Below are 57,671 nucleotides of genomic sequence, written 5' to 3'. Positions count from 1 at the left end.
CGATTTCATAATAGTCTTGTAAAAAAGGATAAGATTCGATAGCGCGTTTAATTTCTTCCAAAGAACTGTCATTGAGAGAATTTTGAAATTGCCTTGCACAAAGAATAATCCCGCGTTCTCCAGCCATTCCATGGCGATATCCCACAACAGCCGACATCAAAGCAAAAGAACGTGTTTTTCCAGAGCCCCGTCCTCCCCAAGCGGCTCGCACATCTGCTTTTCCAGTAAAAACAGGAATAAGCTTTGGAATAAGAGCCACTTGAGCCGTTTTCTGCTCTATTTTTTGAGAAATTTTCTGAACAATTTTCATTATAAATTTTCATACTTTAGCAATAATTGCGCTTCACCCTTTTGCTTATCCCAAGTTTAATTATCCCAGAGCAATTGAAGGAAAAGAGCAATTGGAACGAAAAACGCCCTTCTCAAAAGCAGCGCTTTATCTTCTCTTCATCCTAATACGCAATGAATTTCACTTTTTTGCATGAAGCCCCCCCTTGGACCGCGTTGACCACTTTGACCGCTTTGACCCCGCATATACACGATATGCGCCCCCCCAAGGGTCCTTAAATCCCAAGGGTCCCCACCCCTCAAACACCGCGCCCTGTCATCCCCCAACCAAAGCACGGCATCCCCCCACCAAATCATAGCCTCAACACATGGCTCTCAAGCATCCCCAAAGCCCAACATCCTCCAATATCATGCCTCTCAAGCTTCCCCAATCCTCACACTTGTCTATCCCCGATACCCCCACCAAAACACATGCATCCCGCAAGCATAATACTTCTCTCAAGTTTCACGCCCTTCGCCCATCAAAACACTATCCCATATCCACCACACAAATACCCTGCACCAAATCTCCTCCAGCACATGGCTCTCAGGCATCATTCACCCAAGCCAAGTATCACGAGCACCTACAAAGACGATAAGCCTCCGCTTCAATCCCCTCAAGACAAGCAATCACCAAAGCAGCCCCCTCGCAAGACATCACCCCGCATCATCCACCTCAGCCTAACATTTTTCAATATCACAAGCCTCCGTTGCTGAAAAATCACGCTTCTCCGGTTCGATATTTTTTGCATTCACTGGTACAATCTCAATACGCGAAACTGTTTTAACCTCCCCTTCTCCAGTCCCTTGAAGAGGTAACACTTTTGCAAGAAGCGAAAAAAACGGTACGGGATTATTCAGAGCATGATACTGAAGATAAGACACCAACCCATCTTCACCATAGTGATAGCCAGCCTGCTCCGCCGCTGTCAGAAGAGCTTCATTAAATCGCTTTGTTGTTTTATTCAAAGCCCCTTTTTTCCGCCCTCTTCGACGTAAGGGAAGACAATGTTCATCTACCATCATCATGTTCCTTCCAACTAAAGAGAAACCAAAACCTCAAAAGCAACCAGCAATTAAAAAAATGGGACACACCCTAAAAGATAAAAAACACGCACAAAGCACAAAGCCTCTGCTCCTTTTTTACAGATCAACGTTTTTACGCTTTTACATCATTACAGAACAAAGCCAAATGAAACTCCCAAACCATTACCCCGCATCGCTCTGTAAACACGGGTCTGTCAACAATCTGATTTCTCGTCTATCAGATTCCCCTGCTGATTATTTCATATGGCTATCCCACACTTCAAAGAAGACTGTTTCATCAAACACGCCAGATAAGCTCTGATCTACAATTTGACTTCAAAAAGCAAATTTTCCTCTGCAGGATAAAGCTTCCACCCCGCACCGGTTTTAAACTATAATCCAACCTCTTACCCAATAAATTCCCCTACTAACATCAGATTACTTACCCTACTAACATCAGATTACCGCCCCCAAACATCTCTATTTTACACTATAACCGTATAGCAAATATTTTAATTTTCTTGCCAATCTTCTGAAACTACTTTATTGATGAGCTTGTGTTTGTGATCGTCCACGCAACGGTCAAATAGGGATTTGAAGACCCAAAAACTCATGCATGAATTTATCCCGCTTTGCGGATATCCCAGAATTCCGGGAGTTTTTGCTATGTCCAAGTGCTTGTCAGCACTAAAAGCAAAAAGCTGATTTGAGTTCAGTGCTTTCAAACTCCCGGAATACCAATGCGAGGGCGCTCGCCCCCAGCAGGGGGCTTAAAGTGCCAACTAAAAATCCAGATTTCGCACTTTTTTAAAAAGTACCCAATCTTATAGTCTTTGAAATTATTTTGATTTTTCTTGCCAATCTTCTGAAATTGCCTTATGAATTGATCTGTGTTTTTGATCGTCCACGCAACGGTCAAATAGGGAGTTGAAGACCCGAAAACTCGTACATGAATTTATCCCGCTTTGCGGGTATCCCGGAATTCCGGGAGTTTTTGCTATGTCCAAGTGCTTGTCAGCACTAAAAGCAAAAAAGCTGATTCGAGTTCAGTATTTTCAACCTCCCGGAATACCAATGCGAGGGCGCTCGCAACCGGAGGGGGGCTTGAAGTGCCAACTAAAAATCCACATTTCTACGACATTTTGATCGGTAAAAGAATCCGTCACAGACGCATTTCAATGGGGCTTTCTCAAAAGGAATTAGGAAGCCATTTAGGTGTCAGTTTCCAACAAATCCAGAAATACGAAAAAGGCTCCAATCGTGTAAGCGCAGGGTGTTTGCTCGAAATTGCTAAAAAACTAGCAGTTCCTATTACCTTTTTTTATACTGATATTTTTGCAGAAGAAGATATTCCCACAAAAGAAACTCTCCTACAGCGTGATCAAGACACATACAGCGAAAAAGAACACGCACTTTTGAAAAACTTTAGAGAACTCCAGCCGAAAAAACAAAAAGCAGTTTTGTGGTTGATTTCTGATTAGACAAAAGCACACCTATCGACATCCCTCGCCAATATCCCCCTCTGCCTAAAGCCTTGCCCGCCTGATACCACCACATCTCAAAAAACGGTTTACGGCACCGGTTTACGACATCATAGGATGACAAACTTCAAAATAGGATAACAAACACCAAAACCTTGGGAAAACATCCCCACCCCTCTCACAGAATTCTATCAAGAGATCTCTCTGATTTAAACGCACAATTCCGATTGTATCATTATGATACCTTTTTACATTTACCTTGTCAAGTTTTTATATTTTTCTTTTTATATTTTTGTGTTTTTCTTTAAGGGAGCCACATCCCTCAAAACACCTCTCTTGCAAAACGCCGTTCCAGCAAAACGCCTCTCATAAAAAACACAATGTCCAAAACAACAAGAGCTAAAATAGGATTTCCCCTCTAAATAGGATTACCCCTCTAAATAAGATTACCATTGTATTTCTCATTCACCCACTTATTAAAAAAACATCTCTCAATGCTTCTCATACCCATTTCACGGATATCCCCCATACAAATATAGACGCAAATATAATTGTTAAATTCCGCATAGAATATAAAAGCCTACCACTATTTTTCTCTCTTCACATCTCTTTACACATCACCTCTTTACACATCCTCCTTTCAATCTGTTCACAGCTATTCCCAAACTCTCCTCTCCAACCAACACACGAACAGCACTCTTCATTTCCCCTCCAGTTTGCATAACTCTTCGCTTCATCCCCTCCTTCTCACCACTCCATACCATAACAATATATTGATTTATAAGAAATAATTTAGCATTATTGATACTGATTGAGAGTTCCAAACATCGTAAGATTCTCTCATTTCAAATCTCTCCCATGTTGAATCAATCAAAATCATTCGCTTGCACGTCAAAAGCGGGGAGAGCCCGTGTGGATAAAAAACGATTCAGAAAGGAATAAAAATAGCTCTTATGAACCGTCTCAAGTGCCAAGGGCTGTAGCCAACACCCACGAGCTAGCAAATATAATGATGATACCGGCTTGCTTCTTCACAAGCGTAAAGATAGGAGTGCTCAATGGATTTATCATTATACCATGACAAAAAACACGCACAATACATAAATCCATAAGTCCTCCGCTTCACTTTTACAGATTCACATTTTTACGCTTTTACATCTTTACAGAACAAAGCCAAAGGAAAGATTCACCACCCCACGCTGCTCTATAAACACTGGTCTGTAAACGAACAAAGCTTTTTGCCCAGCCAATGCGCTCCCCACAGTCTTCAGACACCCCTCCTCAAACGACAGGACTTCATCAGGCTCAACAAATCAAGCCCTGCCCTCAAATATTCTAGCTCTTCACTCCCCCCTCAAAGAGCGATGTTTTTACATTACAACAGGATAATTAACGAACCGTCTTAGAAAAAAGAAACGGCATGGAGATATTAAATATATCAATGGTCGTCATCTACTGTCGTGTTAAGAGATGTTGTATCTTTATTTTTCTTAATTTTTAAAATGCCAATCATTCCCGTGGAAATAATTAATGCAGACATAGCTAAAAAGGAGCTTAACAATCCCACGAGTGCAAAAAGTCCAGCAATAAAGCCAGACACTGCTTCCGCAGAGTTCGCTAAAGTTGAAAAAGTTCCAAAACTCATACCAAAATCTTCACGACGAGAGTATAATTGAATAGCTGAGACTAAACTAATATCCACAAATGCACCAATAAATCCTAAAACAAATGCTAACACGAGAAGGAGTTTTAAATAAAGTTCTGCAGCTAAGGGCATAACAAACAGAATAACCCCATAAAGAAGCCAAAATACCATGAGCTTCAACGATGTAATCTTGAATATAATTTTATGATATAACAAACCACCAACAATAGTTCCAACAGCCATGAGAGAAAAAATATAACTAACAAGGCTTTCCTCTCCCCCTATAGAGAGGACAAAAGCTGGAATTAAAAATCTTAAAATTGCACCAGTAAAGAGAATAGCAAACGACGAGCCAACGAGCGTAATAAATAAATTATTATTTTCTTTAGAAATATATTTAAGATAGGAAGCTGTTTCTCGATAAATTTTTATAAAATTGAATGATTTATTCTCATTTGAATTTAAATTCATGAGATTAAATAACACTATAATAGATATAAAATAGGTAAAAAAATCAAAAATGAGTACTGCCGATTTATTTGCTAAAAAAAGCAGTAGGGAACAAACTAAAGGACCCATGACGGATGCAGTTTCCTCTATAATTTGTGCAATGCTATTGGCCTTTGTCAGATCCTTTACTGAGAACATTCTGGGAATAGCAGCTTGAAAACTTGGTTGGAAAATACTTCTTCCTATCGTTGTACATATTGCTGCGAAAATAAGAACAATAATATGTGCAGTCCCTGTTATAGTGGTTATAAAAACGAATAATGAGGCTAATAATCTAACAAATTCACTTAAGATCATATTTTTCTTCAAAGAAAAATTATCAGCTAACCAACCTCCTATAGGACCAAAAAAGAGAAAAGGGATAAATCGAAAAAAATACACAAGACCTGTAAACAAGATGTTATCTGTTAATTCTAAGACAAGTAAAATAAAAACAACTTCATAAGCATAATCACCAACTTTAGAAATAAAGAGAGAGGAAAAAAGAGCTAAAGGACTCTTTTTTAAAAATAAATTCATATCAACCATCCGATATTAAACTTTTCTACAGTTAAAGTTGCATTCCCTTCAATACAATTGGTGATATGAACTTCAAAAGATTTGTTTACTCTAACAAATCGCTTAATAAGTTAAGTGAAAATTTTTAAAGAAATACTCCTCTTGATATAAGCATTTAGACTAATATCAAGTAATATATTAATTTTTCTTTCTTATTTGCTTTAAAAAAAAGAAAGAATGTAAAAATTATGAGATCAAAATCTGCTATATTATTATATTGACTTCCAGCCCACATCTCAAAGAATGAAAATTCCCAACCAGCACTGGTCTACAACCCCACTTCAAAAAGCAGCTTTCCCCACAGAACAAAGCTTACACCCAACCGCCCCTCAAACGACAACACTTCGTCAGGCTCAACAAATCAAGCCCACTCTCCTCCTATCCATGCGCACTCTCTTCATCCTCCATTCCCCCTTTTCTCTCCCATCACACACTTAACAACTTAACACCCCTCTTCCTCTAAACTTCCCCCTCCATTCAAGAAAACTCTTCCCCCAATCCTCACACCACTCCATACCATGACAAAAAACACGTACAATATGAATTTGTGAATATTTCGTCTTTTTTGTAGATAGAATTACTTATAGGTAACAGTTTTAACATCATAGCTGGGTACATACTGTTAACATCATATACTTCAATTCCATTATATATATGTCCCCATTTCTTGATTAAAAAAACAAAGCCCACCTTTATATGCATTTTTTAATATCTCATCATCATTTAATTCTAAAGTAGGTGTTAAAAAGTTGCTTTTGTAATTCCCGATAAATTTTTCATTACAGGGCTTGGTAAAGTATCGTATTTTTTTTAAAATATCCTTTTTTAATAAAATGTCTTTTAACCATATCTTTTATGATATCATCTTTAGCTTTTGAGAAATTATTTTTTTAAATCAGTCTTTTAGAACTTCTATCTTTAACAATATTTCTGTTTAATTTTTATTATATTTATTGTAGTGAATTAACTGATTTTCAGTTTCTGGATACGCTTTACAATAAAAAGCACTATTTGGAATTGATTCATTATATTTATGGGCACGAACAGCAAAGTTTTCTTTTTTTGTTTAAACTTTTTTTCTGCTTGCCATTTTTTTAATTCTCTGCTAGCTTCACACACATTCTTAGTAGTGACGGTTTCCGAAGGTACGAATTCCTCCATCGCCTTTATATCTATAAAGTACTAAGATGTGAATTTGCATAATTTATAAGATGTTTTAAATTTTGTAAGTTTGATTTTTTTGACATTGTTTCCCCAATGTTGAGAATTTTTTCCGCTTTTAAAGCCCTCTGTTACAGCAGAGGGCTTATTTTTATGTTAATGTAATTATAGCTCCTGCTTTTTCTTGTAATAGATTAATAAATTTTTCAGTGTTAAAATATCTGTTTAAAATTTCATAATCTTTAAACTCATAAGTTTTTTGTTTCTGGATTAGAAAATTGAACTTGCATTCTTATTTTAAAGTCAAGTCTCATTAGCAATACCGTGTATTTTATTACATAGTAAGCTCTATTATTGTTACTAGATTTAGTTAATTTTACTGATAAATTAGACCCATATTTTGGCTGGTAGTTCCAAATTTAGAGACAATATCAAAAAAAATCTCGAATAGCTGTTCTTGCTATAACAAATAGAACTTTTTTATCATCAAAATATAGAACTGTTTGTACAGTATTAGTCTTTTTTCTGTACTAGGAAATTCTGCTTTACTAGCTGAATAACCTAGTACTTTAAATTTAAAATCATCTTGACTACACATAAATCCACAAATCCCCCGCTTTGCTTTTACAGATTCACATTTTCACGTTTTTACATCTTCATAGAACGAAGCCAAACGAAACTTCCAAACCACCACTCCGCACTGCTCTGCAAACGAACAAAGCTTTTTGCCTAGTACCCTTAAACTTCAAATCTCCCTCAAACAACAGCACTTAATCAGGCTCAACAAATCAAGCCCTGCCCTCAAATATTCCAGCTTTTCACTCCCCCTCAAAGAGCCGTGTTTTACGGCGTAATAGAATAGAAAATGTTTTCATTTTTCTTGCTAATCTTCTGAAATTCCTTTAACTTAAAGTGTAATTTTGATCGTCTACGCACCGATCAAGAGGGGTTAAAGGTCCTAAGCTCTAGCGTAAAAACGAACCCGCTTTGCGAATATCTCGGAATTCCGGGAGATTTTGCTATGTCCAGGTGCTTCTCAGCACTAAAAGCAAAATGCTGATTCGAGGTCAGTGCTTTCAGGCTCCCGGAATACCAATGCGAGGGCGCTCGCCCCCAGCGGGGGGGCTTGAAGTGCAAACCAAAAATCCACATTTTATCGACATTTCTGATTAAGCAAAAAACGCGATTTATAATCCATATTTCGCACTTTTTTAAAAAGTACCCAATCTTATAGTCTTTGAGATTATTTTGATTTTTCTTGCTAATTTCCTGAAACTACTTTATGAATTGACCTGTGTTTTTGATCGTATACGCAGCGGTCAAATAGGGAGCTAAAAGCCCGAAAACTCGTACATGAATTTGTCCCGCTTTGCGGATATCCCGGAATTCCGGGAGTTTTTGCTATGTCCAGGTGCTTCCCAGCACTAAAAGCAAAAAAACTGATTCGAGTTCAGTACTTTTAGACTCCCGGAATACCAATGCGAGGGCGCTCGCAACCGGAGGGGGGCTTGAAGTGCCAACTAAAAATCCACATTTTATCGACATTTTGATAGGCAAAAGAATCCGTCATAGACGCATTTCAATAGGACTTTCCCAAAAAGAATTAGGAAGCCATTTAAGCGTCAGTTTCCAACAAATCCAAAAATATGAAAAAGGCTTAAATCGTGTAAGTGCCAAATGTTTGCTCGAAATCGCCCAAAAACTAGATGTCCCCGTAAACTTCTTTTATGCAGACCTTGCCACAAAAGAAGATCTTTCAACAAAAGACACTCTCTTACACCACGATCAAGAAACCTATAGCGAAAAAGAACACACCCTTTTGAAAAACTTTAGAGAGCTCAAAGCAAAAAAACAAAAAGCAATCTTGTGGCTAATCTCTGATTAAGCAACAGCGCAACGATCAACATTATTCCATTCATATCCCCCCTAAGTCACATTCAAACCAGCACCCCACACCCCTTCAAAGAGCAATGTTTTATGGAAGGGAGGATAATCAGCTGCATTTTTGTTGTCACTTATAATTTTCCAATGACTTTTGAATGCCTCAATTAGTCTTTCTTATAGCGCTTTTACTCTTTTCAAAGCTACTCTTTTTAAAGCTTCTTTCTCTGCTTCTTCTTTTAACTTCATGTCATTGGCGCCTTCGTACCTTTTTATTGTTTTTTCAATCTGATCATCAGTCCCTGCTTTAAAGACAATCATTGTTTCAAACGGACGAAATAATGACGATTGCCAAATATGAAAAAAGATATTCGTGCGCAAATTGTTTGGATCAAACTCGCTATACCTTTTTATTTTTAAGTCATCGATAGATATCGCTTTTTTTGACATAGCAAGACCAATAACATCGCTATTTTTCTCACCAAAATTTTGTACTTTTAAAAGGTTATTTTTAGCGTCACAAACTGTCGATATATTCATGACTTCGTTAAGAACTTGATCATTTATGCCAAATTGAGCATCTATGCCAAAAATGAATACAAGATCACGCAAAGAACAAGCTTTTTGAAAATAACAAGCATTGTACAAACGTGAGGGAATCCCAAGACAGTTGACTGCTTGTCGAATGATTTTTATAGCGAGCTCATATGATTTTTCATCTAAACGAAGATCACGAATGTCTGGAATGTAGATTTCTTGTGTTTCTTGTAACGGTGCAACTTCACTGTTTAATGCACGATCAATAAGCTTTTCTAACCAATTGTAGCTCTCACTATTATCCTGCTCTCGGACAGACGATCTGATCTCTTCTAAAAGATTGTCCAGCCCACACTCTTCTCTAAAAGCATGCTCTCTTCGATCACACGTCATCGTAAATGGATAGCAATTTTCTCGTTTGTACGGTATAGATGATGCTTTAATTTCTGGATCATTCACTTCAAATTGATCAACGCTTTCTCCACTTTTAACAAATATCGAATGCTCACCTCTAATAGTATCAAAAACTCCCTCCCCTTGCTCCTCACTAAAAGAAAAGCCTTGTTCAAGAAACATCTTTAATGGATTGGAATCATCCGGTGTTAACGACACATCCCGTATTAAAAACTCCAAAATCTCCTGTTAAAGCTCAGCATCACTTATTAACGAATCTTTCCTATCCTCATAGAAATCCTTTAAGCCTTCTGGAATACGCCAATTGTAACTCTTAACGCCCTTTGCAAACCAGCTGTTAATTATTTCCTTGTTTGTGGCTAAGTTTGTGGCTAATTTCATGAGATTATACCCCCCATTTAAATTTCAAATGATCCTTTTGATCAATAAACTCCAATACAGTTTTTATTAAAACTCTTGAAAAAAGTTCATTATCTTTTTGTTTTACTTAGTATTTACCATATTATAGTTTATTGGTAAATAAGTAAAGTAAAGTAAAATCAATTAAGATATAGATGATATTTTTAATATACACCTTCACTTAAACTTGCTTTTATAACAACGAATAGCGGAAATTTTAACCAAAAACAGGTTAGGGGTCTTGTTTTTCAAGTCTTTATCTTGATTAAAAAAACTGCAAAGGAGCAAACTTGATTGTGCAGATAATCATGCTCCATCATCTATTAGCCACCAACATAGAGTTGTGATCAATCAAACAGTTTTAAAAAACTTTTAGCAAAATTTTAAAGCAGAAAAACGCACGTCACCGAAAAAATGAGAGAACCGTGCATTTTACGCATCCTCCACCTTTTGCTTAAACAGCAAAACTCCAATCCATCGTCAAAATATCTTCGTCTAAAATTCCCCATACCACAGATCAGCCCCCTCAAAGAGCAATGTTTTACGGCAGATAAACGGCATTTCTCTTTAACGCTTTTACGCACAAAGCAATAAAGCAATCCCGCTTGTGACTTCACTCATTACATTGCAAGAAAATAGTTTTCACTACAAACAGAAATAAAAGAATCCTACGATATTCGAGAACACTCATTTAATATGCAAAAACACCGACCACTCCCTTTGCTTTGCAATAAAACACCCGCTGTCTCATCGTGAATTTTTCTAAATCAGCACACCTCAAAGAGCGGTGTTTTATCACACAATAGGATTATCACCGCCCTTTATAGCGTGAATTTCTTCAAACTTAATCTTCAGGCAAAAATTCCAACCGATCACCTTGTTTTATAATTTTCACCGTTGTTTCATCGTGAATTTTTCCAAACAAGATATTTTCCGCCAGTGGGTCTTGAATTTCTTTTTGGATAATCCGTTTAAGCGGACGTGCACCATAGAGAGGATCATAGCCTTTATCGGCAAGAAATTTCCTCACCTCTGGCTCGATTTGCAAAGTTATTTTGCGTTCATTGAGCAAATTTTGCAAATGTTCTATCTGAATATCGACGATCGCTTCCATATCGTGGCGTTGCAATCTTTGAAAGAGAATAATCTCATCAATACGGTTTAAAAACTCCGGACGAAAAGCCGCTTTGACGACATTCATGACATCATTTTTTGCCTGATCAGTTGTTTGTCCTTCAGGCAAAGCGGTTAAAAATTCAGCGCCAAGATTAGAAGTCATAATCAGCAAGGTATTACGAAAATCAACGGTACGTCCTTGACTATCGGTCAAACGTCCCTCATCGAGCACTTGCAACAAGAGATTAAAAATATCAGGATGTGCTTTTTCAATTTCGTCGAACAGAATGACCTGATAAGGTCTTCTTCGTACGGCTTCGGTCAGCACGCCTCCCTCTTCATATCCAACATATCCAGGCGGCGCCCCAATAAGCCGCGCCCCAGCATGTTTTTCCATATATTCAGACATATCGATGCGCAACATGGCATTGGAGTCTTGGAAAAGAAAAGCGGCCAGAGCTTTGGTTAATTCGGTTTTCCCCACACCAGTAGGACCCAAAAACATGAAAGAGCCAAGCGGACGATTGGGATCTTGCAACCCTGCGCGCGCGCGGCGTACAGCGCGAGAAACAGCTTGAACAGCTTCGCCTTGACCAATCACACGTTTGCTAATTTCATCTTCCATCCGCAACAGCGCCTCCCGTTCTGCCTCCAGCATTCGATCAACAGGAATACCGGTCCAGCGTGAAACAATCCGTGCCACATGTTCAGCAGTAACCGTTTCTTCAACGAGATGATTTTGTTGGTCATCATTTTCAGCGATGCTCAATTGTTTTTCGAGTTCAGGGATAACGCTATAAGCGAGCTCTCCAGCTTTTTGGAATTGTCCATCACGCTGTGCAATAGCCAAAGCATTGCGTGCTTCTTCAAGTTGTTTTTTCAAATCAGCAGCATGCCCTAATTTTTGTTTCTCAGCCTGCCAAGCCGTTGTCATCTCAGCGGACTGTTGTTCCAATATTTTCAGTTCATCCTGCACGCTTTTCAAACGTTCTTTTGCTGTTGGCTCGACATCTGTTTTCAAAGCTTCACGTTCAATTTTCAACTGTAAAATACGCCGATCAAGTGCATCAAGTTCTTCCGGCTTTGAATCGACCTGCATCCGCAACCGTGCCGCCGCTTCATCGATAAGATCAATAGCTTTATCAGGCAAGAAACGATCCGTAATATAGCGGTTAGACAAACGCGCCGCCGCAATCAAAGCACTATCTGCCAAGCGCACTTTGTGATGTTGTTCATATTTTTCTTTAATACCGCGCAAAATAGAAATAGTATCCTCTAAAGAAGGTTCAGGCACAAAGACAGGCTGGAAGCGGCGTGCAAGAGCAGCATCTTTTTCAACATATTTTCGATATTCATCCAAAGTCGTAGCCCCCACACAATGGAGTTCTCCGCGTGCGAGAGCAGGTTTTAGCAGGTTGGAAGCATCCATAGGACCATCGGATTTTCCTGCCCCCACGAGATTATGCAATTCATCGATAAACAAAATGATCTGTCCATTTTCAGCTTGCACCTCTGCCAGCACCGCTTTGAGGCGCTCTTCGAATTCCCCACGAAACTTTGCACCAGCGATAAGCGCTCCCATATCGAGCGCATGAAGCTGTTTATCACGCAAAGTTTCAGGCACATCACCATTAACAATGCGCAATGCCAACCCTTCAACAATAGCTGTTTTCCCCACCCCTGGTTCACCGATCAGCACAGGATTATTTTTGGTACGCCGTGAAAGCACCTGAATAGTGCGGCGGATTTCCTCTTCCCGCCCAATAACAGGATCAAGTTTTCCTTCACGAGCATCTTTTGTCAAATCACGAGCATATTTTTGCAAAGCATCATATTGGCTTTCGGCATGGGGGCTTGTTGCTGTTTTTCCCTTCCGCAAATCATTAATAGCCTGATTAAGCGCTTGCGCTGTTAACCCTCCACTTGTGAGAACATCAGCGGTTTTTGCGGTCTTTTCCATGATCAGTGCTTGCAACACACGCTCCACAGTCACAAATTGATCACCGGCTTTTTTCGCCAGATCTTCAGCCATATTAAAGACTTTTGCCAATGGCTGAGACAAATAGAGCTGTCCATTCCCCCCTTGCACTTTTGGCAAAGCATCAAGTGCTTTGTTAAGCGCCTTTCGAATAAGAGTAAGATCACCACCCGCTTTTTGGATCAGTGATGCCGCCAACCCTTGAGAATCGTCTAACAGCACTTTCAACAGATGCTCCGGCATAAATTGCTGATGATCAGAAGAGAGGGCACTATTTTGTGCTGATTGTAAAAAACCTTGCAACCGTTCGCTATATTTTTCCAAGTTCATTTTTTTTCCTTAAATCTCAAGCCACCGCCGCACTTTAAACTCCCCCAACATTCCACAAAAGAGACATCTTCAAAGGACCGACCAATCCCCACCAAACACCGCAAATGATGCCGCATGAAGAAGAACCGTAGTGCTAAAAAGAATATGGGTCCTCACAAGCCCTATAGCAAGAGGGAGAGAAAGGCGCACTGTCATTATTTAAATAAAAACTGCAACTCCCCTATAACCCCACCATCACACCCCCCACCAGCACAGCCCCACCAGCACAACCCCACCACCACAACCTCACCAGCACAGCCTCACCATCACACCCCCCACCAGCACAGCCCCACCAGCACAGCCCCACCAGCACAGCCCCCACCAGCACAACCCCACCAGCACAACCCCACCAGCACAACCCCACCAGCACAGCCCCACCATCACAACCCCACCACCACAACCTCACCATCACAACCTCACCATCACAGCCCCACCATCACACCCCCCACCAGCACAACCCCACCAGCACAACCTCACCAGCACAGCCCCACCATCACAACCCCACCACCACAACCTCACCAGCACAGCCTCACCATCACAACCCCCACCATCACAACCCCCACCATCACAGCCCCCTCCAGCACAGCCTCACAAGTAAAACCACAACATCAGTACATCATTATTAATGAATTGAATTTAAATGAAAGCAAATACACCTTTTGATTTTTAAAAAGCGTATTTTACGACATGTAGTTAAGAGTGAAATAAAAAGTATTTATTATATTTTCTATTTAAAATACATTAAATATACTTCTATTTATGGAATCATTTCAAATTTATTAAATGAAATTAGGTTAATTTGTACAGTAAAGTAAAAAATATTCTTATAATTATTCTATTTTGTCTCATAAGCAAGCCAAGCTACGCTGTTTTTGCTGGTAAAGTTGTCACGATGCAACACACATGGTCTCAAAATAGGTCATTTGATACATTTTCTTTTTTTCAGCAAATAACTTATGATGGTGGACCTCATTCCATCTATTTCTGGGGAAACGAGTTTCAATTCAAAAATGGAAAAAGTGGCTATATTGGTTTATTCAACAGAGGCACCCGCACCATTCACTTTTCTATCCGGAATGCCACAGGATGGAAGAGTGAGAAATGTAAACATTTTACCCATGAGGGCTCAGGAGTACGCTGTGATATTGAATTTCCTTGGAAAATTGGACATCGATATAGATTGGATGTTTCCAAGAATGGAAATCTAGTTACAGGAACAATAATCGACCTTATAGCTGATAAAGCAACAATAGTCGGTGTTATCGAAGTTCCAAAAACTTTTGGCAAACTCTATAAATCTTCGAGTTTTGTTGAAGACCATTCTCGTTGGAAGAGGCATCTTTCCTCCTGTTATGTGTTAAGTCCACAAAGTTCCACCTTTTTCAGCCCTATAGCTGATTACAAATACCAAGCGTTCATAAATGCCTCTGCTGAAGGACACTGTAAAGATCCTCACGTCGTCCAAATATTATGTAAATTCAGTGCATGAATAGTATAAGCGACCTTGGAGGTTTAGCCTCCCCCACAGCTGAGCCGAAAGTCCCCATTTCCAATGGGAAAGACCTCTCTGCACAAACTATTTCGGATAAATTGAAAAAAGAAGAGCTTGTCGTCGTTCATTTACAAGATGGTGCTTGGGCACCCAATATCTTTTTCCCACTCCCCGGCCCATTTATGTGGAAATCAATCTTCGTAGACAACCGCGCAGCTTCAAGTTCCTCAATTCGTACCGATCATGAGATACGAAAAGTAACCACAGGCCAAAAAATCATGTATATGTCTGATGGAAAAACTTGGAAAATTATGAAAGCAAACTAAGCTTTTTCTTCTTGATAAAACATAAATTCCTCACGCCCCTTTGAAAACAAAGGGGAGGTGAGGTAGCTTTTTTCATTTCCCCACCACTGTTTTTCTCCATTTTCTAGTTCCTTTTTCCGCCCCTTCTCTCATCCCATACCCTTTAGCTTACCTCATCACCATGCTTTCCAGCACATTTTCTCCACTCTCACCCTCCTCTCAAAACCACAACACCCTTTTAATAGAATCCTCACCTCCCTCTCTATCATCCTTACACCATCCTTCACGCATCCCTTTGCACCACCCGCCTCTTATCCACCCCCTCTCTTTGTCCATACGCACTCTCTTCATCCTCCATTCCACACACCCCTTCCTCGCCGTCATATACTTACGACTTAACACCCCTCTTCATCTCAATTTTCCCCCCTCCATTCACAGTCTCTTCACCCCCCATTTATCTCACCACATTCCATGCCATGATAAAAGCATACACAAAGGACAAATCCTCCGCTTCACTTTTACAGATTCACATTTTTACGCTTTTACATCTTTACAGAACGAAGCCAACGAAACTCCCAAACCACCACCCCACGCCACTCTATAAACAATAGTCTGTAAATAATTCAAATGCTTGCATAGCAAGTTTCCACCACTGACCACCCATTCGTTTCAGATCATTCCCCCATTTCCCCCTACACACTCTTCTCCAACCAACGCCCCTAACAGCATTCTTTCATTTCCTTTCCAGTCTGCACACCCTCCAGCTCGCCAATCCTGTCAACACATTCCACGCCAGACAAAAGCCAAACATGACAAAAACACGCACAATGCATCAATCAAATCCATAAGTCCTTCGCTTCACTTTTACAGATATACATTTTTACGCTTTTACATCTTTACAGAACGAAGCCAACGAAACTTCCAAACCAGCACCCCACGCACCACTCTGTAAACAATCTGATTTCCCGTCTATCAGATTCCCCTGCTGATTATTTCATATGGCTATCCCACACCTCAAACGAGACTGTTTCATCAAACACGCCAGATAAGCCATGCCCTAAAATATTCCCCACACACTCTTCTCCAACCAACGCGCGTAACACCTCTCTTCCTCCCAACTTCTCCTCCATTCACAGACTCTTTCCCCATTTATCTCACCGCATTCCACGCCAGACAAAATCCCAACATGACCCGAAAACATGCACAATGCATAAATCCACAAATCCTCCGCATCATTGTACGGATATACGTTTTCACGCTTTTACACATTCACAGAATGCAACCAAATGAAAGGTTCACCACTCCGCAGTGCTCTATAAACAATACTCTACAATTTAACTTCTTACCCAACACCCCCTATAAACTTCAGATCACCCACTCCTCAAACGAAACTGTTTCATCAGACCAGACAAGGAAATCCAGCCTAAATATTCATCACACTCTAAAAAACACCTTGATAAATTGATATGCCTGATATCATCGCCTCTCCAAATAACGCCGTTTTATGACATATTGATTTTTCTTGCCAATTTTCTGAAATTACTTTATCACTTAAAAGATATTTTGATCGTCCACGCAGCGATCAACAGGGAAAACAAGCCCTAAGCTCTAGCGTAAAAACAAACCCACTTTGCGGATATCTTGAGATTCTGGGAGTTTTTGCTATGTCCAAGTGCTTACCAGCACTAAAAGCAAAAAAACTGACTAGAGCTCAGTATTTTGACTCCCAGAATACCAATGCGAGGGCGCTCGCCCCCAGCGGGGTGCTTGAAGTGCAAACCAAAAATCCACATTTTATCGACATTTCTGATTAAGCAAAAAACGCGATTTATAATCCATATTTCGCACTTTTTTAAAAAGTACCCAATCTTATAGTCTTTGATATTATTTTAATTTTTCTTGCCAATTTCCTGAAACTACTTTATGAATTGATCTGTGTTTTTGATCGTCCACGCAACGGTCAATAAGGAGTTGGATTCCTTAAAACTTAACACATAAACAATTATGGCTATCCCGGAAATTCCGGGGGCTTTTGTTATGTCCAAGTGCTATCAGCACTAAAAACAAGAGACTGTTTAAGTTCAGTGAATCCAACCTCCCGGAATACCAATGCGAGGGCGCTCGCAACCGGAGGGGGGCTTTAAGTGCCAACTAAAAATCCACATTTTATCGACATTTTGATAGGCAAAAGAATCCGTCACAGACGCATTTCAATAGGGCTTTCCCAAAAAGAATTAGGGAGCCATTTAGGCGTCAGTTTCCAACAAATCCAAAAGTATGAAAAAGGCTTTAATCGTGTAAGTGCCAAATGTTTACTGGAAATCGCCCAAAAACTAGATGTTCCCATGAGCTTTTTTTATGCAGACCTTGCTACAAAAGAAGATATCTCAATAAAAGACACTCTCTTACACCACGATCAAGAAACCTATAGCGAAAAAGAACACACCCTTTTGAAAAATTTTAGAGAGCTCAAAGCGAAAAAACAAAAAGCAATCTTGTGGTTGATTTCTGATTAAGCAAAAGCACAACAGTTAACATACCCCCTGCCTAAAATTTCCCATACTTGATATCACCACACCCCTCAAAGAGTGATATTTTACGGCATGTAGGATAATTTATACTATAGCTCATTTTCTGTTTCCGTTATTGCTTCAAGCCAAGCTGATTGAGGATCAGTGGCTGGGGTTGAAAGTTTAACTATTCGTAGCATAACAGGGTTCAATACAGTGCAATCGTTACTCAAAACCATGTCTCCGCTTGAGTTTATGAGACGGTAGAACAGTGTCAAGAAGGCAAAGCCCCGAAAAAAACATATGAGCGGTTAAGTAAAAATCAAAAGATTGAGCTTATAACGTTGAAAAAGCTGCTCTATGTTGGATTATCTCCACGTCCTCTAAATCTCAGAAAAATGATTTACAACACATGTTTCGTTGATGAGCCAATCATTCAGAATGAATAATGAACAAAGAACGGCTTACCAATATCCTGATACCCAATAAACAGAATAACCCACTCAATCCAGAAAAAAGGAACAACTGCCCAGCCGAAGTGTGACCTAAAACAAACGCTCCAACAAAGGGAGCCACCAACATAGCTAAATTTTGTATAGACTGCACCCATCCAGAAGCCAACCCAATCTGTTCATTGAAATTGGTTACCAGATAAACATTAGAAGATATGGAAAAGTAGGCACTAACCATTCCAACAAGAAAAGAACAGAAAAACAAAGTTTCAATACGGAGTAAATCCAAGTAAAAAAAGCACACTGAAATCATTACAAAACAAACCATTGTTGACATTGCAGGCATTAACAACTCTGATATTTTGCCTGTAAGGGGTTTATGCTTTGATTGTTTCACTCTCCAAAACCCATATAAAAAATTACCAATCCCTGAAGCAGATACCAACATCCCAAGAGCCTGTTTATTCATTTTCAGTGCATTAAGGATGACAGGCAACTGATTATTCACCATAAAGATCATGGCAAAATACACAAACATCACCGCCACATAGGCATACCAAGTTGTCCCATAAAGCCTATGCTGTGATTTCATGGTGTTCGCTGTTTTTACTATGAGCGACGAGACAGGTTGTGCACCAATACAACAAAACACTATAAAGCCTAGCAACGTCAGAAATCCAGAAAACAATAAAGTATATGTATCTGACAAAAACGCAGAGAGCGTACTCCCCAAAGCAGGTCCTATCATCTTCGCCATGCTATTGATCATGTTAAGCACAGAATAGTAACGAGTACGTTCGTGTTCAGGCACAGAATTTGCACTGAGAACGAAAATTGCTGGAATGGCTAGACTATTGAATGTCGCTCGAATAACTGCCAGTATAATAAATCCCTGCAGACTCGTCGCCATCAATAAAACGACAGTACATAACGCCCGTAACAACAACGATGCACGCAACCAATGTATCATATAACGATGACTTACCAACATTCCAATTGGCTTAGACAGAACGATACCCGGTAATAATGTTGCCGCTCCAATGAAAGCGACATCATATTGATCAGCTTTCCAGATGAACACAGATACGGTCAAAATCACGATATAATCAATCCAGCCCCCAAATGACACCATGCCATTACCCAGCAAAAGCACCAACAAGCGATTGTTTGTTGCCCCGTCTATTTGCACTAAAACACGCCCCCCTCTTTTTCCTTAGCAATACTGATTGGATTATCAATTCTTCCCTCACACCCTAAAGGCATCAACGACCTTCCGCAACAAAGCAATTTATAATTACAAAACCACTGGTGCTAAGTCTTAGATATGTATTAAAACTTTCATCATTGATTGAACTTAATCTGCGTCTTTGCGAATGACGACAATAACCAAGCCGTTAATCCAGCTCTTGAATCCATTTACGATAATCCCGCGCGCCCTCACCTTCAGCTCCAACACGAAAAACGCTCTGAGCATTCTCTCCTCAAGAGGACTCTTTATTCTTCTTCATCACTTTTCTGCGGCGGGGGCGGTAAAATATAAGCGCCTGAAAGCCAACGATTAAGATCAATGGCTCGGCACCGTGTGGAACAAAAAGGATAGGCGTTTTGTTGTGACATTTGACCACAAATAGGACAAGGATGCGGAGGACGAGTCTCTTTTTGCAAATTTAGCTCTTTTTTTTCTTGGCGCACCTTTGTCATCTGCTCCTTCATTAACTTTTCTTCTGTTCCTTTTTTTTCATTTTTGCTTTTTTCTTTTTGTTGCTTTTCACCTTGCATTGATCTTGCCTTAAAGTTTTTCTAATGCGTTTCTTCAACCCAATGAGTGAAAAGTGGATAGTGATAAGCGGTCAAGAGATCGACTGTTTCAGCCAAAGGCAATCCCACAACATTAGAATAAGAACCCGTGATATAGACAACAAAAGCACCGGCTTTTCCCTGAATAGCGTAGCCACCAGCTTTCCCTTGCCATTCACCAGAAGCAAGGTAAGCCTTCATCATGGAAGAAGTTAAGCGTCTAAAACGGACACGACTTTCAACCAATTTTACGGTTATTTTTCCACGTTCATTGAGCGCACAAACGGCGCCATAGACCTTGTGCGAACGCCCAGAAAGGTATCGCAAACATTCATAAGCCTCATCTTCACCCTCTGGTTTGGGGAGAATGGTGCGCCCCACAGCCACCACCGTATCAGCAGCCAAGATAATCATTTTCTGTTGAGGTAATTTTTCTTGACCATTCTGCAACTCTTCTTGACCATTCTGATCGTACCAGCGCAAAATTTCTTGGGCTTTCAGCGCTTTTTCTTTTGCCAAACGTTTGGCAAGATTTGCAGGATGTTCTTTTAATTTTGGCGTTTCATCAATATCGCTTGCACAAACCTGCTGAGGATCAATCCCTATTTGTGCTAAGAGCGCTAAACGTCTTGGCGAAGCAGAAGCAAGCACCAAATGAATTCCTTCTGTAAGAGCATCTGCCAAACGTTTTTTCCCCCACTCTCTTATATTTTTCATTTCCACCCCTTCACAATCGACTTCCCTCTCGCCCCTTTTACGCGCCCCCTTTTTAAGCGCCATTAATCTCCTTATCTTTTTTCCGCATTGATTTTACAGTTTTTCAATGCCATTCAAACACTCCCCTTTTTTCACTCATGAAAAGCAAGCTTTAAAACTGTTAAAAAATAATAGAAATAATATGATGGCTTTTACAAAAAAGCGCAAGCCACCCCTTAGGCTACTTATAGCGATATGTAATGCGCCCTTTTGTCAAATCATAAGGTGTCATTTCCACCATGATTTTATCACCTGCCAACACGCGAATACGATTTTTCCGCATTCTACCAGCAGTATGCGCAATAATTTCATGATCATTTTCCAGTTTCACACGAAACATTGCATTCGGTAAGAGTTCAGTAACGATACCAGAAAATTCTAAAACTTCTTCTTTTGACATAAACAAACATTTCCTTTACAGTGCACATATTTTGTTAAGCTGTGCGTTATTTCCAGCGTTCATATCCTATTTTCTTAAGTTTGTGAATAAAAATTCAACAAAAAGAGAAAGGTTTTTCAAGTTTACTCTCTCATGCGCTCAAAAAACATCACCACACATATCACCACACACATTGAGGCTCAAAACTTTCTCTCCACCAATTTTTCCCACCCATTTCCTCCAATTTTTAGGATGATCTTGATTTCAGAGTGACGAGAAATTGCGCTAAAATTTCTCCCCCTCAAGCGTTTTCCCAATGCCTCTGACTATCTCCACGACTTACAAACAATCCTCATCCCTCCAACTTTTCCTCACCTTCCGCCTTCCACACCCTAAACATGCGCCATTGGGATAAATGCAAACACCTCTCCCCATCCAGAAGCCCCCTCCTTTTTTCAAAAACATCCTTCACAAATCCATCCACGACATGCTCCACAGCCCTCTCCACTCTCTATGCATTTCCCCACACAGCCTGCCCCATTTTTCCTCTCTCCACACACTTCCTCTAAGCCACTCCTTCTATTTATGTTGCTCTCCCAGCTTGAAAACACGATCCCTATACATTCCGTCTCATTAACCACAACGCCCCCTAACGACATAAATCCTTTTCCTTTTTTGCACATTTCCGTTTTTACGCTTTTATACATTCACAGAAAGCAGCCAAATGAAACTTCCACACCACCACCCCCGCGCTGCTCTGAAAACAATGCTCTACAACCCAGCTTCTTACCCAACACCCCCACGCACTTCAAATCACCCCCCCTCAAACGAGACTGTTTCATCAGACCAGACAAAGAAATCCAGCCTAAAATATTCATCACATTCTAAAAAACACCTTGATAAATTGATATGCCTGATATCACCCCCCCAATAACGCCGTTTTATGACATATTGATTTCTCTTGCCAATCTCCTGAAATTGCCTTATGAATGAATACTGTAACTTTGGTCGTATACGCAACGATCAATAGGGGATCAAAAACCCGAAACCTAAACATAAATTTATCCCACTTTTGTGGGTTTCCCGGGTTTCCGGGAGTTTTTGCTATGTCCAGGTGCGATGAGTACTAAAAGCAAAAAGCTGATTTAGGTTCAGTATTTTTGACTCCCGGAATACCAATGCGAGGGCGCTCGCAACCGGAGGGGACTTGAAGTGCCAACTAAAAATCCAAATTTTATTGATATTTCTATAGGCAAAAGAATTCGTCAAAGAAGAATTGCCATGGGACTTTCCCAAAAAGAATTAGGAAGCTATTTAGGCGTCAGTTTCCAACAAATCCAAAAATACGAAAAAGGCTTAAATCGTGTAAGCGCAGGGTGTTTACTCGAAATCACCCAAAAACTGGATGTTCCCATAAGCTTTTTTTATGCAGATATTGCCACAAAAGAAAATCTTTCAACACATGCCGCACACTATGATCAAGAAACATACAGCGAAAAAGAACAGGCACTTTTAAAAAACTTTAGAGAGCTCAAAGCGAAAAAACAAAAAGCAATCTTGTGGCTGATTTCTGATTAAGCAAAAGAGTAACAATTGACATTATTTGCCAATATCCAACTCCCCCTATAAACTTCAGATCACCCACCCCTCAAAAGATGATGTTTCATCAAACGCGACAGATACGTCCTATTCTAAAATATTCTTGCCCCTTCACCACCCTAAAGTAAGATCACTGAAAGCACCGATCAATCCCTCTTCAAAAAGCAACTTTCCCCCTCCCTTCATAGACTCTTCATCCTCCCACCACAATCTTTTCACCACATTCCATGCCATGCTAAAAGCATACACAATGCACAAATTCTCCTCTCCTTTTTCACGAATATACGTCTTCACGCTTTTACACATTCACAGAATAAAGCCAAATAAAATTCCCACACCACCAACCCCGCACTTCTCTGAAAACAATGCTCTACAACCCAGCTTCTTGCCTAGCCAATCTCCCCCACGCACTTCAGATCACCCACCCCTCAAACGAGACTGTTTCATCAGGCCAGGCAAAGAAATCCATCCTAAAATATTCATCACACTCTAAAAAACACCTTGATAAATTGATATGCCCGATATCACCGCCCCTCCAAATAACGCCGTTTTATGACATATTGATTTCTCTTGCCAATCTTCTGAAATTACTTTATCACTTAAAAGATATTTCGATCGTCCACGCAACGATCAAGAGGGAAAACAAGCCCTAAACCCTAGCGTACAATTGAACCCACTTTCGTGGGGGGCCCGGGATTCCGGGAGTTTTTGCTATGTCCAAGTGCTTACCAGCACTAAAAGCAAAAAAACTGACTAGGGTTCAGTACTTGTGACTCCCGGAATACCAATGCGAGGGCGCTCGCAACCGGAGGGGGCTTTAAGTGCCAACTAAAAATCCATATTTTATCGACATTTCTATAGGAAAAAAACGCGATTTATAATCCATATTTCGCACTTTTTTAAAAAGTACCCAATCTTGTAGTCTTTGAGATTATTTTGATTTTTCTTGCCAATTTTCTGAAATTGCCTTATAAATGAATACTGTAATTTTGGTCGTATACGCAACGACCAATAGGGAACTAAAAGCCCTAAATCCGAGCGTACAATTGAGCCCACTTTTGTGGGTATCCCGGAATTCCGGGAGTTTTTGCTATGTCCAGGTGCTTTAAGCACTAAAAGCAAAAAAACTGACTCGGATTCAGTACTTTTAGACTCCCGGAATACCAATGCGAGGGCGCTCGCAACCGGAGGGGGCTTTAAGTGCCAACTAAAAATCCAAATTTTATCGACATTTTGATAGGCAAAAGAATCCACCATAGACGCATTTCAATGGGACTTTCCCAAAAAGAATTAGGAAGCTATTTAGGCGTCAGTTTCCAACAAATCCAAAAATATGAAAAAGGCTTAAATCGTGTAAGCGCAGGGTGTTTACTCGAAATCGCCCAAAAACTGGATGTTCCCATAAGCTTTTTTTATGCAGATATTGCCACAAAAGAAAATCTTTCAACACATGCCGCACACTATGATCAAGAAACATACAGCGAAAAAGAACAGGCACTTTTAAAAAACTTTAGAGAGCTCAAAGCGAAAAAACAAAAAGCAATCTTGTGGCTGATTTCTGATTAAGCAAAAGAGTAACAATTGACATTATTTGCCAATATCCAACTCCCCCTATAAACTTCAGATCACCCACCCCTCAAAAGATGATGTTTCATCAAACGCGACAGATACGTCCTATTCTAAAATATTCTTGCCCCTTCACCACCCTAAAGTAAGATCACTGAAAGCACCCGTTCACTCCCTCTTCAAAAAGCAACTTTCCCCCTCTCTTCCCTCACACCCTCTCTTCTCTCTCATCAACGCACCCGCCTCTTCATCCAAACTTCCCCTCCCTTCACAGACTCTTCATCCCCAAACCCCAATCTTCTCTCTACATTCCATGCCATGATAAAATCACACACCACACATAAAATCGCAGCTTACTTTTTTGCACATTTCCGTTTTTACGCTTTTACGTCATTACAGAAAGCAGAAAATCTGTAAAAAATGCATTACACAATAACGTTTTCACCAACTGTCATTAAAATCTCGCCTCCCTTTTCATTTAAATCCCTCTATTTTCACTTAAATCATAGATATAAACCGCCCTATTATTTGCATTGACCAGCATAAATTTTTTCGACAACTTCTAGCTATCAAAAGGATTTATAGGAAGCATTTTACGACTTTTAAAAAATTTTTTATTTACATCCAGTGCTTTCTTGTAACGTACGAGAGTACATTTAATTGATTGACTATAAGAAAATTTGAAATGAGAGAACCTTTTCGTTTTTCTCATTCAATATTCGCAACGATAACTTATCCTTATAAATCACCGTATTTTTTCGTAAGACAAAACGCACAAAACACAATATACTTGCGTTGCATATTCACACGCTTGTTTTAAAGACAGATCTCTCAACGCTCATCACCCCCATTTCGCCAACGCTATCCATGATAGGAATGGCAAAATCCCCCCCCATGAAATGTATAAAATCCATTCAGCCCCCCCTATCTTTACGCTTATGGAGGAACACACTGGCAGCATCACAAAAACTCTGCCAGCTCCCAATGTTGCGGACAGCCTTCAGTTCAAGAGCCAATTCATTAAAGGCATGCCTTTCTTGTACAGTTTTGACCCACATGGCCCACCCGCTCATGATGTGCAAGCAAGTAATTTGAATTGATTCAATATGAGAGAACGGGTGATGAGAAAATCTTATTATATTTCAGCGTTGTGCTTCACGTTGGAAATGATAACTTATCATTATAAATCAACATCTTAATAAAAAAGAGAGTCATCCAGACGCTTTATTTTTTCTAAAAAAGGCTTCACACTGAAAAGAAAAGATCTAAAAATTAGATAAAAAAAAAGGTTTGCCTCTAATAAACAAACCTCTGCAGAAAATTATTCAGATAATTTTCAAAATTTTAAATTAATCCCTCTAAAAGCAGCAAAGATACTTCAGAAGCATCAAAATGAATACAATAACTTATTTAACGCAATGTTAAGAAAAATCAAGAATAAAAATTTTTTATCGTTAATGCACCTTTAAAAAACGAAGCTTTTTAACCCACGCAGCTCAACAATCTGGGATTGTTCTAAAAACACCTGCAACCAATCCTTTTATCTCCCTCAAAAGACAGTATAAAAGGTTCACAGAGCAAGTCTTCGCTTAAAAAACATCAATCGCAAGCGCTCATAAAAGCCAGTGTTGGCATAAAAGATCAGATTATCGAATAATCTTGCTAAAATGTCTTCCCAATCAATAAAAAAGAAGCGGATTTTTTAACATTTCCGCCTCTTTAACAATAAAATCACGATGAGGGATTATTAAAAATTCAAGACTGTGAAGGGAACCAATTTGATAACAATTCATACCTTACAGGATCATCAGCACATTGTCCACCACCACATTCCAGTATGGTAGAAATCAAATTTGCCGCAATCAAAAACACAAATAAAAAACTTGCCGTTTTACTCAAAAATGGAAAAGGAGAAAATTCTTTGAACTTATGTGCCAATTCGCCTAAAATCATGACAAATGAGACAGCAAAGATACAAAGGACAGAAATAATGAAAGCCCAAGTATAAAAATGCAATCCAAAGAACGTTGAACCATATCCCAAATCATCAGGTGTTATATGCAAAAACACTTGCCGTGCTGCAACGGCACTCGTTACCATACAACCGAGAATAACCATACCATAATGGGTATTTTTCACCTTATGGTGAATATTGAGCAAGAACCCACAACCTGCCAGCATCAATCCAACGCGCTGTAGCAAACAAAGGGGACAAGGTAACTCAAACTTTACCAATTGATAATAAAAAGCCACCACCAAGACAATAGATAACCCAATGAGTCCTAGCGTATTCATAAAGATGACGAAATGAGGGTTTTTTTGTTCAACTTGTTCCATGGCTATTCTCTCAAAAAGATAAATTTAAAGTAGAAGTTGCGTGATGATTGAAAGTGAGAAGAATGACAACGAATAAAATTGCCCACAAAGCATAACTTATATTTTTTTTGCCATACATAGTCGTTATTGCAGTACCTAAAGCGATTAAAAATGGAAAAAACATAGCTTTAAATCTCCTTTACATCCGGTGTTTAACTTTTAATTTATTTCAGCTTCCACCATTATTACAAAATTGGGCAAAAAAGAGACCATGGATTTATTATTCACAATTCGTCATTCACTTTATCTTGTCATTATATTTAAGTGAAAAAAAAACGCAGAACCATATAATCGCTAAGAAACACATCTTAACAAAAGCACAAAAGCGTTGATTATTCGCTTCCCTTTATATCAGCTATTATTAAAAATATATCAACGATTACAAAGAGCATATTCCCCCACTCAATTAATAGAATCACTTGAACAGCAAAATAAATAGCCTTTGAAATTAAGAGAGCGACATCTCTTTTTTCTCAAAAGAATATCCTCACTTTGCAACGCATTTTCGCCATAAAAATCTCTTTTTCTCATAAGCAATTTTTCAAATTGCAGCAGATTTTATAATATATGGTGACCATGTTTATTTTAGCAAATAAAAATGAGACATTTTTTAAAACTTACAATCAATGGCTTTCCCCCGATGTATTTTTTCCTCTTACCTTAAATAAACGGCAATTCCGCAGCTCAACAGCCTCATAGGTCCAATACCACCCCTTAACACCTCCCCTCAAAATTCATCCCTCCCCCTCAAAAGAAGTGCTTCATAACCTTCAATACTTTAATTTTTCAACTCTCGAGATCCCCCTTTAAATTTTTAGCTTTCCATCTTATTTGAAAAATAACTGTTTCTCTGTCATCAATTGGCTTTGCAAAGAGAATATAAAACTTTTAAAAAAATAATGATAAAGAATCGCATTGAACCTTTGAAAAGGATGGTGAATGATGAAAAAATCATGTGATGTCGCGATTTTAATGGGGAGCCAATCGGATTGGCAAACGATGTGCCATAGTGCAGATATTTTGACGAATCTTGGTATTTCTCATAGTTCGCATATTGTCTCAGCACACCGAACTCCTGAACGCCTTTATCAATTTGCAAAAGAAGCAAAAGACGCAGGGTTTAAAGTTTTAATTGCCGGTGCAGGGGGTGCAGCGCATCTTCCTGGTATGCTAGCAGCCCTTACGCCTCTTCCTGTTTTTGGCGTTCCAGTGCATTCTCATTCTCTTTCTGGTCAAGATTCTTTGCTTTCAATTGTGCAAATGCCAGCAGGGATACCCGTTGGCACATTAGCAATTGGCAAAGCAGGCGCAATTAATGCAGCACTTTTAGCCGCAGCCGTTATGGCCATTTATGATCATGATCTCGCCCAGCGATTACAAGATTGGCGTCAACAACAAACAGCCAATGTCGCCAAAACGCCTGTAACGGAGGTTTAAAATGGCACCGTTTTCCAACACCACCCTCTCGTCCAACGCCCCCTCACCTAACATATTACCTCCAGGCAGCGTCATTGGTTTAATCGGGGGCGGACAATTAGCACGGATGCTCGCCATAGCGGCCGCAGAATTAGGATTTCGAACAGTTATTTTTTGCCCTGAGGCCGATTGCCCAGCCGCTCAAACAGCAAACAGCCATATTGTTGCCTCCTATGACGATACATCAGCTTTAGATCATTTTATTTCTCAGTGTGATGTTGTCAGCTATGAATTTGAAAATCTTTCGCTTCAAACGGTTCAATATGTAGAGAAGAGTAAGCCTGTTTATCCTTCTTCCAAAGCATTAGAGATCACGCAAGATCGACTTTTTGAGAAGCAATTTTTACGTGATCAAGGGATTGGAACCGCCTCATGGTATGCTGTTGACAATTCTTCTTCTCTTCTTTCCGCTCTCGATGCCTTAGGCGAACGTGGTCTTTTAAAGACGCGTCGTTTTGGTTATGATGGGAAAAACCAGATCAAACTTGACCGCCCCAATGAACAAACCCTTGACGAAGCCTTAAGGACTTTTCAGGAGCAGCCTTGTATTTTGGAAGAAATAGTTCCTTTTTTATCAGAAATTTCAGTTCTCTCGGCTCGCACAAAACAAGGGGAACATATTTTTTATGATTGCCCTGAAAACCAACATAAAAACGGAATTCTTCATAAATCCTTTGTTCCATCCCATATTCCACTTGACGTGCAAAAAGCAGCCCAAGAAATCAGCCTAACAGTAATGGATGCCCTCGATTATGTTGGTGTTCTTTGTATTGAACTTTTTGTCTTAACGGATGGTCATCTTTTAGTAAATGAACTCGCGCCGCGTGTCCATAATTCTGGTCATTGGACACAAAAAGCATGCATAACTTCACAATTTGAACAGCATATCCGTGCTATTTGCGGTCTTCCCTTAGGCAGCACATACCGTCATAGCGATTGCCAAATGACAAATCTTCTTGGGAACAATTTAAGCACGTTAAAATATTTTCTCACGCAAGAGCGCACCTCAATCCATTTATATGGCAAAAGCACTGTTCAACCCTACCGCAAAATGGGGCATGTCATCCAATTAATGGGACCAGCGAGCAAATCTTAACGCTCACATATAAAAACGCTTTTTCACCCAAGTGAAGACAGAAAAAGCACCCTCTCCCCTCACACCGATATCCAGCGGCTCAAATCGCGCACACCCCTGACCTTTTAACTTTCCCCTGACATGGGCTTCTCCCCCCTTCACACCCTCCTACAAGCCCTGCTCTTTTAAAAACATCACCTCTTCTCGCCCACAAATCGTTTCACATCTCATCCCCCCTCAAAAACAAATCTTCACTCCACACCGATTGACTATCCATGCGGCTCAACAAACGCTCCCCAACCCCTTTCAACCCTTCTTTCCCACCCAAAACTCTGTCCCCCTTTTTTTCTCAAAAACATCATCCCCTCATCCAACATCACCGCCTCATCCAACATGTTACCTCTAGGCATCATTATTCCCCATGATAGAGGCAGCCCCTTCATTTTCCTTTTAATCCCAATCTTTAGGAAAGAGACTGATCGATTGCGCCCATAGATACCAATCCACGATGCGCTTTTATTGCCTCTAGCTTCTCTTCTTATGTTTATTTTTGCACAAAAGCATTTTCACAAAAGCATGAGTTTTGTTTTCTCATAAAATCGCTGAGAGGTAAAACGTATTACTCTACCCAAACAACTCTCGCAAACGCAGCCCAATATTGATCAGAAGATAGCCCCTCCAGCATAGCAACTTTCCTCTCTCTCTTTTTTCCTTAACGGATAGAGGACCTTCTTCTTTTGTTCATCCGCTCAACATCTTTCTCGAAAAAGTCTCCTCAACGTCCCCCAACGGCTTAAATTTCTTCTTTACAAATCAATTTTTCTTCTCTCACGCTCCCCCTCTTTTCAGCGCATCGATTTTCCCACCTTTTCTTTAAGCTTGTTAAGACAATAAATTATAAGGCGCATCACCACCGTATAATGCTCATGGGTTTTATGGCATATCTTTATTGCATCCCGCACAGTTCTTTATGAACTCCCTTATCGTAAGCGTACTTTGTTTACGCATACTCTCACCCACAAAAGATTCTCTGTAACTCTCTATCCTGCTCAACAATGACATTCATCAAGACCATCAGACCCGCACACTTCACGAAGTTTCAATTTTTTTCGCGCTCCAAGCTTCTTTCAAGAGCACCTAACAGCACCCTTAATTGACTAAGTATAAATGTTTATTTTATTATCCTAGTAAAGCTAAATTATACTTTTTAATACTATCATTTTAATACTATCATTGCCTTTAAAACGCTCATTTAGCGAAAAAATACTTCACTTCTAACAATAATAAAATAATTTCGCTTGTATCTTATATTAATATGTGATTAACGTTCAGCACAAACTTAGATCTTTTTATAGCAAAAATACCATACAAAAGGGGAAAATAATGGAGGGTATCTCTTCAAACAAACTCAAAGATGAAAACAATGAAAATAATGAAGCAACTTTAAATGAGGCACAGTCTGTTCCTCCTCAAAAACGTAAAGGGGGTCCATTCAGACACATGCTATTCCTCTTTCTTTTAACCTTTCGTAAACCCATTGTTTTCGTAACGAAAATCCTAGCGATAGGCTTTTTATTAATGGCAGGAATTCTTTGTCTAACATACCTCGCAGTAGGAAGAGAGTCATTACCCCTATCGATCGGGATACCAATGATCATTACGTCAGCTCTCTTTGGCATTTGCAATATGTATATAAATTGGTATTATGACATACTTTTATTACGTTTATCGCCAGACAATGTGAACCTTTCACTCTTTCAATAAACATCATCATAGATCACCCTTGGGAAGGTCAAATTTTTCTACAGCATGGATATTAAAAGGAATTCAAACCATCCACATTCAAGAGCCAAAGTGTATTCTCAGTATACTGGCTCTCTCACCGGATGGTTTGAATTCCCCATCCGCTTGACAATATCCAGCAATCCACCCCACGTAGAAATACACGTAGAAATAATTGGGTTGCAAAAAATCATAAGCTATTGACTTCAAAGAGAAATTTATGCAGAATCTTTCACTCTAATAGCACAAATTTAATCCCCCATTAGAAGTTCCAAGCGCGCCACTCCGTTCCTGATCTCCACGTCAAAGATATAATTACAGGACGTGATTACAGCACTAAGCTTATCCATTCCCAAACATCCTCTCAGCCCTCACGTAAAATAAAAAGCCTCAAACAGAAGACACTTGTATTACCAATTTACGCACTTGTTTTAACACGCGCTTATTTTAGAGAAACACTTGGCCAATGCACATTGCCACCACTTCACAACAGCCCCTCATCATAGAGTATAAAAGCTCTCGATAATAGCTTAAACATTTATAGTGCACCACCCCTTCTTCAAGCTTATGAAGCGTAAACGCCAGCCTCATCACACCATTTTGCCAGTCCCCAATGTTGCAATACTCTCTTGCACTTGAAAGCATTTATAAAAGACCGTTTTATTCCTTACTCTTCAAGTGTTTTTACCCATACACCAATCCCGCTTGTGATATGCAGGCAGCAAATGCTATGGTTAAAGATACATAGATTTGTAATGAGAAAACCATAACACTATGCGAGACTCTTAAGTTTGCTATGTCTACTATGAACAGTAGAAATTGATCCTTATCAATTCATCCCTTTTGTCTTCATCATGCAATTTATTTTCTAGGTTTTAAGAGCAAACTTTAAGAATATCCTCACACACTAACAAAAAACACATCATGGTATAAATTTTACATAAGCCTTCTACACCGCCTAAACGATGATATTTTACGGAAAAACAGGTTTCTCTTCTCACAAATGAGAAGCTTTTACTTGTTTCCACTTTTTATTCTTCTTTTTTGCGAGAATATTTTTACCTTCAAGGCAACCATTAACCCACCATAGGAAATGTATAATACACCCTTGACAAGAATAAGACTTCTTGTTAAATCTTTCTTACTTTTTTGCAATTTTCACTTATTCGTTGTGCTAATGAAGTGGTTAATGCGTACCTTAAGAGTGCGCTTCTCTTTTTGTGATCACAGTGAAAAAGTGTGTCGTGTGATGTTATGATGCAAGTACGATATCGCAATGCAATGTTCATAGTGTGAGCAGTGTATTGGGGTTGTAATATTGTATTTTCGTGTTTTAATGTTGTATTATAGTATTGTGTTACGTAAACTGTTTAACGGTGAATATGATGAAAATTAAAAATTCGCTTAAAGCACTAAAGGAGCGCCACCGTAACAATCGTTTGGTGCGTCGTAAAGGTCGTATTTATATTCTTAATAAAACGAACCCACGTTTTAGAGCGCGTCAGGGCTAATTCTTTTAGGGTTAATGTTTTTATGCCTACTTTTTGTAGGCTTAAAAATTTTTCTTAAGGTTTTTTTGGTTATAAGTCCGTTGGTTACGAGTCCATTGTTTGATAATATTTGGTGATTTATCTTTTGGGGGCTTGTTTTTATGGATTCTTCTATTTTTCTAAAAGCTTTTCGATTTTTTCAGCTGCGTTTTTTCTGTATCTTCCAGCACATTTTTTTTCTTTTTTTTGTTGGCATTTTTTGTTTTGTTCCCTCTAGCTATGGGCAAAATCCTCCTTCGCTTCCTGAAGATCGTCCTTCTCCACAATCGCTTTTACCGTTAGATGATCTTATTCCCAATTCTCCTGCCCCTTCCTCAATGCCCTCTGATTCTGATTTGTCTGCGATTACTCTTGAAGATTTTGACAAAGAGCAGCTTTCCCATGTTGACAGAGTTAAGCAACGCAAAGAAGCCGAAATTTTACGTTTACTGAAAGAGTTGAAATATTGTGCTGATGTTTCTCAAGCGAAAAAGATCAGTCAACAACTTCAACTTTTATGGTCGCAATCGGGGAGCGATACAATTGATCTTTTAATGTCATGGGCTGAAAATGCGATCAGTAGCGACGATTATGGACTTGCGCTTGATTATATTGATAATGCTCTTGCACTTTTACCTACTTACGCTGAAGCTTGGGTAAGACGTGCTTGGATTCACATTCAACTAAACGACTTTAAGCTTGCCATGCTTGATCTCAACCATGCTCTTGAACTTGAGCCGCGCAACTATATAGCTTTTTTTGAACTTGGCGTTACCATGGAGGCAACAGAGCGTCCAAAACTTGCTCTTAAAGCTTATGAAGCAGCATTAGAGTATTACCCACAAATGCGCAGGATTCAAAAGCGCGTGCAAGCTCTGTTAGACGAACAAACACCACAAGCTCTTTGAAACCATTCAAGAACGAGACGCTTTACGACATCCTTTCAAACTTAGATAAAACGCAAGCCGGCTTCACATTCCACTCAATAAACTAAAAGCCCCCTGCTTATAACCACGCCATCACCCCCCACCACGCAATTGACAATGTCTTTTTTGAATTTTGACCTGTTTTGTATTGAAGGCAGCTTCCAAACACTTCCAATATACCCTCTACAGAATTTCTTCTCATAGCAAGCAAACGCTTCACACCTGAGTCTTCTTCACACCTCCTCTTTTTTTTACATCCCTCCATCATGGATAAAAAATTTGTAAACGCGATCCTCAAAAAATATTTTTTGAAAAAAGCTTAAAACATCGCTAAGCACCTTTGATAAACTGTCATCGTCTTTTTTTATTTTTATGAGCTTCAACCATAGCGGAGCACATACCGTATCGGCTCTCCTTCACCCCTCAAAGTTGATAAAACAGCACTGAAATATTCCCTACAAGGAAAAAACTTCAAAGACGCAATGTCAGTTAAACAAACATCCTTGAATAAGAAACTTTTCCCCTTCAAAGCTCCTCCAAGCATTCCCGCGAAACATAAAAATCAAGCGATTGCCAATAAACCGTTCTGCGTCACTCAATCACTCACCCCCAATCATATTTTTTGCTTTTTTTGCTTTGAATAAAGCGTTCTATATATAATACAGCCATTTCCAGCAGCCACCAGCAAGATTGTAAAACCATCTTGAAAAAACTTTATGAAAAATAAGAGATCGCGGTTATTTTATCTCTAGCAGAAACTCTGAAATTGTTTTATATTAAGGAGGGTGTTCTGCGCTTCTCGACAGGAAATAACGTATTCCTGAGACCTTAATGATCTCCAAGGGAGCTGTCCCTGATCAAGCCCGTGGGCTTTTTCATATGGCGCCCACCTATTTGTATAGGTTCCCGGGATCAGCTTTTTCCATCGGCTGTTGTGGATCACCCTTTTTTACATCAAAATTTTTCCAGATAAAAATTGAGAGCATCCTTTTACATAAGACCAATGACGATACTCTCTTTTCAAAAAATAAAAATTACGAGGGGCTTTATTTTATGAAACAGACAGCACTTACAAAAAAATCCCCTCTGTAAATCTGCTTCATCCCTTTGCACAGCAAGCAGCGCAAAAGCGGCTTGTCGCACCAAGATACCCCCTAAAGAGCACACATTTTTTCATGCTTTTTTTTCATGAGCACAGCTCTTATCTTAACAGAGATTTACAAAACGCCAACAATAGATAAAATGCCAGCATCTTATAAAACAACTGGCGAGACAATGACACAAAATCCCCTCTGTGAATCTGCTTCATCCCTTCGTACACAGCAGCGCAAAAGCGGTTTATCGCGTCGTGATGCTCTTTTAATAGAAGAGCGCACACTCTTTTCGCAGCGTGCTTGTTGCCACTTTATTGAATACCTTGAAAAAAAGGGGACAGATTTTTCACGCCTCATTTTGGCAGGCTATTGGCCCATTAAATCGGAAATTGACCCGCGTCCTTTACTGGATGCTGTAGCATTACGCGGCGGACGTTTAGCCTTACCAGCAGTACTTGATCCCACCACCATGGTTTTCCGTGCATTTTCGCCCAGCACGATTTTAGAGCCCATGCGCTTTGGCACCTTTGGTCCCAGTGCCGACAATGGTGTTGTTGTCCCCAATAATATTATTGTTCCACTTTCTGCGTTTGATCGTCAATGTCACCGTCTTGGCTATGGAGGAGGATATTATGACCGTGCGGTTGAAGCTCTTGAAAAACAAGGGCATCAAATGACATTATGGGGCATAGGATTTTCATGTCAGGAGGTTTCCTCTATTCCCGCAGCAGAACATGATCTACAGGTACAGGGAATTTTTACAGAAAAAGGTTTCTTAAAATGTTAAAATGTGATTAAAGTGCCTATGCGTTTTTTATTTTTAGGTGACATTGTTGGTAACACAGGCTGTAAAGCTGTTTTTGAACACCTTCCTCAACTGATTAAGAAGTGGCAGCTTGATTTTGTTGTGGTAAATGGTGAAAATGCCTCTGGTGGTTTTGGTCTCACACAAGAAACGTATCAAGATCTTTTGATAGCCGGTGTTGATGTTGTCACCACGGGCAATCATGCTTTTTCTCACAAAGAAGCATTGCAGTATGCCCATGAGAGCGATCGTTTTTTACGCCCTGCCAATTTTTCGAAAGAAACTCCCGGAAGAGGTGTTGGTATTTTTACGGCAAAAAATGGAGCCCGTGTTCTTGTCGCCAATCTGTTGGGCAGCGTTTTTATGCCGTGCAAAGTAGAAGATCCATTTGAAACAGCGGAAAATATTCTGCTTGCCTGTTCATTGATGGAGCAAGCCGATACGGTTATTTTTGACTTTCACGCAGAAACGACAAGCGAGAAACAATGTTTTGGCCATTTTCTTGATGGTCGTGTGAGTGTTATCGTTGGCACACATACGCATATTCCCACGGCTGACGCGCAGATCTTAGAAGGTGGGAGCGCCTATTTAACAGATGCAGGCATGTGTGGAGATTATAATTCATCTCTTGGAATGGATAAAGAAGAACCCTTACACCGTTTTCTTTATAAGACGAAGCAAGATCGTTTTGAACCGGCGTGTGGTCCCGCCACCCTTTGTGGTTTAGCGGTTGAGATTTCAGATCGCACAGGTTTAGCAGAAAAGGTCTCGGCGGTACGGATTGGTCCTCATTTAAAGCCTGAAGTTCCAGATTTTTGGTAGCTTCTTTTAAGCCGCCCCTTTGATGATTGCTCTCCACTGTGCGCCCTTTGGATGATCGCTCTCCAATGTTTCCTTTTGAGAACTCTTTTTGGCAAGACGATTTTTCAAACCCTTCCCAAATCCTAAAAACACCCCACCCCCCAATTTGCCTAATACAGCAACTTTTCTAGCACAAATAAGTCACTCTTTTTAAAAAAATAAAGGATAAAGGATAAAATTTTTCGTGATTGTTAAAACGATGAGAAGGAGGTTTTATTTCGACATTTCTGCGGGGGGGGGAGGGAGAAATGCTAACCCCCTTCTCTGAAAAAGGGTTTATATAATAATTTATTATTTAGCAAGAGCCTCTTTAATCTTTTTTTAATTCTAACGAAAATTTAATCTTAAAATTGCTTTCTGCTTTTTAGGTTTGAGCTCTCTAAAACTTTTCAAAAGGATTTGCTCTTCTTTACTTCCGATCCTTTCATCATAAGGATACAAGACGTCTTCTTTTGTTGAGAGATCAGCGTAAAAAAAGGAAATGGGAACATTGAGAATATCAGCAATTTCTTGTAAACGCCCCGCCCCTATACGATTGGAGCCTTTTTCATATTTTTGGATTTGTTGAAAAGTCACACCTAACTGGCTGCCTAATTTCTTTTGCGACATTCCCAGCATTGTTCTTTTAAAGCGAATTTTTCTGCCTATCGAAATGTCGTTAAAGTGTGGATTTTTAGCTTTCACTTTAAGCTCCCCTGCCGAGTGCGAGCGCCTCTTATGCGTATTCCGGGAGTCAAAAACACTGAATCCGAGTCAGCTTTTTTGGTTTTAGTGCTCATCGCACCTGGACATAGCAAAAACTCCCGGAATCTCGCGATACTTATAAAGCAGGCTAATGTCTCAGCTTGAATTCTCAGGCTTTAGGTTCCACCATTCAACCACACTGTACGACGAGAACCTTGGCTCTTGTTCATAAAATAATTTCAGGAGATCAGCAATAAAAATTAAAACAGTGTTTCTTATCTCATGAGACAATCAAACACAAAATTGCTTTCTGCTTTTTAGGTTTGAGCTCTCTAAAACTTTTCAAAAGGACTTGCTCTTCTTTGCTCGAGATCCTTTCATCATAAGGATACAAGACGTCTTCTTTTGTTGAGAGATCAGCGTAAAAAAAGGAAATGGGAACATTGAGAATATCAGCAATTTCTTGTAAACGCCCCGCCCCTATACGATTGGAGCCTTTTTCATATTTTTGGATTTGTTGAAAAGTCACACCTAACTGGCTGCCTAATTTCTTTTGCGACATTCCCAGCATTGTTCTTTTAAAGCGAATTTTTCTGCCTATCGAAATGTCGTTAAAGTGTGGATTTTTAGCTTTCACTTTAAGCTCCCCTGCCGGTTGCGAGCGCCCTCGCATTGGTATTCCGGGAGTCAAAAACACTGAGTTCAGTCAGCTTTTTTGCTTTTAGTGCTCATCGCACCTGGACATGGCAAAAACTCCCGGAATCCCGGGAAACCCACAAAAGTAGGCTAATCTTATGTACTGAACTTTAGGGGTTTTGAATCCCTCTTGGCCGTTGCGTAGACGACCAAAATTACAGTGTTATTTATAAAATAATTTCATGAAATTAGCAATAAAATTTAAAACAGTCTTTATTTGTATTTTTATCAGAGGCACCCCACCTCTCTTTTTTGATTAAATTATATACGAACGAAATGAGCGCTATTTATTGAAATAAGTATAAGATCATAATCAAGAGAAGCTAGACGTATTAGCTCGTAGTAAAAGCCTTTCATAGACATCATTAGCAAACAAGCAAAGAAATATCATGATGATACCACCAATGACCATTGCTGTTTGGTGTTCATAGGGTGCAACTCTCGCTGTATATCCCCAAAAAAGAAAAAATAGGAATAAAATCAAGCCACCAGCAAAGAAGTTTAAGAAGGCAAAAACTGGTTTACGAATGAATAATAAAATAAGGAAGATTGCGTAAAGCAACTTTTTAACTATCACAGCCAATATTCTACGTATTATCTTGAACACCCCACACATTATAATTGATAAGATACTCTTTTTATGTCTTGATTTTTTTGGTGTTTGTCTTCTTAGCAGAAAGATCGTTTATGACTTTCTCCCATTTTCAAGCCACTGTACTATAAAAATGTACTATAAAAATAATTTATCTCTAATTATATCACCCCAAAATACAATAATGCTTTATTCATTTTAACTAAAAAACAAGTGCTTTATTAAGAAGAAAAGCTATTTTCATTAGCAAGAGCTGTTAAATCCTTACGTCTAAAATAGATAGAGCGTCCACAACGGATAGGTGGTTGCCCTTGCATAAGAATAATCTGTTCGTCTTTTCGCATTTCTTGTGTTATTTCATGTGGATATATTAAGGGTCTTTGTCGCAAACTTAAATGCTCTGTTCCTTCTATACCTGATGTTCCCAGAGTTATGCTTGAATCTTTCACTTCAATGGTCATTTGACCACATGCCTTAGATATATTTTCAGCAGTTTTAATATCTTTTATTGCGGCATAGCTTACAAAAGCACAATTTTTAAACCATGTCATAACGCCTAACGAACCGAAATAGCGTTCTATTTGCTCTACAGACTCGTAAAAAAGCATGAGAGATATGCCATATTTGCGTCCATGATCACGTGCTTCTTCTAAAATGTTCATATATCTTAAAAGATCAGCATTATCTAAAATAAAGAGCGCTCTTTTTGCATAATTACCATTAGCAGCTTCCATAGCTCTGAGAAAAGAGCCAACAAGGACACGCCCAACACCTGGATAAGATTTTAAAATTTTTGAGGGGATATTTAAAAAAACATCGATATCTCCTTTTGTTATATCATTAGTTTTAAAGTTATAACCACTGATAAGATCTGCATAATTAGAGAGGGAAAGCCATTGTATATCTTTTGCAACAGTAGAATAGACATCTGAGAAAGTTTGTTCAGCCATATTTGTAAACACCCCAAGAGTTTCACGAATAAATTGGGATGGCGATGAAGCCTGTAAGAAACGCAATTTTCCAATCACAGACGGTTCTGGCATTGACATGATCGTATGAAGGGTTTTTAAGTTTTTTTCCTGTAATGTGTATTCATCAGAAAAGACCACATGCGCAAGTATTCCTGTTAACAAATTATGTGCCTGTGATACAAAGAATTGGTCTGTCGAAGTTGATTTGTAGTTTTCAGAAAGAAGGAGTCTAGCAACTTCAACCACACCCGCTTCTCTTTCATAAAGGGGGAGATTTTCATCTAACAGCCAATCTAAAGGATTAAAAGTTTCCGTTGAAGAACTATGGGGGTCAAGAACGTATACTTTTCTTTTAAAATCCTCCCTTGCGTCTTTAACTATTGGAGCGATTTCAGTTGAAGGGTCAAAAACGATCAGTGGACCGGAATATTTGAGACAAGTTGGAATAACATTACTGGTTGTTTTATAACCACCAGAACCAGCAAAAAATAACATATGGGTTGAATCAAAATTGAGTTTGTATGTCAACAATGGCTGGCGACCACCTTTTCCCCATGTTGTTTTGTCTTTAGGATTAAAAGGGACATCTTTAACAATATCTTTGTCGACTCTATAGCGCTCTCCTATGACGACTTCACCATCACGAGGAAAAATCTCTTCAATCTTTTTCATACTCATCCATTGAACACCACCAAAGATCGTATTTTTTGAAATTTTCAAAGGTGAAGCTTTAGGTAATGATAGTTTTATCGTGTAACCAAGGATAACAATGCCAACAATAACACCCCCTAAAACCATCCTATCAAAGAAAGGAAAAACATCCGCCCATGTCATATTATTTTGACCTACATAGGGACTAAGTCTGATATATTCATTTGCACTATAATAAGTTGCAAACAAACCAAAGATGATCATGGACGAAATAATGATATTTTTTCTGGTATGCCTTTTTTGTAATAAGATGAATGAAGAACATGAAAGTGCAATAAGGATTAAAATATCCAGTGGCTTTGATCTTACAAACCAATAAGCATCAGGCGTCGTTCCATTTTCTGTAATGTTATTGATGGTTATATTGACCAAAAAAGCTACAATGATTGAAAAGATGAGTGGCAATGCTAAAAATATAATCTGTTTTTTGTCTAATTTATTGACCATTTTCCCCCCTGCATACCAGAAAAAGCTTCTCTTCCTATTTTTTTCGAAATTTTTGAATTTTTATCAAGTTTTGAAACGTAAAGCAAACCATCTTAAGATGAAAGACTTATCTGCCTCTCTAAGACGGGCTTTTATAAAAAGCTCCCCTAAACTAATTTTTTCAAGAATTTTTCCAAAGTTTCCTTGATGCTTCACGCGCTATTTAAATTTCTTACTTAACTCTTTTACGACACTGTATACGCTTCTTAACAGAAAAAAAAACAATAACAATACGCATTAGTTTTCACTGAAAAAAAGCGCGGTTTATCATATTTTTCCGTAAAACATTATTGTTTAGAGCGGTGATATAAGGCATGTAAAACTTTCCATATTAAGTGTTTTTAGAGTGTGTAATAAATGGGCATGGCTTGCCCCGTAGAGCCTTTTTAAAGTGAACCACATGAGTGGTTAGGAGTAGGTCACCCCCCCCCCGCCAACAGAAGCCGGACTGTTTACAGAGCAGCCCTTAAGTCAGGAATATGCATCCTTTAGAGCGTAGAGCGGGAGGAAATCAAACACAAAATTGCTTTCTGCTTTTTAGGTTTGAGCTCTCTAAAACTTTTCAAAAGGATTTGCTCTTCTTTACTTCCGATCCTTTCATCATAAGGATACAAGACGTTTTCTTTTGTTGAGAGATCAGCGTAAAAAAAGGAAATGGGAACATTGAGAATATCTGCAATTTCTTGTAAACGCCCCGCCCCTATACGATTAGAGCCTTTTTCATATTTTTGGATTTGTTGAAAAGTCACACCTAACTGGCTGCCTAATTGCTTTTGCGACATCCCCAGCATTGTTCTTTTAAAGCGAATTTTTCTGCCTATCGAAATGTCGTTAAAGTGTGGATTTTTAGCTTTCACTTCAAGCTCCCCTGCCGGTTGCGAGCGCCCTCGCATTGGTATTCCGGGAGTTGAAAGAGCTGAAACTTGACTCAGCCTTTTGCTTTTAGTGCTAAAGAGCACCTGGACATAACAAAAGCTCCCGGAAATCCGGGATATCCATAAAGCTGGATAAATACGTGTCTCAAGTTTCGGGTCTTTCATTCCCTGTTGGCCGTTGCGTAGACGACCAAAACATTCTCTTACCAATAAAGCAATTTCAGGAAATTTACAATAAAATTTAAAACAGTCTTTATTTTATGAGCTCCACCCCCGCCTCTCAAATGCTTATGCCCGCTCGTAAAAACTCCAAAACCATGAGATAAAACCCACTTTTATTGAGAGGACTAATAACCCTTTATTTTTGAGATCAAGCCTCCCAAAAGCACACCTAACAACATATAGCCCCCTCCCAAAGCCATTTTTGAGAGACATCTTACAGATTTACACTGTGATGCGTTGGATTTTTGCGCCAAATCGGACTAATTTTTCCTCCAATCTCTCAAATCCACGATCAAGATGATAGACACGATTGACGATTGTTTCTCCCTTTGCTGCCAATGTAACAAGATAAGAGGGCTGCAATCACAAGAGAAACAAAAAGCGCGCAAATCCGTCGCCATGGTGAGGCCCCCCTTGCAAATTCTCTGTTTTATGAGATGCGCTACCCTCTAATCCATAGCGCTTTATCGGCGCCCCATTAACAATGCCATCCTCAGCTTTTAAAGAATGAAGATACTTTTTTGTTATGATTGTCTTTTATAGGTTTTCCATATTCGTTTTTTCATCAATTAAAGAGATTACATTGCCCTTTTCATCAGTACCCGTGCCCAAGAGTTCTACTAAACTTCCGTGGATTGCGAGATTCTAAAGGATTACACTCCGGATTCTTGTCATGTACTATACACCATTCTATATAAGCAGGGTCATTCTGAAAATCTTCTGAAGCACCATAAAGAACTTTTTTTTCAAGTTGATTTACACCAGACTTTTTCCATGTACCTGCAATGGTTTGAGGCAATTGAGCTTGATAACATCCAATCATAATCAATAAAGCACTCAATAATTTAAAAGTCTGCTTCATTTCATTTTCCTTGAATAATTATAAACACTATAAAATACATAGATTATTTTATTATCATATTTTTATATTAAAAAACAATAAATATTGTGAACGTTTACTATCATTTTGAATTATTTTCTTTGGCAATGATAATACAAATAACACAAATACAAAAGAAACAAAAAGCGCGCAAATCCGTCGCCATGATGAGGCCCCCCTTGCAAATTCTCTGTTCCATGAGATGCGTTGCCCTCTCGCCCATCAAGCTTTCTAGACGCCCTCAAACGATTGAGTTCTTGAACATGCATAAAACGATTTTCGAAAATCTCGTCTCTGTAATATGCGCGGTTCCCTCAACCCCGTGTTATGAGCGCCATAAACGACATTTAGACAATGATACAAATCTTTTTTTGTTTTATGAGCTCCACCCGCCTCTCAAACACTTATGCCCGCTCGTAAAAACTCCAAAACCATGAGATAAACCCCACGTTTATTGAGAGGATTAACAAACCTTGTTTTCTGAGATTAAGCCCCCCGAAGAGAGAGATTAAAGAATACACTCAAAGGGAATTACACTGTGATACGTTGGATTTTTGCGCCACAACGGACTAATTTTTCCTCTAATCTCTCAAATCCACGATCAAGATGATAGACACGATTGACGATTGTTTCTCCCTTTGCTGCCAATGCTGCAATCACAAGAGAAACAGAAGCGCGCAAATCCGTCGCCATGACAGGAGCCCCTTGCAAATTCTCTGTTCCATAGACAGTTGCTGTCTGCCCATCAAGCTTTATCGAGGCCCCTAAACGATTGAGTTCTTGAACATGCATAAAACGATTTTCGAAAATCGTCTCTGTAATATGCGAGATTCCTTCAGCCCGTGTCATGAGCGCCATGAATTGCGCTTGGAGATCGGTTGGAAAAGCAGGATAAGGTCCTGTTTTAATATCAACAGGCATAATTTTTGTGTTCTTTGGATTTCGCTTAACATGAATTCCTTGAGGTTCTATTTGAATCTCGAGTCCTGTTTTTTGAAGTACCTTAAGCACTTTTGTAAGATGATTAGGATTTGCATTTTTAAGAAAGACATCGCCTCCTGTCATAGCAACAGCCATTGCATATGTCCCCGCTTCGATTCGATCAGCAATGACGCGTATTTTTGTTCCTTTAAGTTTTTTAACCCCTTCAATTGTAAGCGTTGTTGTTCCTTCACCAGTTATTTGAGCCCCCATAGCATTCAGAGTTCGAATAAGGTTTGCCACTTCTGGTTCACAAGCCGCATTCTCAAGAAAGGTTGTTCCCTCTGCCAATGTCGCCGCCATAAGCATTACATGGGTTCCACCAACTGTGACTTTAGGGAAACGATAGTGAGCACCTTTTAACCCCCTTGGTGCTTTTGCATGAACATATCCATTTTCGATCGTAATCTGTGCGCCTAAAGTTTTGAGTCCCTCAAGGATAAAATCGACAGGTCTTGTTCCGATAGCACATCCTCCAGGAAGCGACACATAAGCCTCTAAGCATCGTGCAAGGAGAGGTCCGATAACCCAAAAGCTTGCGCGCATTTTTTTCACCAGTTCGTACGGCGCACGTGTTGTCGCTATTTTTTGCGCAGTAAAATGAATTGTTCTTGAATTCACACACTCATCGTTAAACTCTTGTCCATCAACAGCATACCCAACACCATGATTATTGAGAATACGAATAAGCAGTTCGACATCGGCCAGATGAGGGATATTTTCTAAAGTGAGCGTTTCTTCTGTCAAAAGCGCCGCAATCATAAGAGGCAATGCAGCGTTTTTTGCCCCTGATATAGGAATGGTTCCTTTAAGCTTTTTCCCCCCAACAATTTGAATAGAATCCATAGTGTTTTCCCTCTTTTCCTTTGTGCCTGCCCTTCCAAAGGTTTTCCCCCTTCGAGAAGTTATGCTTTATTAATCGTTTTAGAACGCATTCTAAATATGAGAACAAATTATTGAGAAGTTTAGTTGCAAAGCTTCACTAAAAAACATTTTTTTGCATTTTAGAGCTCTGTTTGCGCTCTTTGTCGGCTTTGCTCTTTTCGACGTTTCAGGTTTTGACGCAATTGTTGCGCCAATCTTTCTTGACGCCGTTTTGCTTTTTCATTTTGATGATTCATTTCATTTTGTTTTTGTTTTTGATGCATTTGTGTCATTGCGCAACCTTTTAAACAGTGTTGAGCTTCTATCCAAGCAACTCATAACCTTAAATATTTAAGCATATAAGAAACATATGTCATGACATAAGATACGTTTTCTTGCAAGAATATACAAATGTTCTCTTGCCTATTTTCTGACAATATGGCACAAGACAGCGCAAAGATTGAAAAGGGGCTGCGGTAGCTCAGTGGTAGAGCACTCCCTTGGTAAGGGAGAGGTCGAGAGTTCAATCCTCTCTCGCAGCACCATTTTATTCTTCTTTTGTTTATTCTTCTCCTACCCCTCTCCTCTTTTCTATAAGCATCAATCACCTCCATTGATCCTCCATCAACGAAAGTATCATGCGCAGCATTCTCTCCCCAGTGAGAAAGGCTCTTGCCTTATTTATTAGTGCCTCCCTAACACTCAACATCTAACACTCAACATAAAAGCAGCTAAAACCCACGCCCCCATACGTCTCCTGTCTCACTTCCCCAACACGCCTCCCACAGTTCCTCATGCATAGGCTCTTCATACCTCTCTTTCCCTATACCGACTAAAACAGATAGCCCCCAAAAAACAAAAGCATAACGCGCACCATTGTCATCGCAATAAAGAAGCATTTGCCCTTTCATGAGTAAAATAATATCTCCCCTTAACACTCAACACAAAAGCTCCCAGCCCCCCCTTCTGTCCCAATACGTCTAAACAAACTTTAACGCTCCCACTTCGCCTTCAAACATCTCCTTCCATTTCCCAACAAGTTTTCACATTCACTCCAAATCCCCTGCGCTTCCTGTGCCCCCTACTTGCCGCTCTCCTCAAACACCCCACTTGCTTTTCCCCCTCTGCTCTTTCCTTTTTATAAAACTTTTCCCCTGCTCAATGCTGTACAGATCCCTTTCTTGCCCGCCTCATTCTTGTTTTGCCCACCAGCAGACGCTTTGCATTCGCTCCCCGCTCTCTGTTTTTCCTTTCCTTCAAAGCAATTTCTGTCCTTATACTAAAACCTGTCTCAACACACTTAATTTGCTGTACCATCTTCTCCAAAGCCTCATTAAAACGGCTAATTTCATTTTCAAGCTTGCAAATATACGCTTCATCACGATAAGCACGTTTAATCAAAGGTGGCATATCAGGCCAATAGAGCATTAAATCCACCCATTCGCGTTGAGAAATCCATAACCCTCCTTGACATTGTGCTTTATGTTCTGCTGGAAAAGTCTTTTGCATAAAATGAGGGATCAAAATTTCAGGTTTTTTTGTTTTTATTTCTAATAAGCCATTTTCTCCCACAAAAGCATCGGGAGAAAATCCTTGTCCGCGATCATCTGCCAAAACAAAGCCAATACATTCAGGTTCTGTATGCGTAAGTTTTGCATAGAGTTGTCGTGCGATTGGTTCTAATTCTGTCCCACGTCGCTGAGAAACCGTTGTTCCTTCCTCAACGGTTTTTCCTGTAATTCTTTCTCCCGCCAATTTCATCATCACACTATGATATCGTGAAGTTTTTTGCCCCTGTTTTTTTTGTGCCATAACCATCTCAAACAAAGAAGCCGTAATCAAACCATTGCGTACTTTCTGCCATTCTTCCGTTCCCTGAATACAATCGATAATGATTGGCATAGTATTTCTCCCCTTCATCTTTAAAGTGTTTTTTGCAATATATCCTCTTTGAAACATTCACATTGTTTAAGCCTGTATCCCTCACACGGACTAAAGGCGACAGCATCCTTCAATGCATCCCTCAAGTATTGTGCCCCTGAAAACAAAAAAGCTGCTGCCCCCCTCAACATCCCCCCGCAAATTTCTCAATCACCCCAATGAAAAACCCAGCCGACAACTTTTCCCCCTCGCAAACCGCCCGTAATTTCTCATCCACAGACTCTTTTCTTCATGCCCCCCTTTCCCATATCGGCTAAAAATTTTCCCCCAAGCTCCCCCCAAGAAGGAAAACATAACACGCATCATGGTCACCGCAATAAAAAAGCATTTGCCCTTTCATGAGTAAAATAATGCCCCCTTAACACTCAATATAAAAGCTCCCAGAACACACGTGTCCCAATACGTCTAAACAAGCTTTAACGGTCTTAATTCCCCCTTCAAACATCTCCTTCCATTTTCCAACATGCTTTACGTATCACTCCAAGCCACTGATAGTTACCTCTCCCCCCAATTTCCTCAATCCCCCCAATGAACCCAGCCGACAGCTTTTCCCCTCACAAACCGCCCGTAATTTCTCATCCATAGGCTCTTTTCTTCATATCCCCTTTCCCATATCGGCTAAAAATTTTCCCCCAAGCTCCCCCCCCAAGAAGGAAAACATAACGCGCATCATGGTCACCGCAATAAAAAAAGCACTTGGGCCCATCATTGCGGCTCCCTTTTTCAATCTAGCTATTGCACGACGGAAAAATCATGGCGGCAATATTCTTCCTCCAATTTTTTTGCCATAAACTGAGCCACCTCTTGCGATATGAAAAGAATAGCGTTGTGTTTTTGTGGTTCGAGTCTGATTAAATTTCGCATATTTCCAGCATAATAAAGTGGAACCCCTTGATAAGAAGTCTTGAGATAACTTGGCATGTTTACCACCAATAATCTGTCAAGACATCACATGGGCGTAAACGATGCTGTTTTTCATAAGAGCCATAGAGATTATCTTCATAATCGCAAGCGGCTCTTTCATTTAAACAAACATGATAAGCTTCACTATTCAAAACGAAGGGCTGCAATGGCGTATTTTCTTCATTCATTTCATGATTTTCGACATAAAAGTCAGCGATTTGTTCCGTAACATCTTCAGCATGAGAAGTTGTCAGATCGAGTCGTAAAACTCTATAAACAGTTTCACATTCTTCAATCAGTTCGAGCACTTCTTCGATTTCATCGATTGGTCCTTCATAAGTATTAGGATTTTCCTCTTCGCATAAAACGATAATGATTTCATCCTCTTTAACGAATGGAATATTTTTCATGATTTCCCCCTTTAGATAGTTGATAAAGCATAGCCTTGTCTTGACAAGACTAAATATAGCGTTAGTCTTATATCCTCTATAGGAGAGATGTCAACCATTTTATCCTTCATAAAAGATATATTTTAAATCTCTGCGGGGTTCAAATGACATATGTAAATAAAAATCTATTATTCTTTGTTCCTCTCATGTCCCTTTGTTGTTCTCTATTTGTTCTTACTCGATTGCAATTATAAACACACTGGAGAGATAAAATGAGTGATATAATATTAATAAAATACTGGAGTCGTCTTGATTCAAAAGCACAGAAGGAACTTATTTTGGAGCTTCGTCAACGGGTCGCCGCAAAAGAGTCAAAATCGCCTGTCTCTCTTGCGGAGAGAGTTTTGAAATAAGCTCTATAAATTCTTTATCTTCAGGGCTAGCCCCTTTACCGTAAAGAATATAATTCATACTGATATTAATTTCGTGACAAATTCGCGAAAGAGATTCGATTGTTGGTTCTTTTCCTTCAGAAAGAATAGAATGAAGGTATCCCGCACCTTTACCAGCAGAGAGGGAGATAGATCTTTTTGACCGCCCACTTTTTTCCAAAGCGATCCTTAATCTTTGACGCCAACCATCGATATTCATAATTTCACCATATAGCGCGTCTTTTACAAAAAACACGTCCTTTTTATAAAATTGGCTTGCATTATCCTCTAAAAAGGATAAAATTAAGGAAACAAATTTTACTTTTTAGGGGGGAAAATTTTTTATTTTTGGATCATAAAAACACTTTAACCACCCCAAAGGATATAAAAGCCACCTCCAAAAGTTGCTGCCCAAAAGCAGATATATTGAAAATGTGTGGTACTCTTTATTTTTTCCATCACCGCAATCTTAAATCGTAAGTTTGCATGCGCTTCAAGCACACCCAATCATTTATAAACGTCGTAAAGAAGCCTCTCGTCATCATCAAACAGAGCCAAACAAAACACAAGCTGAATCCCTATTTGCGCTTTTATCGTCAATAAGAATGTATAAAAAAAAGAAAGTAGACTGCAGTATGAAACACGCTAATCAACAAGAAACTCCTCATTATGAATCGTCCAGGCTTCCGTATGTTTGTTGGTATCAAAATGACTTTCTAGGAGGTGTTCGTGGGATGCGCGCACACGAGATTGGAATCTATACGATTCTTCTCAATGAAATGTATGCACGCGGTCGTCCTCTAGAAATATCGGAAGAACGTTTAGCGCGTCTTTGTGGTTGTGACAAGCGAACTTTTGTTAATGTTTTAGAAATGCTCATCCAAGAGGGTAAGATTTTAAATTTAGCCAATGGATTATGGAACAAGCGTTGCGAAAATGTTTTTCAAGAGCGTGAAAAATTGCTTGAACAAAAATCCTTTGCGGGTCGTTCTTCGGCAAAAAAGCGTAAAAAAATCAATGCTGAGATTCAACAACTGCTTAACGAGAGTACAAAAGATGCTGCACAAAGCTTAGAAGCTCAAAAGACAGAAGAAAAGAAAACACCTCACGGTGTTTTTGAAAAGAAAATTTTGTGTGATGAGATAGAACCTTGTTTTTCCTGCGAAGAAAACTTTGAACAAAGCGATCACCAGTCTCTCTCTTTAGCTCTTGATTCTGCTCTCCCTTCCCCTCCACAAGAAGAAGCGGAGCAAAAAAACGCCTCTCCCCTAAACACTCCACAAGCCGATTTTGCCCCCGCCCCTATTGCGCAAATTGTCATGGGGGAAAAAACAAAATCCGCCACCAATCTCCCACCCAGCAATCTTCCTGTATCCATCCCGCCTTCTTCCAACAAAAAAACCACCGCCTCAGTTGCCAAAGGACACCGTCTTCCTGAACATTGGCAAGCAGACATCAAGGCGGCAGTTTCAGAAGGTTTGAGTGAAAGCCAAGCCTATTGGCAAGAAAAGAAGTTTCGCGACTATTGGCAAGCCAAGAGCGGAAAAGAAGCTCTCAAAGTAGACTGGCAAGCCACATGGCGCAACTGGTTTCGCCGTGAGATCGAACGGCTAGAACAGCAAAAACAGGGAAGCTCCTCATCTTTCATCTCTGAGAACAACGACATGCTTTACCGCAGTTTGATCAACTATAGCGACAATTCTTGACATCACACGAACAACGTATTTTTCAAGCACGCGCGGGGACAAAAAATGTTTCAAAACCATAAAAATAACAACAAAAACAACAATGAAATAAGCTATTCATACAGCAAAACAAGTCAACACCACCCCTACAACTCTCATCACAAAAGTGCTCGCCCTACACACGCCTCATCTCTTGCACGCAAAGGAACACAAACGCTCTCCAGCCTCTGTGTATCCATCCCGCCTTCTTCCAACAAAAAAACCACCGCCTCAGTTGCCAAAGGACACCGTCTTCCATGCACTTGGAAAATAGTTATCAACGCAGCAGTTTCAGAAACTTTCAGCAAAGATCATACCCTTCAAACAACGCTCGTCAGCCTTTCAGCATCCACCCCCTCTTTCTCGAGAAACACCCTTCTTCCAATGACCGCCCTTGCCAAAAAGGGTACCGTCTTCCTGAGCATTAGCAAGCAGACATCAAGGCAGCAGTTTCAGAAGGTTTGAGTGAGAGCCAAGCCCATTGGCAAGCCAAGGAGTTTCGCGACTATTGGCAAGAAAAGAGCGACAAAGAAGCTCTCAAAGTAGACTGGCAAGCCCCATAGCACCACGGATTTCACTATCAGATCGAACGGCTAGAACAGCAAAAGAGAGTCCTCATCTCCTAAATCTTGAGAAAAACAGCAATAATATCACGAATGACCATGAGCACAATTTTTGAAATCAAACAAAAACTTATCTCACAAGCAGATAGAATAGCAGAAATGCTTCTTCCCCAAGGGCACAAACGAGGCAACAATTGGATTGTAGGCAACACACGTGGTGAAGCTGGTCAAAGTTTATCAATTTGCTTGAGTGGCAGTAAAGCAGGACTTTGGTATGATTTTGCAGAAGGCACTGGAGGAGATCTTTTAGACCTTTGGTGTGAAGTCAAAGGCATTAGCCTCTCTCAAGCATTAGAAGAAGCACGCGCAACTCTCAATCTGACACGCCCAAAACCCTTTATGGTCCCTCATCGTTCCTATCGCCGTCCACCGGTTCCTACAGGGCAGACCCCGCAGAATCTCGTAAAAAACTATCTCCACAAAGAACGCCACATTCCTCTAGAGGTTATAAAGCGTTACCGCATAGGAGAAAATGGTGAAAAAATCATTTTCCCCTTTTATAAACCCGATGGCACCCTTGCTCTAGTTAAAGAACGGTTCGCGCAAGCAGGAGCAAAAAGCAAACCAACAGCCTCTCAATGTGAACCGATTTTGTTTGGTTGGCAAGCCCTTTGCCCCCCCCAAAACACCCCCTCAACAAACCCCGCCTCCACACATGCATCCCAAAACACACCCTCAACCAACCCCACCTCTACACACGCATCCCAAAATACACCCTCAACCAACCCCGCCTCTACACACGCATCTCGAAATACACCCTCAACCAACCCCACCTCTACACACGCATCCCAAAACACCGCCTCAGCCCACCCCGCCTCCACGCACACGGCCCAACAGGCAACCCAGCACGCGCCGTTTCCCACTTTTTCTTCAACAAACCGTACAATTGTTATCACTGAAGGAGAAATTGATGCACTTTCCTTAGCTGCCTATGGATATCCGGCGGTTTCTGTTCCCTTTGGGGGAGGAAGTGGAGGCAAACACAACTGGATTGAAAATGAATTTGATCATTTAGAATCTTTTGAAACGATTTTTTTAGCCACAGATATGGACCAGCCCGGAGAAGAAGCAGCCCTCGAGATTGCCAGCAGGCTTGGACGCCACCGTTGCTACCGTGTACGTTTACCCCTTAAAGATGCCAATGATTGTTTAACCGCAGGGATTGATAAAGCCACCATAAAAGCCGCCTTTTCCTCAGCACAAAGCTTTGCACCAGAAGGTTTACGGCGCGCCTCAGACTATAAAGATCAAGTGATTGGGCTTTTTTGGCCAGAGCCTGAAAAACATCTTGGTTATACGGTTCCCTATCCTAAACTGAAGGACAAATTGCATTTCCGCCCAGCAGAATTAACGCTTTGGAGTGGTGCCAGTGGTGCAGGAAAAAGCCAATTGTTATCAGACTGTATTCCCCATTGGATTGCGCAAAAAAGTCGCCTTTGCTTAGCCTCTCTAGAAATGAAAGGAGAACAATCTTTACGGCGCTTAACCAAACAAACAGGCGGCTTAGAAAAGCCTACAAAAGAGACGATTGAACGGATTCTTCATTTTTTAGACGATGGGCTTATTCTTTATGAACATGTTGGCAAATCAAGCGTTGACACCTTGCTTGATGTCTTTGATTATTGTCGTGCGCGCTATGGCTGCGATCAATTTATCATCGACAGTCTCATGCGGCTTGGCATTGCCTCTGATGATTATGCAAGACAAGAACAAGCCGTTTATAAAATGGTTGATTGGGCTGTTTTAAACAGTGTACACATTCATCTTGTAGCCCATGCCCGCAAAGGCGGTCTGGATAAAGATATCCCCAGCACAGAAGACATTAAAGGTGCCTCAGAAATTGGCGCCAATGCCTTTAATATCATCACCATTTGGCGCAATCGATCGTTAGAAGACAAAATCTTTGCCGCCTCTCTAGCACAAGAAAAAGCAGATTTAGCCAAACGCCCTGGCGTCATTATGAATATTGCCAAACAACGTTCTGGTGATTTTGAAGGCAAAATAGGGCTTTGGTTTGATCCTCAAACCTACCGCTATCGCTGTTCTTTTGAACAATCATTCCCTCGACGTTATCTGTAATGCTCCATAAACCCCACTCTCTTTAAAAACGCCTCCGCCTTCACACGCGCACGCCTTGCTCCCACAGAAACAACAGGAAGGATAAATCCACAAATGATAAAAAACACCCAATCCTTCGAGAACCAAAGCCAGCCCAACCCCATATTCTCTGCTCCCAAACGCAAACAAAAAAAGATCGCTCCAACAACGGCGCAAAACACCAGCCCCTTCAATAGCCACAAACAACGCGTCAGCACCCCATCTTGCCGCCCCCTCATATGCAAAATCAAGAACCACTCCAACACTATAGCAAACACGATCCCTATCAAGGACAGGAGTCCCCACGGTATATCCATACTCTCCATCCCCTAAAAGAGCCAAAAAAAAGACGACTCCTAAAATACAGTAAAACAGCACTTCCTTCAAAAAGAGGGAAATACCAAAAATACAATAAAACGCCGCCCGCCACCACGGAATATCGAAGCGCTTGGAAACTTTATAAGTACCAATAACGACAACAATAAAAAGGTAGGAAAACACCAACAACAGCAAAAAAAACAAATCGTTCGACATCACATACCCCTCACAGCAAGCACATTAAAGGTCACACCCATGGAGAAAAAAACACCACCTACCTCAAGAACCAAGCCCCTAGAACACGCGCACGCCTTACACCCTGATAAATCAAAGGAAAAAGAAATCCAAAAATGAATAAAAACACCCAATCCTTCGAGAACCAAAGCCAGCTCAACCCTAGATTCTCTGCTCCTTCACGAGTAAAAAAAAGGATTAGTGCCAAAATGCAGCAAAACAGCACAAAATTCAAAGAACGCAACAACCTCTGTAACACCGTATCACTTTGCTCGCGTATAAAGAACCCCAAGAGCACTTTCAACAATACAGACAAGAGCAATCCCTTTAAGAATACCGCCCTTATGCTATCCATATCTCTGACGCCCACAGCAGCAAACCACAGGATAAAGCCCATAAGGCAACAAAACATGACCGCCTTTAAGAACACTTGCCCCGCCACAGGCATACTCTTGACGCCCAGATGCACCAAACCAAGGACAATTGCAAAAATGCAAGAAAACACCGCCCCCTTCAACAACAGCTCCCCGTCAACAGCGCGCCTGCCCACGCCCACATAAATAAAACCAAGGTAGGTGGCAACAATGCCATAAAGCACCACCCACCTCCAAAACATCCACCCTGTAACAGAGCGACGCTTTGCTCCCTCATAAATAAAAATCAAGGCCAGAGCAAAAAAGCAGAAAAAAACCAACAACAGCCAAAACATCACATCGTTCGACATCAAATACCCCTCACAGTAATAACATCAAAGATCACGCCCGTAGGGAAGAGAAACGCTCATTCTTTTTAAGCCCCCCAACAGTACACGCACACACCGTACCCCCTCCAGAGCAAAAAAAGGAACAAGTCCAATAGTGCCCGCAAACACCCCATTGTTCGAGATCACAAACCAGCGAACCCCCATATGCTTGGCCCCATTATGCGCCAATCCAACAACAGCTCCAACAACGCAGGAAAACACCGCTAACTTCAAAAAAGACACCCCACGCGATATCCATTTACCCCGCACCCTCATAAGCAAAACCAAGGACAGCCCCAGCAATGCAACAAACACTGCTCCCATCACTAAAAATTCCCACGATATATCAAAACGCTTCACTCCCTTATAAGCAAAGCCAAGAACCACTACAGCAATGGTGCAAAACACCACAGCCTTGAAAAACACGCCCCACGATACAGTCCTACGGTCTGCTCCCACAACAATAAAACAAAAGGTCGCTCCAGCAATGCAAGAAAGTTCCACCCCCTGCCAAAACACCTCCCACGTAATAACCGGTCGCCCCGCATCCTCATAAGCAAAACCAAGGACCAAGCCAATAACGCAGAAAAACGCCAGCCCCTTCAAAAACATGTCCCGCGCAACCACCATATGCCCCGCTCCTTTATTAAGTAAAAATCAGAGACCATGCCCAAAATGCAGCAAAAGATCAATCCTTTTCAAAGAATGAAAGCCTAAACCCAAAACGCCTTGCCCCACGATAAATAAGCCCAAGGACAAGACCAAAGACAACGCCAAAAGAATGTTAAACACCCACCTGTTTGAGAACCACACCCAAGTCAAACCAAAAAGCTCAGCTTGCGCATAAATAAAATCAATGACAGCAGCAAAAATGAAGCTCAACAACAACATCTTGAAGAACAAACCCTGATTTACACCACGCCGCTGCATTACTTCATAACCCAACATAAGGAAAATGCCAGGAGTGCCATAAAATACCACAGCCCGTAAAAATACGCCCCACGTCATCCCCAACGCCTTCATTTCCATATAAACAGACACAAAGACAACAACCACAATGCAGAAAAATACTAGTCTTTTCAAAGACAAAGCACCGCGCAACATCATTCCACTCCCCCATCAAGCCATTCAAGGAAAATCCACCATGCAACAAAACACCCCTCTTTTCAAGAGTCAAATCCATGGGGCTCCCCCACACAAACGCAACAGTCCAAGTCACCCCCAAGAGCGCACAACCCTCACGCACACTCCAACACATGTCTTCCTCTAATCCCCCTGTTTTGCCTAGAGCAAGCAACATTTTTTAAAAACGAGAAGCAAACGATAATTTTTAAGGAGATGATATGACCCATCAAGAGAGAAAAAATACGCAAACCTGCCCGCTTGACCATCAAGATAAAGGAAGGCACATTGGTCATTTAAAGGCGCAAGAAATCCCTGTTGAAACGAGCAATCCTTATTTTCAATCCAATCATCCAGAAAACTCCAGCAATCCGCGTACCATCAATGCCATTGCCAATGCACAAAGCCATCCCATTGCACTTTTATATGCCAAAGGACATCTCAGCAAAGCCCAATATAAAGCGGCAGAACGTTTTTATTTTTACTGGCGTCAAAGTCAAGCCGATCTCCACATGAGCCTTGACTACACCCGTGAAAAGGTTTCCTGTAGCCAAGGGTACACACACCCCATTGAACGTCAAATAGAAGCATCCAATCATTTAAAAACAATCAAAGTTCAACTGGGTATTCTTGGCTATTCACTGCTTGAACGCGTTATCGGCTATGGACAAGCAATCAAAGAATTAAGTTCTTCAAAACGCAAACAAAATTCCCTTGCCGATCATTTACGAGATTGTTTAGACTTGTTAGCATTTCATTGGGGATATGCAAACCATAAACATTCTGAATAATCCCCCTCCTCGCCATTCTAAGCTACCTCCCATGTTGCTGCCCCCTCTAAAGCCCCCCACACGGGCTCAACCATCCAGAAGCTCCCCCCCAACCTCTTCCATCCCCTCGCCCCCCAAAGAATGCAGCTTCATAAAACCCTTGTGCTCAAGATACACTCCGCACCCTTAAAAACAAAAATCCTTCCCCCACACCAGTCCTGTAATCATGGGGTGCTTTTACGTTTATTCGTTTTTTATTGAAGAATACGTTTTGTTTAAGATGCTTGCATGCATCATAACAGCTTTAAATACAGTTTAATTGTTTAATTAATATCGAATCTCAAAATAAATATTCAATTGAAAAAAGTATTCATTAATTTTTAATGCAAAATGACATAATCTTCTTTTTTGTAAAAAGTATTTTTTATATTGATATCTTTTCAATTCTCTGCTAATTATAGCGTAATAGTTTTGTAAGTATGAATTTGTGGATTGAATACAGTCTTTTGAGTTCATTTTTTTAACATGTCCTACTAGCCAATGTTAAAATTCTCCTGCTTTTAGTCCTCTGATTACAACAGGGGACTTTTTTTTACGACTGTACTTTTTTATAACTGTATTGTCTTAAATCACTCTCTTATGAGCTTTGTTATATTCCTCCATAAAATCTCCCCGCAAAATGGATCATTCTTTTGTCAAATTGGCTTGCGTTCCATCCTCAAAGAACAAAGCTTTTTAACCCAATCTGATCTACAAACAGCTTGGATAGACTTCACTCTTGATTTTCCATTCAGGGTTTTCAGCTAAACTCAAGGTGCGACAAAACAAGCTCTGCCCTAAAAATCCACCGCACCCTTAAAAAAACACTTCAATATATCCAAGGCGGCTGGCTCTCATATCACCAAACCGCAAATGACAGTGTTTTACGACATAACAGAATGACTTATATTTAATGACTTTCTTTATCCTGTACCCCACCAAAAGGTTGATGTATCACGACACCATATTGATTTATAATTATAATCACCCGTTCTTCATATTAAAATAAGAGACCCGAATATCATAGGGGTTCTCTCATTTTAAATTTATTTCAGGTTGCAAGAATCAACGCCATGTCTTTTGCACATTACCAACATGAGAGACATATGAAATAAAACACTTCAAAGATAAAGAATCAAAATGCCTCTTATAAACACGCTCAAGCACTAAAGGCTGTCATCACATTAGACGCTAGAATAGTATGATAGTGCTGGCTTTCCCCTTATGAGATTTTAAAGAAGGGCTTCTCCACTTCACGAGAGATTTCCCCATTATCCCATTTACCAACATCCCCATTCACCAACATTATTGTGAGATAAGACAACATGATGTTTTTTAAATAAGGACGTAAATGTGCAACACAAATATATTCTGTTTAGAACATTCTGTTTTACGTAAGGCGCGTAAAACCCCATTAAAAAACTGGTATCCCCACGAGAAAAAATCTAAAGCGTGAGGATAAAAACATAAAGCAAGCGTGATTCCATTCAGTTATTGCTCTTTAACCGTCAAACCGCATAAAACATAGATCCGGAAAGACGGAGGGAAGCTTTATCCATAGCACTTCATATTCTTCTCAAATATGTTGATCTTCCTGCTTTAAAAGATAAACTAAAAATATATACAACATCTCTCCTAACACCCCCCTCTTTCTAGCATCCCTCAAGAATCAAACGTTATACAGCTCATTTTGTCATATTATAAAGCACTGTTATTTTAAGGCGGTGTTGAAACAGTTAAAATAATTAAAGTGTTTAGCCAACGCCATTAGCGAAGCAAAAAAACAAACTGTTGAAAAGCAGTGTAAATCTTGTGTAAACATAAAAAAAACAAGAAAAAGGCACAAAAATATCTTAATTATTATAAAAATACTCAGCGTCTTTTACGATTGTATTGACGAACAACCCTGATCACATAATCATCTTAAATGTTGAGAATAAAGAATGAATAGCCCTAACAAATACAGCAACCTATCAATAAAAATATAAAAACAAATCTTTTGGCTATCCCTGTTTTTTACGGAATATGCCTTTCCCTTTGGATACTGCTCACTCTCATGAAGCAGCATCCAAACTGTAGAGGATGCACTCCAGCCCTCAAAAGAGTGCACCCTTCCCCTCAACGGATACTGCTCAACCCTGATAAAGCAGCATCCAAACTGTAGAGGATGCACTCCAGCCCTCAAAAGAGTGCA

General features: G+C 40.0%; 56 protein-coding genes, 1 tRNA gene, 1 other RNA gene and 1 pseudogene (1 of these 59 only partly in view). 19 read left to right on the top strand and 40 right to left on the bottom strand.

From position 1 onward, the window contains the following. Together ACFIKY_RS05145 and ACFIKY_RS05140 are read right to left on the bottom strand one after the other, a co-directional pair. Positions 1-310, bottom strand: the beginning of a protein-coding gene (locus ACFIKY_RS05145) for a PBSX family phage terminase large subunit (RefSeq protein WP_375661506.1). Its footprint begins 1,052 nt before the window's first position; only the first 310 of its 1,362 coding nucleotides appear in the window; its start codon is at positions 308-310; its stop codon lies off the left edge, out of view. A 698-nt stretch (positions 311-1,008) separates the two neighbouring features. After that, complete coding sequence (locus tag ACFIKY_RS05140; RefSeq protein ID WP_375661510.1) at positions 1,009-1,350, bottom strand: hypothetical protein; 342 nt, start codon at positions 1,348-1,350, stop codon at positions 1,009-1,011. 1,112 nt (positions 1,351-2,462) lie between these two features. Between ACFIKY_RS05140 and ACFIKY_RS05135 the strand changes: the two genes are divergently transcribed. Beyond that, positions 2,463-2,834, top strand: coding sequence for a helix-turn-helix domain-containing protein (locus tag ACFIKY_RS05135; RefSeq protein WP_375661505.1), 372 nt, complete (start codon positions 2,463-2,465; stop codon positions 2,832-2,834). Between the two features lie 1,152 nt (positions 2,835-3,986). Here ACFIKY_RS05135 and ACFIKY_RS05130 read toward each other — a convergent pair. The 3 genes from ACFIKY_RS05130 to ACFIKY_RS05120 form a co-directional block, all read right to left on the bottom strand. Beyond that, positions 3,987-4,109: a hypothetical protein gene (locus tag ACFIKY_RS05130; RefSeq protein ID WP_375661504.1), complete on the bottom strand. Its 123-nt coding sequence runs from the start codon at positions 4,107-4,109 to the stop codon at positions 3,987-3,989. Between the two features lie 163 nt (positions 4,110-4,272). Then, positions 4,273-5,508 carry an MFS transporter gene (locus ACFIKY_RS05125; RefSeq protein ID WP_375661503.1) on the bottom strand — a complete coding sequence of 412 codons (1,236 nt, stop codon included), beginning with the start codon at positions 5,506-5,508 and terminating at the stop codon, positions 4,273-4,275. 540 nt (positions 5,509-6,048) lie between these two features. Further along, on the bottom strand, positions 6,049-6,249 hold the full coding sequence (locus ACFIKY_RS05120; RefSeq protein ID WP_375661502.1) for a DNA polymerase: 201 nt from the start codon (positions 6,247-6,249) through the stop codon (positions 6,049-6,051). A 1,972-nt stretch (positions 6,250-8,221) separates the two neighbouring features. Between ACFIKY_RS05120 and ACFIKY_RS05115 the strand changes: the two genes are divergently transcribed. Further along, entirely contained in the window at positions 8,222-8,593 is a 372-nt protein-coding gene (locus ACFIKY_RS05115) for a helix-turn-helix domain-containing protein (RefSeq protein WP_375661501.1), read from the top strand. 173 nt (positions 8,594-8,766) lie between these two features. Here the strand turns inward: ACFIKY_RS05115 and ACFIKY_RS05110 are convergent, their stop codons facing one another. The 5 genes from ACFIKY_RS05110 to ACFIKY_RS05090 all read right to left on the bottom strand — a co-directional run bounded on the left by ACFIKY_RS05110 (position 8,767) and on the right by ACFIKY_RS05090 (position 13,814). After that, a complete protein-coding gene (locus ACFIKY_RS05110; protein WP_375661500.1) occupies positions 8,767-9,738 on the bottom strand; it encodes a hypothetical protein in 972 nt (323 codons plus the stop codon). Between the two features lie 30 nt (positions 9,739-9,768). Continuing rightward, the gene (locus ACFIKY_RS05105) at positions 9,769-9,921 is read right to left on the bottom strand and encodes a hypothetical protein (RefSeq protein WP_375661499.1); all 153 of its coding nucleotides are present in this window, start codon (positions 9,919-9,921) and stop codon (positions 9,769-9,771) included. 862 nt (positions 9,922-10,783) lie between these two features. Next, complete coding sequence (gene clpB / locus ACFIKY_RS05100) at positions 10,784-13,363, bottom strand: ATP-dependent chaperone ClpB (RefSeq protein WP_375661498.1); 2,580 nt, start codon at positions 13,361-13,363, stop codon at positions 10,784-10,786. 69 nt (positions 13,364-13,432) lie between these two features. Continuing rightward, positions 13,433-13,558 carry a hypothetical protein gene (locus tag ACFIKY_RS05095; protein WP_375661497.1) on the bottom strand — a complete coding sequence of 42 codons (126 nt, stop codon included), beginning with the start codon at positions 13,556-13,558 and terminating at the stop codon, positions 13,433-13,435. 25 nt (positions 13,559-13,583) lie between these two features. Next, positions 13,584-13,814, bottom strand: coding sequence for a hypothetical protein (locus ACFIKY_RS05090; protein ID WP_375661496.1), 231 nt, complete (start codon positions 13,812-13,814; stop codon positions 13,584-13,586). A 480-nt stretch (positions 13,815-14,294) separates the two neighbouring features. Between ACFIKY_RS05090 and ACFIKY_RS05085 the strand changes: the two genes are divergently transcribed. Both ACFIKY_RS05085 and ACFIKY_RS05080 read left to right on the top strand, forming a co-directional pair. Beyond that, a complete protein-coding gene (locus ACFIKY_RS05085; RefSeq protein ID WP_375644527.1) occupies positions 14,295-14,891 on the top strand; it encodes a DUF3472 domain-containing protein in 597 nt (198 codons plus the stop codon). Then, on the top strand, positions 14,888-15,220 hold the full coding sequence (locus tag ACFIKY_RS05080) for a hypothetical protein (protein WP_375655678.1): 333 nt from the start codon (positions 14,888-14,890) through the stop codon (positions 15,218-15,220). The genes ACFIKY_RS05085 and ACFIKY_RS05080 overlap by 4 nt, the downstream gene beginning before the upstream one ends. Positions 15,221-16,188: 968 nt before the next feature. Here ACFIKY_RS05080 and ACFIKY_RS05075 read toward each other — a convergent pair. Beyond that, positions 16,189-16,329 (bottom strand): hypothetical protein, encoded by a 141-nt coding sequence (locus tag ACFIKY_RS05075; RefSeq protein WP_375661495.1) that lies wholly within the window; start codon positions 16,327-16,329, stop codon positions 16,189-16,191. Between the two features lie 1,014 nt (positions 16,330-17,343). Between ACFIKY_RS05075 and ACFIKY_RS05070 the strand changes: the two genes are divergently transcribed. Then, positions 17,344-17,715 (top strand): helix-turn-helix domain-containing protein, encoded by a 372-nt coding sequence (locus tag ACFIKY_RS05070; protein ID WP_375647308.1) that lies wholly within the window; start codon positions 17,344-17,346, stop codon positions 17,713-17,715. 426 nt (positions 17,716-18,141) lie between these two features. Here the strand turns inward: ACFIKY_RS05070 and ACFIKY_RS05065 are convergent, their stop codons facing one another. The 6 genes from ACFIKY_RS05065 to ACFIKY_RS05040 form a co-directional block, all read right to left on the bottom strand. After that, entirely contained in the window at positions 18,142-19,350 is a 1,209-nt protein-coding gene (locus ACFIKY_RS05065) for an MFS transporter (RefSeq protein WP_375661494.1), read from the bottom strand. A 305-nt stretch (positions 19,351-19,655) separates the two neighbouring features. After that, positions 19,656-19,940 carry a DNA gyrase inhibitor YacG gene (gene yacG / locus ACFIKY_RS05060; protein WP_015856851.1) on the bottom strand — a complete coding sequence of 95 codons (285 nt, stop codon included), beginning with the start codon at positions 19,938-19,940 and terminating at the stop codon, positions 19,656-19,658. Positions 19,941-19,961: 21 nt separating this feature from the next. After that, positions 19,962-20,675, bottom strand: a complete 714-nt coding sequence (locus tag ACFIKY_RS05055; protein WP_375635662.1) for a Maf family nucleotide pyrophosphatase — start codon at positions 20,673-20,675, stop codon at positions 19,962-19,964. 220 nt (positions 20,676-20,895) lie between these two features. Continuing rightward, complete coding sequence (gene infA, locus ACFIKY_RS05050; RefSeq protein ID WP_004857577.1) at positions 20,896-21,114, bottom strand: translation initiation factor IF-1; 219 nt, start codon at positions 21,112-21,114, stop codon at positions 20,896-20,898. Between the two features lie 331 nt (positions 21,115-21,445). After that, the gene (locus tag ACFIKY_RS05045) at positions 21,446-21,589 is read right to left on the bottom strand and encodes a hypothetical protein (RefSeq protein ID WP_375655682.1); all 144 of its coding nucleotides are present in this window, start codon (positions 21,587-21,589) and stop codon (positions 21,446-21,448) included. Between the two features lie 423 nt (positions 21,590-22,012). After that, the gene (locus tag ACFIKY_RS05040) at positions 22,013-22,150 is read right to left on the bottom strand and encodes a hypothetical protein (RefSeq protein WP_375635625.1); all 138 of its coding nucleotides are present in this window, start codon (positions 22,148-22,150) and stop codon (positions 22,013-22,015) included. Positions 22,151-22,305: 155 nt separating this feature from the next. Here ACFIKY_RS05040 and ACFIKY_RS05035 point away from each other — a divergent pair, with 155 nt between their 5' ends. Next, positions 22,306-22,671, top strand: coding sequence for a helix-turn-helix domain-containing protein (locus ACFIKY_RS05035; protein WP_375652783.1), 366 nt, complete (start codon positions 22,306-22,308; stop codon positions 22,669-22,671). Between the two features lie 132 nt (positions 22,672-22,803). On the opposite strand, the gene ACFIKY_RS05030 is transcribed toward ACFIKY_RS05035, so the two are convergent. After that, positions 22,804-22,941 carry a hypothetical protein gene (locus tag ACFIKY_RS05030; protein WP_375652782.1) on the bottom strand — a complete coding sequence of 46 codons (138 nt, stop codon included), beginning with the start codon at positions 22,939-22,941 and terminating at the stop codon, positions 22,804-22,806. Between the two features lie 951 nt (positions 22,942-23,892). Between ACFIKY_RS05030 and ACFIKY_RS05025 the strand changes: the two genes are divergently transcribed. Further along, positions 23,893-24,258, top strand: a complete 366-nt coding sequence (locus ACFIKY_RS05025) for a helix-turn-helix domain-containing protein (protein ID WP_375661493.1) — start codon at positions 23,893-23,895, stop codon at positions 24,256-24,258. A 914-nt stretch (positions 24,259-25,172) separates the two neighbouring features. Here the strand turns inward: ACFIKY_RS05025 and ACFIKY_RS05020 are convergent. From ACFIKY_RS05020 to ACFIKY_RS05010, 3 genes are all read right to left on the bottom strand, one after another. After that, positions 25,173-25,316: a hypothetical protein gene (locus ACFIKY_RS05020; protein ID WP_375652779.1), complete on the bottom strand. Its 144-nt coding sequence runs from the start codon at positions 25,314-25,316 to the stop codon at positions 25,173-25,175. A 697-nt stretch (positions 25,317-26,013) separates the two neighbouring features. After that, complete coding sequence (locus ACFIKY_RS05015; protein ID WP_375635621.1) at positions 26,014-26,595, bottom strand: disulfide bond formation protein B; 582 nt, start codon at positions 26,593-26,595, stop codon at positions 26,014-26,016. Positions 26,596-26,605: 10 nt separating this feature from the next. Continuing rightward, complete coding sequence (locus ACFIKY_RS05010; protein WP_015856857.1) at positions 26,606-26,758, bottom strand: DUF5993 family protein; 153 nt, start codon at positions 26,756-26,758, stop codon at positions 26,606-26,608. Between the two features lie 815 nt (positions 26,759-27,573). Here ACFIKY_RS05010 and purE point away from each other — a divergent pair. The 8 genes from purE (at position 27,574) to ACFIKY_RS04970 (ending at position 36,143) form a co-directional block, all read left to right on the top strand. Beyond that, on the top strand, positions 27,574-28,071 hold the full coding sequence (purE, locus tag ACFIKY_RS05005) for a 5-(carboxyamino)imidazole ribonucleotide mutase (RefSeq protein WP_015856858.1): 498 nt from the start codon (positions 27,574-27,576) through the stop codon (positions 28,069-28,071). 1 nt (position 28,072) lies between these two features. Beyond that, positions 28,073-29,206: a 5-(carboxyamino)imidazole ribonucleotide synthase gene (locus tag ACFIKY_RS05000; RefSeq protein WP_375661492.1), complete on the top strand. Its 1,134-nt coding sequence runs from the start codon at positions 28,073-28,075 to the stop codon at positions 29,204-29,206. Positions 29,207-30,568: 1,362 nt separating this feature from the next. Then, positions 30,569-30,949, top strand: a complete 381-nt coding sequence (locus tag ACFIKY_RS04995) for a hypothetical protein (RefSeq protein ID WP_375661491.1) — start codon at positions 30,569-30,571, stop codon at positions 30,947-30,949. 1,403 nt (positions 30,950-32,352) lie between these two features. Further along, positions 32,353-32,478, top strand: a complete 126-nt coding sequence (gene ykgO / locus ACFIKY_RS04990) for a type B 50S ribosomal protein L36 (protein ID WP_013545486.1) — start codon at positions 32,353-32,355, stop codon at positions 32,476-32,478. 140 nt (positions 32,479-32,618) lie between these two features. After that, positions 32,619-33,404 (top strand): tetratricopeptide repeat protein, encoded by a 786-nt coding sequence (locus ACFIKY_RS04985; protein ID WP_375635618.1) that lies wholly within the window; start codon positions 32,619-32,621, stop codon positions 33,402-33,404. Positions 33,405-34,206: 802 nt separating this feature from the next. Then, a non-coding RNA gene (gene ssrS, locus ACFIKY_RS04980) (6S RNA) lies at positions 34,207-34,367 on the top strand. Positions 34,368-34,697: 330 nt separating this feature from the next. Next, positions 34,698-35,303 (top strand): 5-formyltetrahydrofolate cyclo-ligase, encoded by a 606-nt coding sequence (locus ACFIKY_RS04975; RefSeq protein WP_375644540.1) that lies wholly within the window; start codon positions 34,698-34,700, stop codon positions 35,301-35,303. An 18-nt stretch (positions 35,304-35,321) separates the two neighbouring features. Next, positions 35,322-36,143 carry a TIGR00282 family metallophosphoesterase gene (locus tag ACFIKY_RS04970; protein ID WP_375644521.1) on the top strand — a complete coding sequence of 274 codons (822 nt, stop codon included), beginning with the start codon at positions 35,322-35,324 and terminating at the stop codon, positions 36,141-36,143. A gap of 366 nt (positions 36,144-36,509) precedes the next feature. Here ACFIKY_RS04970 and ACFIKY_RS04965 read toward each other — a convergent pair whose 3' ends face one another. The 8 genes and pseudogenes from ACFIKY_RS04965 to ACFIKY_RS04935 all read right to left on the bottom strand — a co-directional run bounded on the left by ACFIKY_RS04965 (position 36,510) and on the right by ACFIKY_RS04935 (position 44,437). Then, positions 36,510-36,866: a helix-turn-helix domain-containing protein gene (locus tag ACFIKY_RS04965; RefSeq protein WP_375661490.1), complete on the bottom strand. Its 357-nt coding sequence runs from the start codon at positions 36,864-36,866 to the stop codon at positions 36,510-36,512. Between the two features lie 280 nt (positions 36,867-37,146). Beyond that, the gene (locus ACFIKY_RS04960) at positions 37,147-37,503 is read right to left on the bottom strand and encodes a helix-turn-helix domain-containing protein (RefSeq protein ID WP_375661489.1); all 357 of its coding nucleotides are present in this window, start codon (positions 37,501-37,503) and stop codon (positions 37,147-37,149) included. Between the two features lie 872 nt (positions 37,504-38,375). Next, the gene (gene traG, locus ACFIKY_RS04955; protein WP_375661488.1) at positions 38,376-40,283 is read right to left on the bottom strand and encodes a Ti-type conjugative transfer system protein TraG; all 1,908 of its coding nucleotides are present in this window, start codon (positions 40,281-40,283) and stop codon (positions 38,376-38,378) included. Positions 40,284-40,810: 527 nt separating this feature from the next. Further along, positions 40,811-41,281, bottom strand: a complete 471-nt coding sequence (locus tag ACFIKY_RS04950) for a helix-turn-helix domain-containing protein (RefSeq protein WP_375661509.1) — start codon at positions 41,279-41,281, stop codon at positions 40,811-40,813. A gap of 733 nt (positions 41,282-42,014) precedes the next feature. After that, a complete protein-coding gene (locus tag ACFIKY_RS04945) occupies positions 42,015-42,281 on the bottom strand; it encodes a hypothetical protein (RefSeq protein WP_375635614.1) in 267 nt (88 codons plus the stop codon). Between the two features lie 163 nt (positions 42,282-42,444). Next, positions 42,445-42,640: pseudogene (locus ACFIKY_RS09395) on the bottom strand (UDP-N-acetylglucosamine 1-carboxyvinyltransferase); the annotation flags it as partial. A gap of 190 nt (positions 42,641-42,830) precedes the next feature. Further along, positions 42,831-44,126 carry a UDP-N-acetylglucosamine 1-carboxyvinyltransferase gene (murA, locus tag ACFIKY_RS04940; RefSeq protein ID WP_375635613.1) on the bottom strand — a complete coding sequence of 432 codons (1,296 nt, stop codon included), beginning with the start codon at positions 44,124-44,126 and terminating at the stop codon, positions 42,831-42,833. 158 nt (positions 44,127-44,284) lie between these two features. Beyond that, complete coding sequence (locus ACFIKY_RS04935) at positions 44,285-44,437, bottom strand: hypothetical protein (RefSeq protein WP_375635612.1); 153 nt, start codon at positions 44,435-44,437, stop codon at positions 44,285-44,287. A 177-nt stretch (positions 44,438-44,614) separates the two neighbouring features. Between ACFIKY_RS04935 and ACFIKY_RS04930 the strand changes: the two genes are divergently transcribed. After that, positions 44,615-44,689: transfer RNA gene (locus ACFIKY_RS04930), tRNA-Thr, on the top strand. 186 nt (positions 44,690-44,875) lie between these two features. Here the strand turns inward: ACFIKY_RS04930 and ACFIKY_RS04925 are convergent. The 5 genes from ACFIKY_RS04925 to ACFIKY_RS04905 form a co-directional block, all read right to left on the bottom strand. Next, complete coding sequence (locus ACFIKY_RS04925; RefSeq protein ID WP_375661487.1) at positions 44,876-45,055, bottom strand: hypothetical protein; 180 nt, start codon at positions 45,053-45,055, stop codon at positions 44,876-44,878. Positions 45,056-45,302: 247 nt separating this feature from the next. Next, positions 45,303-46,046 carry a YqaJ viral recombinase family protein gene (locus tag ACFIKY_RS04920; RefSeq protein WP_375647299.1) on the bottom strand — a complete coding sequence of 248 codons (744 nt, stop codon included), beginning with the start codon at positions 46,044-46,046 and terminating at the stop codon, positions 45,303-45,305. 771 nt (positions 46,047-46,817) lie between these two features. Beyond that, complete coding sequence (locus ACFIKY_RS04915; protein WP_375635610.1) at positions 46,818-47,006, bottom strand: hypothetical protein; 189 nt, start codon at positions 47,004-47,006, stop codon at positions 46,818-46,820. Positions 47,007-47,008: 2 nt separating this feature from the next. Then, a complete protein-coding gene (locus ACFIKY_RS04910; RefSeq protein ID WP_015856872.1) occupies positions 47,009-47,398 on the bottom strand; it encodes a hypothetical protein in 390 nt (129 codons plus the stop codon). A 312-nt stretch (positions 47,399-47,710) separates the two neighbouring features. Then, positions 47,711-48,028, bottom strand: coding sequence for a transcriptional regulator (locus tag ACFIKY_RS04905; protein WP_015857134.1), 318 nt, complete (start codon positions 48,026-48,028; stop codon positions 47,711-47,713). Between the two features lie 415 nt (positions 48,029-48,443). Here ACFIKY_RS04905 and ACFIKY_RS04900 point away from each other — a divergent pair, with 415 nt between their 5' ends. Next, positions 48,444-49,514 carry a YdaU family protein gene (locus ACFIKY_RS04900; protein ID WP_375635609.1) on the top strand — a complete coding sequence of 357 codons (1,071 nt, stop codon included), beginning with the start codon at positions 48,444-48,446 and terminating at the stop codon, positions 49,512-49,514. A gap of 137 nt (positions 49,515-49,651) precedes the next feature. Here the strand turns inward: ACFIKY_RS04900 and ACFIKY_RS04895 are convergent, their stop codons facing one another. Further along, positions 49,652-49,840 carry a hypothetical protein gene (locus tag ACFIKY_RS04895; RefSeq protein ID WP_375647332.1) on the bottom strand — a complete coding sequence of 63 codons (189 nt, stop codon included), beginning with the start codon at positions 49,838-49,840 and terminating at the stop codon, positions 49,652-49,654. A 354-nt stretch (positions 49,841-50,194) separates the two neighbouring features. Between ACFIKY_RS04895 and ACFIKY_RS04890 the strand changes: the two genes are divergently transcribed. Beyond that, positions 50,195-52,234: a toprim domain-containing protein gene (locus tag ACFIKY_RS04890; protein ID WP_375661486.1), complete on the top strand. Its 2,040-nt coding sequence runs from the start codon at positions 50,195-50,197 to the stop codon at positions 52,232-52,234. On the opposite strand, the gene ACFIKY_RS04885 is transcribed toward ACFIKY_RS04890, so the two are convergent. The 5 genes from ACFIKY_RS04885 to ACFIKY_RS04865 are packed head-to-tail and all read right to left on the bottom strand — an operon-like array spanning position 52,211 to position 54,804. Further along, positions 52,211-52,786, bottom strand: a complete 576-nt coding sequence (locus tag ACFIKY_RS04885; protein WP_375661485.1) for a hypothetical protein — start codon at positions 52,784-52,786, stop codon at positions 52,211-52,213. The two genes, ACFIKY_RS04890 and ACFIKY_RS04885, sit on opposite strands and share 24 nt — an antisense overlap. Before the next feature lie 58 nt (positions 52,787-52,844). After that, a complete protein-coding gene (locus tag ACFIKY_RS04880) occupies positions 52,845-53,528 on the bottom strand; it encodes a hypothetical protein (RefSeq protein WP_375661484.1) in 684 nt (227 codons plus the stop codon). Positions 53,529-53,552: 24 nt separating this feature from the next. Further along, positions 53,553-54,176: a hypothetical protein gene (locus ACFIKY_RS04875; RefSeq protein WP_375661483.1), complete on the bottom strand. Its 624-nt coding sequence runs from the start codon at positions 54,174-54,176 to the stop codon at positions 53,553-53,555. Positions 54,177-54,203: 27 nt separating this feature from the next. Then, a complete protein-coding gene (locus tag ACFIKY_RS04870) occupies positions 54,204-54,554 on the bottom strand; it encodes a hypothetical protein (RefSeq protein ID WP_375661482.1) in 351 nt (116 codons plus the stop codon). Next, positions 54,481-54,804 (bottom strand): hypothetical protein, encoded by a 324-nt coding sequence (locus ACFIKY_RS04865; protein WP_375661481.1) that lies wholly within the window; start codon positions 54,802-54,804, stop codon positions 54,481-54,483. Before ACFIKY_RS04865 ends, ACFIKY_RS04870 begins: the two co-directional genes overlap by 74 nt. Before the next feature lie 85 nt (positions 54,805-54,889). On the opposite strand from ACFIKY_RS04865, the gene ACFIKY_RS04860 reads away from it, so the two are divergent. Further along, complete coding sequence (locus tag ACFIKY_RS04860; protein WP_375635598.1) at positions 54,890-55,459, top strand: hypothetical protein; 570 nt, start codon at positions 54,890-54,892, stop codon at positions 55,457-55,459. The last annotated feature ends 2,212 nt before the right edge of the window (positions 55,460-57,671 follow it).

This window comes from Bartonella sp. CR127HXZ (assembly GCF_042194555.1).
Classification (GTDB): domain Bacteria; phylum Pseudomonadota; class Alphaproteobacteria; order Rhizobiales; family Rhizobiaceae; genus Bartonella; species Bartonella grahamii.
The sequence above is the reverse complement of the archived record's forward strand: the minus strand, read 5'-3'. Positions and strand labels throughout refer to the sequence as shown.

Bases quoted from the DNA above. Each gene is read 5' to 3' on its own strand.
- ACFIKY_RS05140 (WP_375661510.1), bottom strand. From the start codon at position 1,350: ATGGTAGATGAACATTGTCTTCCCTTACGTCGAAGAGGGCGGAAAAAA.
- ACFIKY_RS05125 (WP_375661503.1), bottom strand. From the start codon at position 5,508: ATGAATTTATTTTTAAAAAAGAGTCCTTTAGCTCTTTTTTCCTCTCTC.
- ACFIKY_RS05120 (WP_375661502.1), bottom strand. From the start codon at position 6,249: ATGCATATAAAGGTGGGCTTTGTTTTTTTAATCAAGAAATGGGGACAT.
- ACFIKY_RS05105 (WP_375661499.1), bottom strand. From the start codon at position 9,921: ATGAAATTAGCCACAAACTTAGCCACAAACAAGGAAATAATTAACAGC.
- clpB (WP_375661498.1), bottom strand. From the start codon at position 13,363: ATGAACTTGGAAAAATATAGCGAACGGTTGCAAGGTTTTTTACAATCA.
- ACFIKY_RS05095 (WP_375661497.1), bottom strand. From the start codon at position 13,558: ATGACAGTGCGCCTTTCTCTCCCTCTTGCTATAGGGCTTGTGAGGACC.
- ACFIKY_RS05085 (WP_375644527.1), top strand. From the start codon at position 14,295: ATGCAACACACATGGTCTCAAAATAGGTCATTTGATACATTTTCTTTT.
- ACFIKY_RS05080 (WP_375655678.1), top strand. From the start codon at position 14,888: ATGAATAGTATAAGCGACCTTGGAGGTTTAGCCTCCCCCACAGCTGAG.
- ACFIKY_RS05075 (WP_375661495.1), bottom strand. From the start codon at position 16,329: ATGGAGGAGAAGTTGGGAGGAAGAGAGGTGTTACGCGCGTTGGTTGGA.
- yacG (WP_015856851.1), bottom strand. From the start codon at position 19,940: ATGCAAGGTGAAAAGCAACAAAAAGAAAAAAGCAAAAATGAAAAAAAA.
- ACFIKY_RS05055 (WP_375635662.1), bottom strand. From the start codon at position 20,675: ATGAAAAATATAAGAGAGTGGGGGAAAAAACGTTTGGCAGATGCTCTT.
- infA (WP_004857577.1), bottom strand. From the start codon at position 21,114: ATGTCAAAAGAAGAAGTTTTAGAATTTTCTGGTATCGTTACTGAACTC.
- ACFIKY_RS05040 (WP_375635625.1), bottom strand. From the start codon at position 22,150: ATGTTTAGGTTTCGGGTTTTTGATCCCCTATTGATCGTTGCGTATACG.
- ACFIKY_RS05020 (WP_375652779.1), bottom strand. From the start codon at position 25,316: ATGTGGGTCAAAACTGTACAAGAAAGGCATGCCTTTAATGAATTGGCT.
- ACFIKY_RS05015 (WP_375635621.1), bottom strand. From the start codon at position 26,595: ATGGAACAAGTTGAACAAAAAAACCCTCATTTCGTCATCTTTATGAAT.
- ACFIKY_RS05010 (WP_015856857.1), bottom strand. From the start codon at position 26,758: ATGTTTTTTCCATTTTTAATCGCTTTAGGTACTGCAATAACGACTATG.
- purE (WP_015856858.1), top strand. From the start codon at position 27,574: ATGATGAAAAAATCATGTGATGTCGCGATTTTAATGGGGAGCCAATCG.
- ACFIKY_RS05000 (WP_375661492.1), top strand. From the start codon at position 28,073: ATGGCACCGTTTTCCAACACCACCCTCTCGTCCAACGCCCCCTCACCT.
- ACFIKY_RS04995 (WP_375661491.1), top strand. From the start codon at position 30,569: ATGGAGGGTATCTCTTCAAACAAACTCAAAGATGAAAACAATGAAAAT.
- ykgO (WP_013545486.1), top strand. From the start codon at position 32,353: ATGAAAATTAAAAATTCGCTTAAAGCACTAAAGGAGCGCCACCGTAAC.
- ACFIKY_RS04985 (WP_375635618.1), top strand. From the start codon at position 32,619: ATGGATTCTTCTATTTTTCTAAAAGCTTTTCGATTTTTTCAGCTGCGT.
- ACFIKY_RS04975 (WP_375644540.1), top strand. From the start codon at position 34,698: ATGACACAAAATCCCCTCTGTGAATCTGCTTCATCCCTTCGTACACAG.
- ACFIKY_RS04970 (WP_375644521.1), top strand. From the start codon at position 35,322: ATGCGTTTTTTATTTTTAGGTGACATTGTTGGTAACACAGGCTGTAAA.
- traG (WP_375661488.1), bottom strand. From the start codon at position 40,283: ATGGTCAATAAATTAGACAAAAAACAGATTATATTTTTAGCATTGCCA.
- ACFIKY_RS04945 (WP_375635614.1), bottom strand. From the start codon at position 42,281: ATGAAGCAGACTTTTAAATTATTGAGTGCTTTATTGATTATGATTGGA.
- murA (WP_375635613.1), bottom strand. From the start codon at position 44,126: ATGGATTCTATTCAAATTGTTGGGGGGAAAAAGCTTAAAGGAACCATT.
- ACFIKY_RS04935 (WP_375635612.1), bottom strand. From the start codon at position 44,437: ATGACACAAATGCATCAAAAACAAAAACAAAATGAAATGAATCATCAA.
- ACFIKY_RS04925 (WP_375661487.1), bottom strand. From the start codon at position 45,055: ATGAAAGGGCAAATGCTTCTTTATTGCGATGACAATGGTGCGCGTTAT.
- ACFIKY_RS04920 (WP_375647299.1), bottom strand. From the start codon at position 46,046: ATGCCAATCATTATCGATTGTATTCAGGGAACGGAAGAATGGCAGAAA.
- ACFIKY_RS04915 (WP_375635610.1), bottom strand. From the start codon at position 47,006: ATGCCAAGTTATCTCAAGACTTCTTATCAAGGGGTTCCACTTTATTAT.
- ACFIKY_RS04910 (WP_015856872.1), bottom strand. From the start codon at position 47,398: ATGAAAAATATTCCATTCGTTAAAGAGGATGAAATCATTATCGTTTTA.
- ACFIKY_RS04905 (WP_015857134.1), bottom strand. From the start codon at position 48,028: ATGAATATCGATGGTTGGCGTCAAAGATTAAGGATCGCTTTGGAAAAA.
- ACFIKY_RS04900 (WP_375635609.1), top strand. From the start codon at position 48,444: ATGAAACACGCTAATCAACAAGAAACTCCTCATTATGAATCGTCCAGG.
- ACFIKY_RS04890 (WP_375661486.1), top strand. From the start codon at position 50,195: ATGAGCACAATTTTTGAAATCAAACAAAAACTTATCTCACAAGCAGAT.
- ACFIKY_RS04885 (WP_375661485.1), bottom strand. From the start codon at position 52,786: ATGTCGAACGATTTGTTTTTTTTGCTGTTGTTGGTGTTTTCCTACCTT.
- ACFIKY_RS04880 (WP_375661484.1), bottom strand. From the start codon at position 53,528: ATGTCGAACGATGTGATGTTTTGGCTGTTGTTGGTTTTTTTCTGCTTT.
- ACFIKY_RS04875 (WP_375661483.1), bottom strand. From the start codon at position 54,176: ATGGTGGTTGCGCGGGACATGTTTTTGAAGGGGCTGGCGTTTTTCTGC.
- ACFIKY_RS04870 (WP_375661482.1), bottom strand. From the start codon at position 54,554: ATGACGTGGGGCGTATTTTTACGGGCTGTGGTATTTTATGGCACTCCT.
- ACFIKY_RS04865 (WP_375661481.1), bottom strand. From the start codon at position 54,804: ATGTGTTGGAGTGTGCGTGAGGGTTGTGCGCTCTTGGGGGTGACTTGG.
- ACFIKY_RS04860 (WP_375635598.1), top strand. From the start codon at position 54,890: ATGACCCATCAAGAGAGAAAAAATACGCAAACCTGCCCGCTTGACCAT.